General features: G+C 38.9%; 60 protein-coding genes, 15 tRNA genes and 2 rRNA genes (1 of these 77 running past the window's edge). 15 read left to right on the top strand and 62 right to left on the bottom strand.

Annotated features, from left to right (window positions below; all coding sequences use genetic code 11):
- The 6 genes from ribD to I5J82_RS00360 all read left to right on the top strand — a co-directional run.
- Window positions 1-1,080, top strand: the 3' portion of a protein-coding gene (gene ribD / locus I5J82_RS00385; protein ID WP_198766175.1) for a bifunctional diaminohydroxyphosphoribosylaminopyrimidine deaminase/5-amino-6-(5-phosphoribosylamino)uracil reductase RibD. 9 nt of this gene lie to the left of the window's left edge; only the last 1,080 of its 1,089 coding nucleotides appear in the window; its start codon lies off the left edge, out of view; the stop codon is at window positions 1,078-1,080.
- A 13-nt stretch (window positions 1,081-1,093) separates the two neighbouring features.
- Window positions 1,094-1,672, top strand: a complete 579-nt coding sequence (locus tag I5J82_RS00380; protein WP_198766174.1) for a 5' nucleotidase, NT5C type — start codon at window positions 1,094-1,096, stop codon at window positions 1,670-1,672.
- A 107-nt stretch (window positions 1,673-1,779) separates the two neighbouring features.
- Entirely contained in the window at window positions 1,780-2,064 is a 285-nt protein-coding gene (locus I5J82_RS00375; RefSeq protein ID WP_198766173.1) for a hypothetical protein, read from the top strand.
- 254 nt (window positions 2,065-2,318) lie between these two features.
- Window positions 2,319-3,383, top strand: coding sequence for a GerAB/ArcD/ProY family transporter (locus I5J82_RS00370; protein WP_198766172.1), 1,065 nt, complete (start codon window positions 2,319-2,321; stop codon window positions 3,381-3,383).
- Between the two features lie 10 nt (window positions 3,384-3,393).
- A complete protein-coding gene (locus I5J82_RS00365) occupies window positions 3,394-4,866 on the top strand; it encodes a spore germination protein (RefSeq protein WP_198766171.1) in 1,473 nt (490 codons plus the stop codon).
- Complete coding sequence (locus tag I5J82_RS00360; RefSeq protein ID WP_198766170.1) at window positions 4,856-5,980, top strand: Ger(x)C family spore germination protein; 1,125 nt, start codon at window positions 4,856-4,858, stop codon at window positions 5,978-5,980. The genes I5J82_RS00365 and I5J82_RS00360 overlap by 11 nt, the downstream gene beginning before the upstream one ends.
- A gap of 21 nt (window positions 5,981-6,001) precedes the next feature.
- Here I5J82_RS00360 and I5J82_RS00355 read toward each other — a convergent pair whose 3' ends face one another.
- Window positions 6,002-6,826, bottom strand: a complete 825-nt coding sequence (locus I5J82_RS00355) for an STAS domain-containing protein (RefSeq protein WP_198766169.1) — start codon at window positions 6,824-6,826, stop codon at window positions 6,002-6,004.
- 353 nt (window positions 6,827-7,179) lie between these two features.
- Between I5J82_RS00355 and I5J82_RS00350 the strand changes: the two genes are divergently transcribed.
- The 3 genes from I5J82_RS00350 to I5J82_RS00340 all read left to right on the top strand — a co-directional run bounded on the left by I5J82_RS00350 (window position 7,180) and on the right by I5J82_RS00340 (window position 9,446).
- Complete coding sequence (locus I5J82_RS00350) at window positions 7,180-7,485, top strand: PadR family transcriptional regulator (RefSeq protein ID WP_198766168.1); 306 nt, start codon at window positions 7,180-7,182, stop codon at window positions 7,483-7,485.
- Window positions 7,486-7,502: 17 nt separating this feature from the next.
- A complete protein-coding gene (locus I5J82_RS00345) occupies window positions 7,503-8,690 on the top strand; it encodes a chromate transporter (RefSeq protein ID WP_198766167.1) in 1,188 nt (395 codons plus the stop codon).
- Window positions 8,691-8,885: 195 nt separating this feature from the next.
- Window positions 8,886-9,446: a YdhK family protein gene (locus I5J82_RS00340; protein ID WP_198766166.1), complete on the top strand. Its 561-nt coding sequence runs from the start codon at window positions 8,886-8,888 to the stop codon at window positions 9,444-9,446.
- A gap of 75 nt (window positions 9,447-9,521) precedes the next feature.
- On the opposite strand, the gene I5J82_RS00335 is transcribed toward I5J82_RS00340, so the two are convergent.
- The 19 genes from I5J82_RS00335 to arsC form a co-directional block, all read right to left on the bottom strand.
- Entirely contained in the window at window positions 9,522-10,592 is a 1,071-nt protein-coding gene (locus I5J82_RS00335; protein ID WP_198766165.1) for a sensor histidine kinase, read from the bottom strand.
- On the bottom strand, window positions 10,585-11,280 hold the full coding sequence (locus I5J82_RS00330) for a response regulator transcription factor (protein WP_198766164.1): 696 nt from the start codon (window positions 11,278-11,280) through the stop codon (window positions 10,585-10,587). Before I5J82_RS00330 ends, I5J82_RS00335 begins: the two co-directional genes overlap by 8 nt.
- A 93-nt stretch (window positions 11,281-11,373) precedes the next feature.
- Window positions 11,374-12,189 (bottom strand): SDR family NAD(P)-dependent oxidoreductase, encoded by an 816-nt coding sequence (locus I5J82_RS00325; RefSeq protein WP_198766163.1) that lies wholly within the window; start codon window positions 12,187-12,189, stop codon window positions 11,374-11,376.
- A 39-nt stretch (window positions 12,190-12,228) separates the two neighbouring features.
- Window positions 12,229-12,924 (bottom strand): SGNH/GDSL hydrolase family protein, encoded by a 696-nt coding sequence (locus I5J82_RS00320; protein ID WP_198766162.1) that lies wholly within the window; start codon window positions 12,922-12,924, stop codon window positions 12,229-12,231.
- A 12-nt stretch (window positions 12,925-12,936) separates the two neighbouring features.
- Window positions 12,937-13,524, bottom strand: a complete 588-nt coding sequence (locus I5J82_RS00315) for a TetR/AcrR family transcriptional regulator (protein WP_198766161.1) — start codon at window positions 13,522-13,524, stop codon at window positions 12,937-12,939.
- Between the two features lie 307 nt (window positions 13,525-13,831).
- The gene (locus I5J82_RS00310) at window positions 13,832-14,443 is read right to left on the bottom strand and encodes a DedA family protein (protein ID WP_198766160.1); all 612 of its coding nucleotides are present in this window, start codon (window positions 14,441-14,443) and stop codon (window positions 13,832-13,834) included.
- A gap of 94 nt (window positions 14,444-14,537) precedes the next feature.
- Complete coding sequence (locus tag I5J82_RS00305; protein ID WP_198766159.1) at window positions 14,538-15,848, bottom strand: hemolysin family protein; 1,311 nt, start codon at window positions 15,846-15,848, stop codon at window positions 14,538-14,540.
- A gap of 99 nt (window positions 15,849-15,947) precedes the next feature.
- A complete protein-coding gene (locus tag I5J82_RS20465; RefSeq protein ID WP_332873669.1) occupies window positions 15,948-16,349 on the bottom strand; it encodes a MerR family transcriptional regulator in 402 nt (133 codons plus the stop codon).
- A 356-nt stretch (window positions 16,350-16,705) separates the two neighbouring features.
- Window positions 16,706-17,707 (bottom strand): ABC transporter permease, encoded by a 1,002-nt coding sequence (locus I5J82_RS00295; protein WP_198766158.1) that lies wholly within the window; start codon window positions 17,705-17,707, stop codon window positions 16,706-16,708.
- A 56-nt stretch (window positions 17,708-17,763) separates the two neighbouring features.
- Entirely contained in the window at window positions 17,764-18,135 is a 372-nt protein-coding gene (locus tag I5J82_RS00290) for an ABC transporter permease subunit (protein WP_198766157.1), read from the bottom strand.
- 19 nt (window positions 18,136-18,154) lie between these two features.
- Window positions 18,155-18,568 carry a hypothetical protein gene (locus I5J82_RS00285; protein ID WP_198766156.1) on the bottom strand — a complete coding sequence of 138 codons (414 nt, stop codon included), beginning with the start codon at window positions 18,566-18,568 and terminating at the stop codon, window positions 18,155-18,157.
- Between the two features lie 129 nt (window positions 18,569-18,697).
- Window positions 18,698-18,844, bottom strand: a complete 147-nt coding sequence (locus I5J82_RS00280) for a hypothetical protein (RefSeq protein WP_171005538.1) — start codon at window positions 18,842-18,844, stop codon at window positions 18,698-18,700.
- A gap of 39 nt (window positions 18,845-18,883) precedes the next feature.
- Window positions 18,884-19,750: a permease gene (locus I5J82_RS00275; protein WP_198766155.1), complete on the bottom strand. Its 867-nt coding sequence runs from the start codon at window positions 19,748-19,750 to the stop codon at window positions 18,884-18,886.
- A gap of 21 nt (window positions 19,751-19,771) precedes the next feature.
- Window positions 19,772-19,936: a hypothetical protein gene (locus I5J82_RS00270; RefSeq protein WP_198766154.1), complete on the bottom strand. Its 165-nt coding sequence runs from the start codon at window positions 19,934-19,936 to the stop codon at window positions 19,772-19,774.
- A gap of 99 nt (window positions 19,937-20,035) precedes the next feature.
- Entirely contained in the window at window positions 20,036-20,371 is a 336-nt protein-coding gene (locus tag I5J82_RS00265) for an ArsR/SmtB family transcription factor (protein WP_144703056.1), read from the bottom strand.
- A 94-nt stretch (window positions 20,372-20,465) separates the two neighbouring features.
- Window positions 20,466-20,966: a GNAT family N-acetyltransferase gene (locus I5J82_RS00260; protein WP_233096365.1), complete on the bottom strand. Its 501-nt coding sequence runs from the start codon at window positions 20,964-20,966 to the stop codon at window positions 20,466-20,468.
- A gap of 143 nt (window positions 20,967-21,109) precedes the next feature.
- Window positions 21,110-22,519, bottom strand: coding sequence for a SpoVR family protein (locus I5J82_RS00255; protein ID WP_198766153.1), 1,410 nt, complete (start codon window positions 22,517-22,519; stop codon window positions 21,110-21,112).
- Window positions 22,520-22,673: 154 nt separating this feature from the next.
- Window positions 22,674-23,894, bottom strand: a complete 1,221-nt coding sequence (locus tag I5J82_RS00250; RefSeq protein ID WP_198766152.1) for a TolB-like translocation protein — start codon at window positions 23,892-23,894, stop codon at window positions 22,674-22,676.
- An 89-nt stretch (window positions 23,895-23,983) separates the two neighbouring features.
- Window positions 23,984-24,385: an arsenate reductase (thioredoxin) gene (gene arsC, locus I5J82_RS00245; protein WP_144703067.1), complete on the bottom strand. Its 402-nt coding sequence runs from the start codon at window positions 24,383-24,385 to the stop codon at window positions 23,984-23,986.
- 138 nt (window positions 24,386-24,523) lie between these two features.
- On the opposite strand from arsC, the gene I5J82_RS00240 reads away from it, so the two are divergent.
- From I5J82_RS00240 to I5J82_RS00230, 3 genes are read left to right on the top strand one after another with little or no spacing between them, the layout of a single operon-like run.
- Window positions 24,524-24,844, top strand: coding sequence for an ArsR/SmtB family transcription factor (locus tag I5J82_RS00240; protein WP_198766151.1), 321 nt, complete (start codon window positions 24,524-24,526; stop codon window positions 24,842-24,844).
- Between the two features lie 38 nt (window positions 24,845-24,882).
- Complete coding sequence (locus tag I5J82_RS00235) at window positions 24,883-26,175, top strand: arsenic transporter (protein ID WP_408610407.1); 1,293 nt, start codon at window positions 24,883-24,885, stop codon at window positions 26,173-26,175.
- An 18-nt stretch (window positions 26,176-26,193) separates the two neighbouring features.
- Window positions 26,194-26,655 carry an ArsI/CadI family heavy metal resistance metalloenzyme gene (locus I5J82_RS00230; protein ID WP_198766149.1) on the top strand — a complete coding sequence of 154 codons (462 nt, stop codon included), beginning with the start codon at window positions 26,194-26,196 and terminating at the stop codon, window positions 26,653-26,655.
- A 49-nt stretch (window positions 26,656-26,704) separates the two neighbouring features.
- On the opposite strand, the gene I5J82_RS00225 is transcribed toward I5J82_RS00230, so the two are convergent.
- A complete protein-coding gene (locus tag I5J82_RS00225) occupies window positions 26,705-26,902 on the bottom strand; it encodes a DUF2642 domain-containing protein (RefSeq protein ID WP_186320606.1) in 198 nt (65 codons plus the stop codon).
- A gap of 160 nt (window positions 26,903-27,062) precedes the next feature.
- Here I5J82_RS00225 and I5J82_RS00220 point away from each other — a divergent pair, with 160 nt between their 5' ends.
- Window positions 27,063-27,650, top strand: a complete 588-nt coding sequence (locus I5J82_RS00220) for a YitT family protein (RefSeq protein ID WP_198766148.1) — start codon at window positions 27,063-27,065, stop codon at window positions 27,648-27,650.
- 217 nt (window positions 27,651-27,867) lie between these two features.
- On the opposite strand, the gene I5J82_RS00215 is transcribed toward I5J82_RS00220, so the two are convergent.
- From I5J82_RS00215 to I5J82_RS00140, 16 genes are all read right to left on the bottom strand, one after another.
- Window positions 27,868-28,647: a sulfite exporter TauE/SafE family protein gene (locus tag I5J82_RS00215; protein WP_198766147.1), complete on the bottom strand. Its 780-nt coding sequence runs from the start codon at window positions 28,645-28,647 to the stop codon at window positions 27,868-27,870.
- A gap of 29 nt (window positions 28,648-28,676) precedes the next feature.
- The gene (locus I5J82_RS00210; RefSeq protein WP_137790616.1) at window positions 28,677-29,159 is read right to left on the bottom strand and encodes a DsrE/DsrF/DrsH-like family protein; all 483 of its coding nucleotides are present in this window, start codon (window positions 29,157-29,159) and stop codon (window positions 28,677-28,679) included.
- A gap of 67 nt (window positions 29,160-29,226) precedes the next feature.
- Window positions 29,227-29,454 carry a sulfurtransferase TusA family protein gene (locus I5J82_RS00205; RefSeq protein WP_197190860.1) on the bottom strand — a complete coding sequence of 76 codons (228 nt, stop codon included), beginning with the start codon at window positions 29,452-29,454 and terminating at the stop codon, window positions 29,227-29,229.
- 32 nt (window positions 29,455-29,486) lie between these two features.
- Entirely contained in the window at window positions 29,487-30,611 is a 1,125-nt protein-coding gene (locus I5J82_RS00200; protein ID WP_198766146.1) for an MBL fold metallo-hydrolase, read from the bottom strand.
- A gap of 41 nt (window positions 30,612-30,652) precedes the next feature.
- Window positions 30,653-31,219: a sulfurtransferase TusA family protein gene (locus I5J82_RS00195; protein WP_198766145.1), complete on the bottom strand. Its 567-nt coding sequence runs from the start codon at window positions 31,217-31,219 to the stop codon at window positions 30,653-30,655.
- 22 nt (window positions 31,220-31,241) lie between these two features.
- Window positions 31,242-31,547 (bottom strand): rhodanese-like domain-containing protein, encoded by a 306-nt coding sequence (locus I5J82_RS00190; protein WP_332873612.1) that lies wholly within the window; start codon window positions 31,545-31,547, stop codon window positions 31,242-31,244.
- 178 nt (window positions 31,548-31,725) lie between these two features.
- On the bottom strand, window positions 31,726-31,989 hold the full coding sequence (locus I5J82_RS00185) for a metal-sensitive transcriptional regulator (protein ID WP_144703088.1): 264 nt from the start codon (window positions 31,987-31,989) through the stop codon (window positions 31,726-31,728).
- A 111-nt stretch (window positions 31,990-32,100) separates the two neighbouring features.
- Window positions 32,101-33,849, bottom strand: a complete 1,749-nt coding sequence (locus tag I5J82_RS00180; RefSeq protein WP_198766143.1) for a phospho-sugar mutase — start codon at window positions 33,847-33,849, stop codon at window positions 32,101-32,103.
- Window positions 33,850-34,080: 231 nt separating this feature from the next.
- The gene (locus tag I5J82_RS00175) at window positions 34,081-35,631 is read right to left on the bottom strand and encodes a bifunctional GNAT family N-acetyltransferase/carbon-nitrogen hydrolase family protein (RefSeq protein WP_198766142.1); all 1,551 of its coding nucleotides are present in this window, start codon (window positions 35,629-35,631) and stop codon (window positions 34,081-34,083) included.
- 31 nt (window positions 35,632-35,662) lie between these two features.
- Window positions 35,663-36,058, bottom strand: coding sequence for a VOC family protein (locus I5J82_RS00170; RefSeq protein ID WP_198766141.1), 396 nt, complete (start codon window positions 36,056-36,058; stop codon window positions 35,663-35,665).
- Window positions 36,059-36,063: 5 nt separating this feature from the next.
- Window positions 36,064-36,726, bottom strand: a complete 663-nt coding sequence (locus I5J82_RS00165; protein ID WP_198766140.1) for an HAD family hydrolase — start codon at window positions 36,724-36,726, stop codon at window positions 36,064-36,066.
- Between the two features lie 71 nt (window positions 36,727-36,797).
- A complete protein-coding gene (locus I5J82_RS00160; protein WP_198766139.1) occupies window positions 36,798-37,655 on the bottom strand; it encodes a ComEC/Rec2 family competence protein in 858 nt (285 codons plus the stop codon).
- A 384-nt stretch (window positions 37,656-38,039) separates the two neighbouring features.
- Window positions 38,040-39,206 (bottom strand): sporulation protein YhbH, encoded by a 1,167-nt coding sequence (yhbH, locus tag I5J82_RS00155; protein ID WP_198766138.1) that lies wholly within the window; start codon window positions 39,204-39,206, stop codon window positions 38,040-38,042.
- Between the two features lie 197 nt (window positions 39,207-39,403).
- Window positions 39,404-39,577 (bottom strand): hypothetical protein, encoded by a 174-nt coding sequence (locus I5J82_RS00150; protein ID WP_198766137.1) that lies wholly within the window; start codon window positions 39,575-39,577, stop codon window positions 39,404-39,406.
- Between the two features lie 32 nt (window positions 39,578-39,609).
- On the bottom strand, window positions 39,610-40,185 hold the full coding sequence (lepB, locus tag I5J82_RS00145; RefSeq protein WP_198766136.1) for a signal peptidase I: 576 nt from the start codon (window positions 40,183-40,185) through the stop codon (window positions 39,610-39,612).
- Between the two features lie 190 nt (window positions 40,186-40,375).
- Window positions 40,376-42,271, bottom strand: a complete 1,896-nt coding sequence (locus tag I5J82_RS00140) for a PrkA family serine protein kinase (protein WP_066391232.1) — start codon at window positions 42,269-42,271, stop codon at window positions 40,376-40,378.
- Between the two features lie 170 nt (window positions 42,272-42,441).
- On the opposite strand from I5J82_RS00140, the gene I5J82_RS00135 reads away from it, so the two are divergent.
- Entirely contained in the window at window positions 42,442-44,280 is a 1,839-nt protein-coding gene (locus I5J82_RS00135; RefSeq protein WP_198766135.1) for a transglycosylase domain-containing protein, read from the top strand.
- A 177-nt stretch (window positions 44,281-44,457) separates the two neighbouring features.
- On the opposite strand, the gene I5J82_RS00130 is transcribed toward I5J82_RS00135, so the two are convergent.
- From I5J82_RS00130 to queG, 5 genes are all read right to left on the bottom strand, one after another.
- Window positions 44,458-44,979, bottom strand: a complete 522-nt coding sequence (locus I5J82_RS00130) for a DUF5366 family protein (RefSeq protein ID WP_198766134.1) — start codon at window positions 44,977-44,979, stop codon at window positions 44,458-44,460.
- A 318-nt stretch (window positions 44,980-45,297) separates the two neighbouring features.
- A complete protein-coding gene (gene trmL, locus I5J82_RS00125) occupies window positions 45,298-45,771 on the bottom strand; it encodes a tRNA (uridine(34)/cytosine(34)/5-carboxymethylaminomethyluridine(34)-2'-O)-methyltransferase TrmL (protein ID WP_066391226.1) in 474 nt (157 codons plus the stop codon).
- Between the two features lie 85 nt (window positions 45,772-45,856).
- Complete coding sequence (locus tag I5J82_RS00120; RefSeq protein ID WP_198766133.1) at window positions 45,857-46,738, bottom strand: amidase domain-containing protein; 882 nt, start codon at window positions 46,736-46,738, stop codon at window positions 45,857-45,859.
- A 68-nt stretch (window positions 46,739-46,806) separates the two neighbouring features.
- Window positions 46,807-47,343, bottom strand: coding sequence for a methylated-DNA--[protein]-cysteine S-methyltransferase (locus tag I5J82_RS00115; protein WP_066391224.1), 537 nt, complete (start codon window positions 47,341-47,343; stop codon window positions 46,807-46,809).
- 59 nt (window positions 47,344-47,402) lie between these two features.
- On the bottom strand, window positions 47,403-48,548 hold the full coding sequence (gene queG, locus I5J82_RS00110; RefSeq protein WP_198766132.1) for a tRNA epoxyqueuosine(34) reductase QueG: 1,146 nt from the start codon (window positions 48,546-48,548) through the stop codon (window positions 47,403-47,405).
- Window positions 48,549-48,624: 76 nt separating this feature from the next.
- Between queG and I5J82_RS00105 the strand changes: the two genes are divergently transcribed.
- Complete coding sequence (locus I5J82_RS00105; RefSeq protein WP_332873611.1) at window positions 48,625-49,278, top strand: B3/B4 domain-containing protein; 654 nt, start codon at window positions 48,625-48,627, stop codon at window positions 49,276-49,278.
- A 335-nt stretch (window positions 49,279-49,613) separates the two neighbouring features.
- Here the strand turns inward: I5J82_RS00105 and I5J82_RS00100 are convergent, their stop codons facing one another.
- From I5J82_RS00100 to I5J82_RS00005, 20 genes are all read right to left on the bottom strand, one after another.
- A complete protein-coding gene (locus tag I5J82_RS00100; protein ID WP_198766130.1) occupies window positions 49,614-50,291 on the bottom strand; it encodes a hypothetical protein in 678 nt (225 codons plus the stop codon).
- Between the two features lie 435 nt (window positions 50,292-50,726).
- Complete coding sequence (locus I5J82_RS00095) at window positions 50,727-53,183, bottom strand: YhgE/Pip domain-containing protein (RefSeq protein ID WP_186320608.1); 2,457 nt, start codon at window positions 53,181-53,183, stop codon at window positions 50,727-50,729.
- A gap of 191 nt (window positions 53,184-53,374) precedes the next feature.
- Window positions 53,375-55,555: an ATP-dependent helicase gene (locus I5J82_RS00090; RefSeq protein ID WP_198766129.1), complete on the bottom strand. Its 2,181-nt coding sequence runs from the start codon at window positions 55,553-55,555 to the stop codon at window positions 53,375-53,377.
- Between the two features lie 124 nt (window positions 55,556-55,679).
- Window positions 55,680-55,764, bottom strand: a tRNA-Leu gene (locus I5J82_RS00085).
- 28 nt (window positions 55,765-55,792) lie between these two features.
- A tRNA-Cys gene (locus tag I5J82_RS00080) sits at window positions 55,793-55,867 on the bottom strand.
- A 12-nt stretch (window positions 55,868-55,879) separates the two neighbouring features.
- Window positions 55,880-55,954: transfer RNA gene (locus I5J82_RS00075), tRNA-Gly, on the bottom strand.
- Window positions 55,955-56,013: 59 nt separating this feature from the next.
- Window positions 56,014-56,088, bottom strand: a tRNA-Gln gene (locus I5J82_RS00070).
- Between the two features lie 9 nt (window positions 56,089-56,097).
- Window positions 56,098-56,173 (bottom strand) — tRNA-His (locus I5J82_RS00065).
- A 14-nt stretch (window positions 56,174-56,187) separates the two neighbouring features.
- Window positions 56,188-56,261 (bottom strand) — tRNA-Trp (locus I5J82_RS00060).
- A gap of 17 nt (window positions 56,262-56,278) precedes the next feature.
- Window positions 56,279-56,363, bottom strand: a tRNA-Tyr gene (locus tag I5J82_RS00055).
- 82 nt (window positions 56,364-56,445) lie between these two features.
- Window positions 56,446-56,521 (bottom strand) — tRNA-Thr (locus I5J82_RS00050).
- 9 nt (window positions 56,522-56,530) lie between these two features.
- A tRNA-Phe gene (locus I5J82_RS00045) sits at window positions 56,531-56,606 on the bottom strand.
- A gap of 44 nt (window positions 56,607-56,650) precedes the next feature.
- A tRNA-Asp gene (locus tag I5J82_RS00040) sits at window positions 56,651-56,726 on the bottom strand.
- An 89-nt stretch (window positions 56,727-56,815) separates the two neighbouring features.
- Window positions 56,816-56,892, bottom strand: a tRNA-Met gene (locus I5J82_RS00035).
- 27 nt (window positions 56,893-56,919) lie between these two features.
- A tRNA-Val gene (locus I5J82_RS00030) sits at window positions 56,920-56,995 on the bottom strand.
- A 25-nt stretch (window positions 56,996-57,020) separates the two neighbouring features.
- Window positions 57,021-57,095 (bottom strand) — tRNA-Glu (locus I5J82_RS00025).
- Between the two features lie 27 nt (window positions 57,096-57,122).
- A tRNA-Ser gene (locus I5J82_RS00020) sits at window positions 57,123-57,214 on the bottom strand.
- Between the two features lie 4 nt (window positions 57,215-57,218).
- Window positions 57,219-57,293: transfer RNA gene (locus tag I5J82_RS00015), tRNA-Asn, on the bottom strand.
- A 10-nt stretch (window positions 57,294-57,303) separates the two neighbouring features.
- A 5S ribosomal RNA gene (rrf, locus tag I5J82_RS00010) occupies window positions 57,304-57,419 on the bottom strand.
- Window positions 57,420-57,483: 64 nt separating this feature from the next.
- A 23S ribosomal RNA gene (locus I5J82_RS00005) occupies window positions 57,484-57,671 on the bottom strand; the annotation flags it as partial.

Raw genomic sequence — 57,671 nt, 5'->3', positions numbered from 1 at the left:
CATGAATTTTATATGCAGCTAGCTCTAAGCAATGCTCAAGCGATGAAAGGCCAAACAGACCCTAACCCGTTAGTGGGGTCTGTTATTGTAAATCATAACGAAATCGTTGGAGTAGGTACGCATTTAAAAGCTGGTGAACCACATGCTGAAATTCACGCTATTCGCATGGCTGGGGATAAGGCAAAAGGTGGTACGATCTATGTTACACTCGAGCCGTGCTCTCACCATGGAAGAACGGGACCTTGTGCTGTAGCGATCGTAGAAGCCGGAATTAAAAAAGTGGTTATCGCCGCATTAGATCCGAACCCGCTTGTCTCTGGAAAAGGCGTGAAGATCTTAAAAGATGCTGGCATTGAAGTGGAGACTGGAGTACTTCAAGAAGAATCGGAAAAGATGAATGAAGTATTCAATAAATTTATCGTTCAAAAGATTCCTTTTGTAACTTTAAAATCAGGCATCACACTTGATGGAAAGATTGCGAGTCGTACGAACAACAGCAAATGGATCACATCACCAGAAGCGCGTGAAGATGTGCACAAACTGAGAAACGAAAATAAAGCAATTCTTGTTGGAGTTAATACCGTTATTCATGATGACCCTGAACTAACGACAAGAATTCCGAATGGTCGAAATCCACTTCGAGTGATTATGGACTCAACACTTAAAATCCCTTTAGAATCTAAAGTTGTAAGAGACAATCAAGCTGAAACTTGGGTGTTCACTACTGAAAATTATGACAAGCAAAAAAAGCTTCGGCTAGAAGCTCATGGTGTAAAAGTGTTTATTGCTGGTGAATCACAAGTTGACCCGCTTGAAGTTTTAAAAACACTAGGAAGTAACTTGATTTCTTCCCTTTTGATTGAGGGCGGTGGTACGATCAACGCTTCATTCCTAGAAAACAAGCTTGTTGATAAAGCGGTTTTCTACATCGCTCCTAAACTGATTGGTGGACAGCATTCACCATCATTTTTTGGCGGTACTGGAATTGATAAGATGTCAGATGCCATTTTGCTGCAAAATCTTACAGTTACTCAAATCGGCCCTGACTTTAAGTTTTCAAGTTACCCTAAATACGAATAAGAGGTTATACAATATGAGATTTGGTTTTGACATTGACGATACGCTAATAAATTTACGACAACATGCTTTTCATATCTACAATAGAAAATTAAAACAAGATGTTCCGATTGATGTTTTTGACACGATTGAAACGTTGGAGATTCACGAGCCGTTCGGACTTTCAACAAAAGAAGGAAATCAGATGTGGATAGATTCTATGGAAGAAATCTATTTTACAGATTGTCCTGCTTATCCGGATGCGATTGAGGTGTTACAAGAGCTCGATAAAGAAGGTCATGAAATCTTCTACATTACAGCAAGACCTGCTAAACATTGTGAAGAAACTAAGAAATGGGTAGAAAACGCTGGTTTTCCTGTACAAGAGGGACGCTTTTTCTGTGGCATGAAAGATGAAGAGAAAATCCATATTATTAAAGATCTTAATCTAGACTTTTACTTTGATGATAAGCCTAATGTTTTAGATACTCTTAACCAAGAGCCTATTCAATTATATGTTAGACATCAGAATTACAACAAACATTTGGACATGCCTCGTTTAACGAATTGGTCTGAGTTAAAGGAAATTATAAAAAAACATACCGATAAAAAATAGTACGCATTCTTTTGTTTGATGTCTCTTAAGATAGCACGTTAAAAAACGTGCTATTTTTTTATACGCTCATTTTGGTGTATGGTAATAAGACTGGAGGTTCAAATGATATGCTGCTATTCTTATTGCTTTGTTTACTCACTGCAGGTTTTTTTATAGAGATCTTTCAAAAGCATGTTTTAAAGATGAAAGACCCTGATATTCATGAATTATGGGCAGAGTTAGAACACGAAGAATGGTTCCAAGAATTAAACGATATCCCTGAGATCAAGAAGTGGATTGAACTGGATAAACAGAACGGCTTATTAAAAGATCCCTATTATGTACGAAAAATAATTGATCAAGGTGGACATCGTGACGGTTACACACGCTACATAATAGATAAAACGAAGTAATGGCTCAAACAAAAGGATGATCTTTTGTTTGAGTTTTTTCGTTTGCGTAAACCAAGCTGTGTATTATGGATTGAGGTATTCTACAGGGCGTAACTGGTCCATTAGCAACTTGCGGAATTAAGTTGAAAATTTACGGGATTCCATCCAAACTCACGGGAAAAAATGTGATTGAGCTTAAGAATTGTATTTACCTATAGAATAATGCCTTCAAATTAAAACAATACTAATTCATATTCAATTAACCGGAGGAACGTATGAGAATTCAACCTGGTGTAGCTCCAATTCATATTTATGTTCTTTTAATTCTTTCATCCGGCCTCGTAAATCATGTTCTGATTATACCCGTCATCTTATCAGCTTCAGGAAGAGATGCTTGGGTAAGTATTCTTCTTTCAATTGTTCCTTACATCCTTTTTATTTTGCTTATTGGTTCGGTTTTAAAAAAATTAGGAAATCAAAATTTTGTAGATTTTATAAAAAAACGACTCGGCCCTGTCCCTGTCTATCTGCTCAGCGGTGTATTTATCTTATACTTTTTCTTAAATGCTACGATCACTTTCCGAGATACCATTACATGGACAAAAACAAATTATCTAATGGATACTCCAGCTCTTGTCCTATGTATTTTATTAGGTGTGCTCTGTTTTTTAGGGACTTATAAAGGACTTAAGGAGTTAAGCATGGTAGCTTTGATTGCCTTACCGTTAGTAGTAACATTCGGCTTCTTTATTGCGATTGGAAACATTCCGCATAAAGACTATTCTATGCTATTGCCCATTGCAGAAAATGGCTGGTCTCCTGTGTTTAAAGGTGGAGTTTATGTTTTATCCGGATTAACAGAGTTAAGTACGCTTTTATTCCTTGTCCATCACACACATAAGACGCTTAAGTGGAAACACATCATTTTTGTGAGTTTTGTTTTAGTGGGACTTATGTTAGGACCAACAATGGCAGCCATCGCAGAGTTTGGCCCTTATGAAGCTAATAAATTAAGATACCCTGCTTTTGAACAATGGAAGCTTCTAACGATTAGTAAAGAGATCACCAGGATGGACTTCCTTTCCATCTTCCAATGGATTTCTGGTGCTTTTATTAGAGTGAGTCTACTGATGTACTTAGTTACAAAATTAATTAAAGTAAAAAAACACAGGATATGGCTAGTTGCTTCCCTATATATACTTGCGATTGCTTATACACTTGCTCCTATATCAAACATTTCTGTTTTTAACTTTTTGTATCATTACTTCTTTCCGATACAGATGTATGTGATGCTGCCCATTATTTCGATTGTCTGTCTTTATGTTCTAGTTAAGAAATGAGGTATCTGTGATGAAGTTTATCCACCGTAAAGAAAATACTAAAATTCATGAACTTCTTAGCTGGTTCAGTCATTCCACAGACGTAGTGGTAAAAAATGATTTGTTTGCAGAAAAAACAAATTCTGCATATACCTTAATGTTCTGTAAAGGGCTAGTTGATACCCAATTATTAGAAGAAAGCTTGCTTCCCTTCTTAAATGACATCGCTGAGCAGGATGATGTTGCTATGTTTAACTCTTTAAAAAGTCGATTTGTGGTTCATGAAATCACTATTGATTCTCAAAACAAAAGAAAGATTGAGCATAGCTTGTTTTCAGGACAAGTACTGTTAACCGGTTCAAAAAATTCTCTATATGCCATCAATCTTGCAAATATGCCAAAGCGAACACCAGAAGAATCGAATACGGAGATTTCAATCCGTGGTGCGCGTGACGGTTTTATTGAAGATTTGGAAATCAATTTTGCTTTAATCCGAAAACGTCTAAAAACATCTTCACTCAACAGCAAATCTTTTACGATTGGTAGAAGGAGTCAAACGGCTATTTCTTTACTCTTTATTGAAGACATAATCGATCCTGATCTCGTCGTACGCGTCGAGCAGCGTCTTTCTAAGATTGATATAGATGCCCTTGTATCAAGCAGTGAACTAGAAGAAGAATTATCTGATTCTGTTTTTTCCATTTTCCCCCTGCTTGATAATACAGGTCGTCCCGATTTTGCGGTTCAATCATTACTTCAAGGAAGATTTGTCATTATTGTAGACGGTTCACCTACAGTGCTCATTGGTCCCGCTTCACTTGCGATTACATTGAAATCTCCAGAAGATGCTCATGCCAGTTTTTACATGGTATCGTTTGAACGAGTCCTTCGATTTACTGGACTTTTTACAACCGTATCCTTACCAGGGCTCTGGATAGCATTGACAACCTTTCACCCAGATCAGCTTCCTTATCCTCTGCTCGCAACGTTAACACTCTCACGAACAGGATTACCGTTATCGTTGCCACTTGAAATGATGATCATGGTCGTTTTGTTTGAATTGTTTAAAGAAGCAGGAGCTAGACTTCCTAGAGCTGTTGGTCAGACCGTAGCGGTATTAGGCGGATTAATCGTTGGGGATGCGGCAATCCGGGCAGGGTTAACCTCTCCTACAACACTTGTTGTTGTAGCTATAACGATGATTGCTAGTTATACGTTCGTTAACCAATCATTGAGTGGGAATCTACTTTTTTTAAGGATATATACCCTTCTCATGTGTGCAACATTTGGACTGTTTGGATTTTTCATATCTATGCTTAGTATATTCTTGCTAGTCAGTTCCCTTCGTTCCTTTGACTATCCATATATAGAATCTTTAGCTGCACCAAATGTGGCTGATACGTTTAAAACATTTTTTAAAGCTCCTTTTACTCTTATCAAGAAAAGATCTTCGTACCTGTATCCAAAAGACGCTACTCGCCAAGGTGATCGCAATGAGAAATAAAACAAAGATCATGTTCACGTTGTTTATCTTGCTTCTTATGTTAACAGGTTGCTGGGGCTCTAGGGGCATTAATGAGCAGCTCTATATTGAGGCTTTAGGTGTAGATTACAAAGATGGCAAGTATATCGTTTATACAGAATCCGCTGTCTTCTCATCAATCGCTAAACAAGAGGGTGGTGGCGCTCAGGCAGCTGAATCTCCTGTTTTAGTCGGAAGAGAGGAAGGAGATACCCTTACAATGGCTTTTAGGAAGTTAGAAAAATCTTCCCAATTTCCAATATATTACGGACACGTGCAAGTAATACTGTTTAGCGAGAGGGTGATTAAAGAAAAGCTGAGTGAAGTGATTTCTCACATCGGTCACGATCCTCTAATTCGATTTACAGCATGGATTTTTGGTACGTCAGAAGAAATAAACGAAGTATTAATGGCAAAATCTCTTTTTAAGCAAGCACCGACATACAAAGTACTGTTTCATCCAGATAGTATGTTGCAAAGAAACCACTCTGTTAATCCATTATCTATGCAGATGCTATTAAGAGATGGCAGCGAACCATTCGGATCAGCCATAATTCCTAATATAAAATTAGTAAAAGGAAAGTGGCACGAAGATAATGATAAACCCATGTTACCCACTATTAATGGAGGTTATGTACTTAATAGTATGAACTTTAAAGGAAAGCTGAATGATGCAGAACTTCATGGATTGGAATGGTTAACGAAAGAAAAAAAAGAGAACAAGCTTGAGATTTCATTAGGGGACACTGTTGTTGAACTAGACGTAAAAGGATATAAAATAAAGCTGAATAAGCCCGTTCAAAATGAACTTAAGTATACAATTGACGTCAAAGCAAAAGCAACGATCGATGAAAATTTAGATATTGTTCCTCGTAAAGAACTTGAAAAGAAAATCGTCCATAAAATGAAGAAGGATATTGAGCAGACTTATTTAAATGGAATTTCTATAGACAGTGACATTTATAATTTAACCCGTTCTACTTATCGAAAGTCACCGTCTTTAGTTAAAAAGTATGCTTTGCAGAACGACTCTTTGGATTCAGTCAAAGTGAAAGTACAAATCGTTCATGCAGGAAGTCAGAAGTATAAAGACTAACAAAAAAAACTAGCACGCATGCTAGTTTTTTTGTTTGTTACTTTCTATCGCTTGTTTTACATTCGCAAATGTTTTTATTGATGAAAAATCGATACCTTCAGAAACCGCATTAATCGCTAGCTCAGGACGCAAACCAGTCACCATTACGTTAATACCAAGTAATGCCAAAACACGGTATACATTAAAAATATGAGACGCCACTTCAGTATCAATGTCGACGATTCCTGAAAAATCCATGATTAACCGTTCAACTTGAAGTTCAGGGATTTTAGGCAGCACATGATTCATAAGATGCTCTGCCCGATCAGCGTCGATGGTGCCAATCAATGGCAAAACAGCCAGTCCATTCTCGATAGGAACGACAGGTGTAGAAAGCTCACGAAGCTCTCTCTTTGTTTTCTCTAAAATCTCCTCTGACTTTCGTTCAAAGGCAAGAACCGTTTCATTAATGCTTACATCCAGCATATGATGAACACGCTTAATGATTAATACGACATCTTCCGTAGAAAGTCCGAAATCAATGCTTATATTTAAAATAAAATCCGCAAACACCATTCGAGTGTCAGGATAACGGATTAATATATCAGAGATTCGATGATGCTTTGCTGCTGTTTTCTCTCCGTTTTCTCGACTCCACTCCAATAGTTCTTCTGGGACAGAACCTTCTTCACAATCAATAGATTCACTTAAAAAGGATAGGAATTCTGCATACACTTTTCTGGCCTGACTAATATCAGTCTCGCTTACTTGGAAACCAAACTGCCCGATAATATCATCAACGATTTTATTAGCTAGAAGCTCTGCATTTTCTTTTAGATAATGAGCAACCGTTAATGTCGACTTCATCTTCTTCACTCCATATCAAGAAAAATAGTTTTATTATCATACCTTCTATGATTTTATCACTAAAAAACCAGTAATTGGCTAAACTGTGAAAATAATAAAAGAAACAGGTGCTGAGGATTTTCGAGAAGTATTTCTAGCCACACACTTCCTTCTCCAATCAGGTTGTTAATATAGAGAAGCAATTGAACCAAACATTCTTCTACAGTAGGCCTTCTCGAAAAAATCAAGGTAAATATAAAGAGTATGTAAACCTTATAGTGATCAGGTTGAAAAGAAAAAGAACTCATGTTATTTTTATTTCGAAAACCGATATAGGTAATCGATATTGAGATGCAAATATAGGCGGTGATTATATGGAAGAGAAAACGTTACGAAAACTTTTTCTTGGTTTCATACAAATACATATTCTGCACCACGCACTTGAACACCCGATTTACGGCGTATGGATGCTAGAAGAACTCAGAGAACATGGCTATAACATTAGCGCCGGTACACTATATCCGATTCTTCACTCCATGGAAAGAGACGGACTTTTGACAAAGGAAAACAAGAACGTTGAAGGAAAAATTAGAAAGTACTACACCGCAACTGAGAAAGGGAAACTCGTCTTATCAGAAGCGAGAAAAAAAGCATATGAACTGTTTAAAGAAATCAAATAGTAAGAGGTGAACATAAAATGGTACAAAACATAAGTTTACTTAAAACACTATTAGAAATTCTTATCGTTTCAACAAGGCTTGGTCTCACTTCTTTTGGTGGGCCCATCGCACACCTAGGTTATTTTCATGAGGAATATGTTAGAAAACGCAGATGGATGGATGAAAAAAGCTACGCTGACCTTGTGGCATTGTGTCAGTTTCTTCCTGGCCCTGCAAGCAGCCAAGTGGGAATCGGAATCGGTGTTATGCGAGGAGGCCTGTTAGGAGGTATTGTGTCCTTTATCGGTTTCACATTTCCTTCTGTTGTCGCACTCATTGTTTTTGCACTTATTTTACAAGGATTAAATATTTCTGATCTAAGCTGGATCCACGGGTTAAAGCTTGTAGCAGTTGCAGTTGTGGCACATGCCATTCTAGGAATGGCTGAAAAACTAACACCTGATTTAAAAAGAAAAACCATCGCATTGTTAGCTTTAATCGGAACGCTATTGTGGCAGACCGCTTTCTCTCAAGTTGGTGTGATCCTATTAGCAGGTTTATTAGGATTTCTGTTTTATAGAGACCAGACGGATAACGATGCAACGAAATATGAATTTCCTATCTCAAAAAAGTTTGCTGTCATCTGTTTAAGTTTATTCTTTGTATTACTATTTTTATTGCCGTTCCTAAGAGATGTGACTTCTAACAACTGGATCGCTATTTTTGACAGTTTCTATCGTTCTGGATCGCTTGTATTTGGCGGCGGACATGTTGTCCTTCCATTGCTCGAACGAGAATTTGTGCCTAATGGTTGGATAAGTGAAGAAGCATTCCTGGCTGGTTATGGAGCCGCCCAAGCCGTACCTGGACCTTTGTTCACGTTTGCAGCCTATATTGGAGCAGTGATGAATGGTTGGCAAGGTGGATTACTTGCAACGATCGCGATCTTCTTACCTGCTTTTTTGTTAATTTTAGGCTCTCTTCCCTTTTGGAACATGCTTAGACAGAACGCTAAGATAAAAGGGGCTTTAATGGGAGTTAATGCTGCAGTAGTCGGAATTTTAATATCCGCCTTCTATCAGCCTATCTGGACAAGTACGATACTAAAACCGATCGACTTTGCGTTGGCAGCTGTATTGTTCAGCATGTTGGTGTATTGGAAACTCCCTCCATGGGTGGTCGTCCTCACTGGTGCACTCGGCGGTTTATTGATGACATTCATGTGAGATTTTAAACACTTGTTTAAATTTTTTATAAAGTGAAACTGCCTGTGTTCCCACCGAGCTCAGCAGTTTCTTTTTTTTAATATAATCGCGCATCTCTTCACAACTTCTACATAATTGTCCTTTATGCTAATCATATGTTCATAAACTTCTCTCGAAGAAGAATACTAATACTAGCCAATAAAGGAGGATTTACTAATGATAAAAAATAAGCTGTTTGTTATGCTGTTGCTTTCATTCTCACTCGTTCTTTCAGCATGTGGAAATGATGAGACGGAAAAAAAGAGTGAAGATAGTCAAGACCATGCAGATCACGGAGCAATGAATCATTCAGGCTCAGGCGAAGTTCCTAAAGGACTAAAAGAGGCAGAAAGCCCAACATATCAAGTTGGAAGTAAAGCGGTTATCAATGCGGATCATATGAAAGGCATGGACGGCGCAGAAGCTACAATTTCAGGCGCATATGATACGACCGTATATACCGTGACTTACACACCTACAACTGGGGGGGAAAAAGTAAAGAATCATAAGTGGGTCATACACGAAGAGATTAAAGATGCAGGTGATAAACCTCTAACTCCAGGAACAGAAGTTATTCTTGAGGCAGATCATATGAAAGGTATGAAAGGTGCAAAAGCTACAATTGATTCTGCAGAACAAACTACTGTCTATATGGTCGACTATACTCCTACAACGGGTGGGGAACGCATGAAAAACCACAAATGGGTGACAGAAAGCGAATTATCTAAGGACAAATAATTTTATTTATAGGCTTTTCGACAAAAGTATACGCAAATATTGAAAAAGCCGGCGTCCCAAATCACGCCGGCATTCTTATTTTAAAAATTTCATTTTAACCTCAGTGCCTTGCTTATACTCCCCATTTATCACAATATGTCCACCGTGAGCTTCAACGATTCTTTTTACAATCGTCAATCCGATTCCGCTGCCACCATGTTCTCTGTTTCTTGATTTTTCTCCACGATAGAAGCGTTCAAAAACTTGTTTACTCTCCTCTTCTGGAATACCGATTCCAGTATCACGTATTGATATCAAAACTGATTCGTTATCAACATGAGTGGCAACTGTAACATCTCCACCACTAGGGGTGTACCTTAAAGCATTGCTGAATAGGTTCATAAAAACTTGAGACATTCGTTTTGAATCCATATTTATTTCAACATCTTGATCTAGTTCACTTCTTAGCGATATTCCTTTTTGTACAAATGCTCCTGATACGGCATCCACACTTTTTTTGATGAGGTGGTTTAGTGGTTCAGGTTTCTTCTTTAATGTGAACTCTGGTGCTTCCATAGCCGTCAGATACTCGAGATCTTGCACGATAGAGATCAGTCGGTCAATTTCATTTTTCAGTGACTGAATCCGAGCTGTAGTGGGCTCGAAAACGCCATCCTCGAAAGCTTCGAGATGACTTTTAATCGTAGCTAAAGGCGTTCTGAGCTCATGAGCAATATCTGAAGTCATATTTTTCCGAGAAGTTTCTTGTAATTGTAGTTTAGTGGCAAGCTGATTTAGAGATTTCCCAAGGTCATTTAGTTCATCATCTCCAAGCGTCTGTACTCTGACTTGAAGCTCTCCCTTAGCCATCTTTTCTGCCGCTTTCCTCATTTCTACCATAGGTCTTGATAAGTTCTTTGCGACAAAATAACTAATGATACATACCAAAAGAATAGCACCCATCGACGTCCAAAGAACTGAACTTAGCAGAGCCTTTTCAAAGTGATGTGTCAAAGGCTCTATACCTTGAAATTCAGGGACATCTTTTTGAAACATCGTAAAGTGGTAATGAACTTCATACATGATAATGAGACCGGCTATGATGAGAATTGATGATGCGGCCAAAATAAAGATGATAGTTAATCTCGCATGCAGACCTTTAAACATGTCGGCCTCCTGTAAACTTATATCCTACACCAAACACTGTAACGATATAACGTGGTTTCTTTGAATCCTCCTCAACTTTATACCTTAAATTTTTTACGTGTTGATCAATCGTTCTGCTGTCGCCTTCATAGTCGAAACCTAGAATCTTCTCAACTAGTTCTTCTCGTGAAAAAACGCGATTCGGATGTCTGCCAAATGTCAGCAATAGCTTATATTCATTCGGTGTAAGATTGACTAGATTTCCATGTTTGTAAACTTCTTGTTTACGAGTATCTACTTTAAGCTCTCCTCTGTTATATGTAATCTGCTCAGCCAATAAGCCCTCTTCTCCTGACCGACGTAGAATCGTTTTAACTCGTAAAACAAGCTCGCGCGGACTAAAAGGTTTCACCATATAATCATCTGCACCGAGCGATAACCCGTTGATGCGATCTTCTTCACTCACCTTTGCAGTCAACATTAAAATGGGTAATGTATGTGTCTGTCTAATTCTCTGACAGAGTGCTTCTCCGCTCATATCTGGCAACATAAGGTCAAGAATCACAAAATCTACAGAGTTATTTGTTACAAAATGGATTGCTTCGTTAGCAGTCAGAGCTTCTAAAGTGTTAAACCCTTCCTTCTTCAGATAAGAAGAGACAACCTCCAATAGCTTTGGTTCGTCCTCCACGATTAAAATGGTTTTCACGGTTACTCCTCCAAAAGTTAGATTACTTATATTATAACGAAGAATAAAAAAATGAACTGCTCTAGAACGTTAGCAGTCCACTTTATGGGTTTTTTAAGTTAGCCTTGCTTTTCTGCTTACTCTGCAAACTAACCTCATTAATCCTCTATGCGCTATGGGGACTAGAGTAAAAAAGACGTCCATTGTTCTTCGAAAGGGCATAGGGCATATAATAGGCTTATTTTTATGTATACCGTCTAGTGTGATTTTTGCTAGTTTTTCTGGAGACATCATCTTCTGTTTTTGAAATTGTTTCAAAATTACATCTTTATCAATGTGAATTGCTTTTGCTTTCTCAAAAATTGGTGTGTCCACAAATGTTGGACAAAGCGTGCTCACTTTAATACCGAATTCTTCTGCCTCATAATGTAGGGATGTTGTTAACCCAACTACTGCATGTTTCGTGGTTCCGTAAGCTGCAGAAACAGGCGAAGGACCAAGCCCTGCAGCTGAAGCTGTGTTTACAATATGGCCAAATCCTTGTTGTTTCATTAATCGATAGGCCACATTAGTTCCGTAGATAACTCCCCAAAGGTTAACGGTCATAATTGTATTCCAATCATCTAACGTTGTATCATACAATTCACCGTACATCGCGATGCCAGCATTGTTAAAAAGATAATCTAGCCTTCCAAACTCCTGATATACCTCTTTAACTATTTTCTCTACACGTTCTGCATCGGTTACGTCTAAATACTGAAATCTTGTATTTATGGCACCACTGTTTAATTTCTCTTCAACTTGTTTGCCTAATTCACGATTGATATCCGTGATGATGACAAATACGTTTTGTGAGACGAGCTCCTTACAAAGAGCGTAACCGATTCCTGAAGCACCACCCGTTACAATTGCAACCCTCCGTTTATCCATCAGATCAACCACCTCTATTTACTCGTTTTTATTCCAAGATTACTTTATAGCGTTCTTATCGATACATTGATGTTGATCAATTATTGCAGCATATTCGTCTGCAACAATTTGAGCGCCTTTGCTATTCAAATGAATGCCATCTAGTGTCAGATGCAATCCACGTTTCTTTGACATCTGATCAATTCTTGATGGTTTTTTATAAAAAAGAACATCTTTCATAACTCTTAAAACTTTTGTACTGATATAGTCGGAACTCTTTACTGAAGATAGGTGTTGTTCAAAAACAGAATGTAGATTTAGTGTGGTAGCATTTGCATGTTTGTTCGTGATGGTTGCGATGAGGGTATTTAATTGCTTTATTTCTTTGTTTGAAACATTATTGATGTTTTCACCAACTATTGCTGGGGTGACGGTTATTACACTACTTGAGGAAGATAAAACACACTCTAATACTTTTTGATAATAATCTTTAAACTCTTCATGGTCCTTTGCAACTGGCTGTGCTTGCACACTAAGTAGTTTTGAATAAACGTCATTAACCCCAATCCACAGGAAAGCAAGATCAAAGTTTTCTAACTTCTTTTTTGTTAGGCGGCTATGCAAGCTTTTAACAGACTCCCCCGGCTTTCCCAGGTTCACAAATGTCATGTGTGGAGATTGTTTTTGTAAGAGGTGAAAAAAAGAAACACCAGGTCGTCCCTCTGTTAGACTGTCACCGATTAATCCGATTTTCATAACTTTTCCTCCTTATTTTTGAATGGACTCTAAAAACATACTTACAGCTTTCTTAAAAAGCGGCTCTAAGCTAGAAAGCTCTTGAGTATTCGTAAGCTGACAAAGTCCACCAAGCCACGTACCGATCAACACCGTCCATTCTTCCACATTGCCGTTCTTAAACTCTCCTTCTTCTATCCCTTGAACGAGAATTGCACGATATGCACCCATTGGAATAACCGCTAATTCGTATAGCTGCTTAACGGATTCAGGACTTGATTCGGGATTTGAGGCAAGCTCTTGCCCTCCTTTTAATAAAGGGGTTTGGTAATTATAAAGAACGTGCATAGCCATTCCATATAGCTTATCGGATGCACAAGTAAAGTCATGTTCTTTGTTCATCCACTTGATATACCACTCGTTCATCGTTCGTTGTGCTAATAACACAAACAACTTTTCTTTATTCTGAAAATGATAATAGATATGCCCTTTGCTGTAACCAGAAGCTTTTGAGATATCAGCTACTGACGTTTGTGTGTAACCTTTTTGTGAAAAGAGTAAAAAGGCTTTTTCCATGATTTCTTGTTTTGCTGTTTCACTGTTGTATCTTCTTTTGCTCAACGGTTTAATTCCTTTCTCTAAATTGAACGACCGTTCTATTTTATTATACATTTTTTAACAGATAATAGAATGCGTTTTCTTAGAGATTCACAAAATTGTAAATAATAACAAAAAATATCCCCTAGCAGTGTTTTAAACAACTGTTTAATGTTCAAGCATTTCAACGCTGTAAAGGTCACTTTCGCAGACTTTTTACCTTGAATAATGGGAGACCTTTGAAAACAGCCGACTCTCAAAAAAAAAAGAATCCCCTACTAGGAGATTCATTAAAATGTACAATTATATTTGTTTAAAATTAAGAGTAAAGTTAGCTATTTTGTCTTCGCTTTCGTACATAAAGAATGACAACAGAAACAAAGAGTAACGCCAAAACAGCATAGATAATTTTGGAGTAAACGTCCATATACCCTACAATAACTTCCCATGAAGCTCCAAAATAAGCACCTAAGTTGACGAGAGCAATGTTCCAGATTAGCGTTCCGAATGTTGTAAGAACAAGGAATAAACCAAAATTCATGTTAGACATGCCCGCAGGAATAGAGATTAAGCTTCGAATCAACGGAATGAATCGACAGAAGAATACCGTCCATGGGCCATATTTATCAAACCATGCATCAGCCTTATGAATATCCTTTTTCGTTAATCGAAGGATATGTCCCCATCTGTCTATGATCTTTTCCATTCGTTCAACGTCAAGCTGCAGTCCTACACCATATAGAATCACCGCTCCTAGAACAGAACCTACTGTTGCTGCTAAAATGACTCCTACTATATTTAAATCTGAAGAATTCGTCATGAACCCTCCAAATGTCAAGATGATTTCAGATGGAATCGGGGGAAATACGTTTTCTAATGCAATTAACAGTAGAATTCCCCAATATCCAAATTCGTTCATAATATTGATTAACCAATTCTCCATAAATAACTCCTTTGTCTCTATAACTAAAACTTTTCAAAAGCATCTTCTGCTTTTTTTATAAAAAAGACGTGCAAAGCTTGCACGTCTCGTTTGATTAAGTTAGAGATTCTTCGTTCTTCACTTTTAGTACTTCAAGTGATTTAACATGATACCCATCGATTTCCAATATCTTGAAACGATAATTTTCCACGGAAACCTCATCGTCCATTTTGATCTCGATCTTTTCAGAAAGAATCCATCCACCGATCGTATCAACATCTTCATCATTAATATTCAGGCCAAAAAGATCGTTTACTTCTGAAATCAATACTTTCCCGTCAAGGATTGTTCTGTTTTCATCAACCTTCTTAATATCAGGAACTTCATCTTCATCAAATTCATCTCGAATTTCGCCTACGATTTCTTCTAGAATATCTTCAACGGTTACAAGTCCCGATGTGCCGCCATATTCATCGATCAAAATCGCCATATGAACACGTTCTTTCTGCATTTTTAACAAAAGATCGTGTATAGGCATTGTTTCAAAAACCTGAATAACAGGTCTTACATACTCTTCGAGTGAAGCATCTGGGTTCTTTCCGTTAACAAAGTCCGTTAATACTTGCTTCATATTAACCATACCGACAACACTGTCTTTATCTCCATCTACGATTGGATAACGGGTATAGTTCTCTTCTGTTACAACAGCAATACTTTCTTTTACTGTTTCAGATTTATCAAGTGTTATCATATCAACGCGAGGTACCATAATTTCTTTAGCGGTACGATCGTCAAATTGGAAGATATTGTTCACATATTTAAACTCTGACTGGTTGATCTCACCGCTTTTGTAACTTTCAGAAAGGATGAGTCTCAACTCTTCCTCCGAGTGAGCAAGTTCATGTTCGGATGCAGGCTTCAAACCAAACCATCCTGTAAAAATACGCGCAGATCCGTTCAATGTTTTAATAAACGGATACATGATCTTATAGAAAAACATGATTGGCTTTGCAATTCTTAACGTAACGGCTTCCGCCTTTTGAATAGCAAGTGTTTTTGGTGCAAGCTCTCCAATAACTACGTGTAAGAATGTAATTAAAGCAAAGGCGATAATAAACGATAAGATACTTGAAACAGACTCAGACAGATCAAGCTCTACAAATAGAGGATGCAACAAGTGCTCTACTGTCGGCTCTCCTAACCACCCTAATCCTAGTGCAGTTATGGTAATACCAAGTTGACAGGCAGAAAGGTATTCATCGAGATTTCCGACAACCTTTCTAGCTGCTACCGCTTTCGTATTCCCTTCTGTTACGAGTTGATCCAATCTTGTTGTACGAATCTTTACAATCGCAAATTCGGTAGCTACAAAAAAAGCAGTCAACGCGATTAAAATAGCTACCATAATTAAGTTAATAATCTCCAAATGTTCTCCTCATGGTTACATGAACCACAAGGAATACACCTCCCAGGTTGTATAAATAGTTTAGATCGTTAAACACGAAGAATATCTCTCAACTATTATTTACCCGAAAAGTAAAAGTAATGAATGCGCTAAAGTCATGCCTTGAGGAGAGACTTTATTTAAGAGCAGCTCTCTTTGCTTATCGTTTAAGCTTTCCATGATCGGCTTGATCTCTTTGATTTCTGCCTCTAGGTGTTTCATGAGCTCTGCGATCTGGTCTACGTACTTTTCGACGTGTTCATTTTCAGTACTTTTCAATTTGACTAGTTCAATCACAGACTTGATTTCATGCAAGGGCATGTTCAGCTTCTTATAATGCTCGATTAACCCTAATACATGAATCGTCTCTTCGTCATATAGTCGATAATTCGAATCCGTTCGAAGAGGCTGGAGTAAACCAATCTGGGAATAATAGTCGATGGTTCTTTTAGATACATTTGTTACCTCTGCTAGTTCACCAATACGATACGCCTTCCCAATATCCTCACCTCTTCCTCTTGATAATTACATACAATGTACAATAGACTAAACCATACAGTCAACTGGACAGTTTTACATGTCACGAAACGTTCAAAAAGATAGGATGTTTTCGTTACATTGCTACCTTTAGGAAAGTAGTTGATTTCCGCTCCAGGCAGCTCGCTTTCCATGGGGCGAACGGTGAGCCTCCTGCCGCTTCGCGCCTTTAGGAGTCTCCACCTGACCGCTCGTCCCATAGGAGTCTCGCCACCTTACGCTACAATCAACCTGCATGGAAGAAAAAAGAACATCATAAAATGAGATACACTTTTAGAACTAAAAAAAGACACGCTTTTTCGTTAATCTCGTGTGACTACCTGGAAACTAAACTCTTTACGTCTTCCCTCTTTGATTTCCGTTTGCTTTAATCTCTTTGTTTGAGGGGCTAGCTCAGGATCCATATTCTTTTCGAGACCTTTTACAATAAGATTCAAGGAGAGAATCGCTAAGGTGAAAGCGCCGATTGGAACAAGTGGAATCCACGGATATACAATAAATAGATCAAAATAATCACCAATTAGCCCTGACCATTCATATGTAGTGGTAATCGGAGCAGCTTTCATGATGCTATAATCAATTTTGGTTCCACCAAGATAAAGTTCGAACAATCCTAAATGAGCTAAGATCAATAAGACCTGTATCACTTGCTGAGTGAAGATGATTAACAAGCGACGATATATATGTACGATGACGTGCTTTCGAAGGATGAAGAAAGAACTTGCTCCAAGTGTTTTAGCACTCTGGATAAATTCTTTTCTTAGAATAATCGAGATTTCGTTTCCGATTACTAAAGAGACTGTTGGAAGAGCCAATAGCACTAGCAAAATAATTTCATACCATACCCTAGTTGCAAATGAATACTGAAAACCCTCAAAAGCTTGATTCAAGACCGGACTTAATAGAAAATAAGCCAATAACACAACCGGAATATATTGAAATGCATTACTTAATGCGGATAGAACTCTTTGGTATTTTTGCAGGTACAGCGCATAAATCGTTCCTAAAACAAACGAGAAAAACATTCTAAAGATCGCAATAAATAAACCCAAACCAATCGTATACTTTGCTCCTTCTATGATGACATGTAACAAGTGCCTGCCGTTCGTATCTGTTCCAAGCCAGAAACTATGTGCCGGTTCAAAGGGAGCTTTATCTACAGGATAAGCATCTACATATATAGCCTGCGTCTGTTTGATCTCCCCGTCAAAGAACACACCATTTATACAACTTGCTAACAAAACGCCAACTATAAAGCTAGATCCTAATAGGATATAAAAATTCCGCACAAAAAATGTTTTCACTATAGGACCACCTCTTCATTATTGAGTTTTTTTATGAAAATTTTAAAGATAAGCAATTACAAATAAGTTGGTAAAAGTAGCATAATGAGTCCTACAACAAAAAGTTCAGGAGACAAGTAAGTAAAAATAAACGAAGTAAATCCATTCATATTCAAGATATATTCCAGTACTAAAAGGTTAGAAAGCATCATCCATAAAATCGATTTTGATTGATAAAAGATGCTCATCAATGTGTTTCGATAAACATGGAAAGGAAGGATCTTGATGAATGGCATACCTTTTGCTCTTGCAAAAACTACATAATCCATTTGTACTTCTTCTTCTAAAGAAAGCATAAACATTTTGAAAAATTGAACAGTAGGTAGAATCGATAGCGCTATAATAGGAATGAAATAAGATCGTTCATCAGGGAGAGAGGTAAATGGCATTACAAGAATTCCAGTTTTCTTAAAGAACCAAACCACCCCCCATTTGTATCATGACGACGATAAACAGATCAGGCAATGATTCTAAAACAAACACAATAAACGATATGAACCTTTTTGCCGACTTTGAAAAAAAGTTTATCGTGACAAAACTCAGTAGTAGTCCAAGCAAAATGGAGAGGAAAAAAGCTAAGAAATAAATGCTCATGCTGTAAAGGTAAGGATTAAATATCTCTGGGAATAGCGGACGTTCTGGTTTTGTAATGAAATAGGTGATTTCATATGGTTGAATCAGGCTAAGAATCAGATTCTTCGTTTCTATTACATAAGCACTAAAGTGGATCTCAGTTCCCACAATAAGGATAGGTAAGGCTCCGAACAATACAATCATACAAATCGTTAGAAATACTGGAACAGCATTTTTAAAAAGTTCCACTTTCGTGCAAACATCCTTTCTAACAAAACTTTATTATTAAGACGTATGTCATGTATGTTCTTATTCATAAAAAAACATCCCTGTAGCAGGAATGTTTTTGATGAATATATGGGGATTAATTAGTTTGGTTTATACGCAACATTTGTTTTGATCTTTACTATTCTCTGTTTCACAACATACTGTTTCTTCTCTATCACTTACTTCAACAATTTGAACGCTGCAGCAGTTAGCTTCTTTTTCATTTTTGTTTCCGAAGAAAATTTTTATGAAACTCATTAATCTCACCTCCTTTCCTTTCAAGCTTTGTGAAAGATCTTAAACAAGATAGAAAATAAAACCAGAAATTGTTGACATGGTAATCACAGATAGGACAAACATAATGACGAGTTCTTTCTTAAAAATGGACTTTAAGAGAACAACCTCTGGAAGGCTCGCACCAGCTGATGAGATCATGAGTGCCATCACAGGGCCAAGCGCCATTCCTTTTGCGATCAGAACTTGAGAGATCGGAATCATACTCGATAGCCTGATGTATAAAGGAATCCCTACAACCGCCGCTATCGGAACGATCCACCAGTTATCGCTGCCAAACGTACTTGCAATCCAATTTGTTGGTACCAATCCATGAATAACAGCTCCAATAGCTGCTCCGAGTAAAAGATAAGGATAAACACTCCTCATCAAATTCATTGTTTCTAAAAGAGCAACTTTCACATCAAACTTTTTCGTTTCTTTTTGATACCCTGACATCACGACGTTCTTTACTGATTTCTCAAATCCTAATGCTTCAAGTGCAAAACCGATGATCACAGAAAATACCGCTGTGATGATGGTGTAGAGGATCGTTACTTTCCACCCTAATAACACTCCCATAATAGTGATGATCGTCGGATCAAGTACGGGTGAGGAAAAAAGAAATACCATCACTATGGAAAAAGGCATTTTCTTTTTTAACATGTTCACAACAACTGGTATGGTAGAGCAAGAACAAAAAGGTGTTACAAAAGCAAAGAGTAATGCGAATAATGCTCCTATTCCTTTGTTCTTTCCTCCCAAATATTTCTCAACTTTTTCATAAGGGATATAAGCTTGAAGTAAATTGATAACAAACGAGATCACTACGAACAGAATCGAAAGTTCAATGGCTATACTTAAAAAACTTTGAAAGGTATCCATCCACATAATATTTCTTCTCCCTTTTTATCAAGCGCAGCATACTTGATTTGATTGTGTTGTTTCCCTTTTTTTTAAGAGTGATCTACTAAAAGTGTTTGATTTTATTTGTTTTGGTCTGCTATTTTCTTTCGCAAACTGCTCCACTTCTCTTTTCTTCATTTCAAACATCTTTTCCAGATAATAAATATTCATAAAAATTTTCCTCCTGTTATATCAAAAATAATTGATTTATACATCAAAAAAAATTGATGTTTTATGTAAAAATGAAGCACTACAAGTGTAGTACGTCATTTAACAAGATGATGGTAAAAACACACAGCATAATTGATCTGATAAAATTCCTTTTAGTTCACTTACATTCAAAGAATAATAGTTCCAGGTACCTTGTTTTTCCTTTTTTATTAAGTCTGCTTCTAACAGAATTTTTAGATGATACGATAGCTTGGATTGCGGCATGTCAATAATCGGCGTGAGATCACATACACATACACTTTCTTTAACAGCCAGGATATTGATAATTTGCAGTCGCTGCTGATCAGCGAGCGCTTTAAACTTTTGTTCATATTTCTCTAAATCTTGGTTTGATGCTGTAGTTATGGTATTTAATAAAGGAATTTCTTTTTTCATTTGTATCACTCCTAACATCAAAATTATTTGATGTAATTTCATTATATCCTTTATTTACTAATTCGCAACTAATAAATCAAAAAAAATTGATTTTTTATACTCCAACTTTTTTACTTCTTCGTTCCAGCAAGATGACGTCACGCCACACTCCGTTCATCTCACCAATTTTCTCTCTAAGACCTACTTCTCTAAATTCCCACTTTTTATGTAGAGCTATGCTCGACTGATTTTCAGGAAAAATCCCTGCTTGTAATGTCCAAATCCCATTTTCCTCACTGGTTTCAATAAGGTTCTTCATTAAAGAACTTCCAAGCCCTTTCCCTTGATGAACAGGATCTATGTATATACTTACTTCAGCCACTCCCGCATATACACATCTGCTAGACACCGTACTTAAAGCAGCCCACCCCAATACTTGAGTCGTAGAGCGAGCAATGAAACGACAACATGATAAATGACTGTTATCCCATTCATTCCATGAAGGAGCTTCCTGCTGAAAGGTAGCATTACCTGTAGCAATACCTTTTAAATAGATGTTTCTTACATGTGGCCAATCATTGGTTTGCATATTATCTATAAAGTAAGAACTGCACATACTATTCCAACTTCCTTTCAAACTATTTGTATTAAAAATAGCAAAAAACAAACTTGTTTGCTGAGTTTATATTTTCTTGTACAAAAAAAAAGCACACTTTTTTAAGCGTGCTTTCCCTCGTGAACATTAAACACTTGTTTAATCTATAGATACTTACGATGCACCGTTTTCCCATCATACGTGAACAATACAGGCTTCTGCTCAATCCTCGTTTCCATATGAACAGGTCGCCCCCAGAGATAATGAAGATGCGGAAGCACTTTTTCAAGATATTTCACATCCAGCTCCATGTCTTCAAAACTATGATTAAGGTAAAGCTCTCCGTTCTTCATATAATCTGCGTCGTTCACTGTGATGTAAGGAAATCCGCCATTTACTCTCATACTCACAAGTTGATCACGTACTTCTTCCCACTGCTTGTCGACTACCTTGTATTCTTTGCCCTGCTTTTGGAATAGATACATATCTTCCCGCTGAGCGAGATCTTTGGTCAGGTAATTTCGGATAAACGACATATCCGATTCCAGTTCGCGGACTTCGAACATCTTTTCACGTCCTGACCCTGGTTTAACACCTTGTCTGATCAGCTCTTCATTTGGGTTATTGTAGCGTTCTTCAATGTCTTTGAAGATTTGTAGCCCTAAATAATACGGGTTGATCGAAGTCTTCGAAGGTTGGACAACACCCGCGTTAAGTTTCGCGAACTCGATGGTTTCGTGTGATGTCAGATCCATCTCTTGCAGAATCTTTGCGTGCCAATAGGATGCCCAGCCTTCGTTCATGATTTTTGTTTCCAGTTGTGGCCAGAAGTAAAGCATCTCTTCTCTCATCATGGAAAGGATATCACGCTGCCATTCTTCAAGCTCGCGGCTATATTGCTCAATAAATAATAAAATGTCCTTTTCAGGCTGTGGTGGAAATGATTTTTTCTTTTTTAACGCTGGTTTTGGACCTTTCTTATCGTCCAGCTTCCATAGATCATCATAAGGTGTTTCTTTCTTAGGTGTAAGGTCTTCCTCGTCTTCAAATACATAATTTAGTTTGTTTCGCACAAGGGACGGATCGATGTGTTCTTGTATGGCGAGAACAGCGTCTAAGAACTGTTCGACCTCTTTCTTGCCGTATAGATGTTCATATTGAGCTACTCGTTCGGCTGTAGCCGTCATGCATTCAACCATGTCTCTTCTTGTATTAGAAAAGCGAACGTTGTTCTTGAAGAAATCACAGTGTGCAAGTACATGGGCAATGATTAATTTATTCTGGATAAGCGAATTCGTATCTAGTAAGAATGCGTAACAAGGATCTGAGTTGATAACGAGCTCATAAATTTTACTCAATCCTAAGTCATACTGAAGCTTCATTTTATGAAACTGTTTGCCGAAGCTCCAATGAGAAAAACGGGTTGGCATTCCGTACGCACCAAATGTATAAATAATATCGGCAGGACATATCTCATACCGCATCGGGTAAAAATCAAGGCCAAAGTGGTCAGCAATCTCGGTAATTTCAGCTATTGCTTTTTCTAGCTCCTTATTTTGCAAGTCCCAGTTCATATTTTCCCCCTCCTGCTATTTCCTTACTTTTAACTGTATGAAACAAAACAGGCATTCATGAGAAAACAAGTGAAATATTGGACGGGTTTTATAAAAACTCATCTTATTTTAAAAATAAATAGGCGAACCCACTTTCACGGATTCACCTTAGTTTTTATCTTGCTTCATATATATCTAACGTGCACGACCACCCAGCACATTCTTTTGGCGTTTGCAGATTATTTATCCATAACGTTTCAGGTGAATCTAAATGTTCTTTCACCATTACTTTTGCACTTTGGCCATTCGTACGAATCCAATTTAGTTCTTCACCTGGTAATGTTTTTGGATAAACATCTGCTTCCCCTCGTCCTGGATTCGTTAATCTCTTTGCACTTCCGTCATCTATTTTTACACTAACTAAGAAAGGATTTGACCTTTTTTCATCAGGCACTCCATAACCCCACTCAATTTGACGGCTCACGATGATTTTCTTATCATTCAGCCAAGTAAAATCGCCGTCAGCATAACCGGTGTATCCTAGATTTATTTCCTTCGCGCTCTTAGGTTCCCATACCGTTAATCGTTTATTTTCAGATGTCACCCTTCCAATCCCTTTTATAAAGCCGAGCTGTTTCGTATTCGGCGACCAGTGGAACCAGTTCGGCTGATTCAACATGTTTCCAATGATACGAGTTCTAGAGCCGTCTAAAGAAACAATCATTAATGTGTTGCTGTCTGCTGACATGGATGCTGTTGGACATGCGATGAATGCAAACCATTGATCATCCAATCCCCACTTGAATTCTGTAGTGCCTATAGCAAAGAACGTATCACTCATCTTAGGCAGCGTCGTAATGTTTTGTACTTTGTTCAAATCTCCGTTTGCATTCTGAGGAACATAATAGAGTCGAACTGGACTCCAGCCATCAGGTTCTAGGTTTGCAGAAGATGATACAACAAATCCTCTCCCGTCAGGTGCCCAACTGTAGTTTCCTGTACCAAGGATGACATTTTGAAAGGATGAAGCAGGTCTCGTTAGGTCAATTACATTAAGCACACCTCCGCTTTTCCACGCAAGCTTCGATTGTGTCGGAGACCATCTCGTTAAACTCACATCGCCATCAAATACTTTTCTTTTTAAACGCGTTACACGGTTATAAACCCATAGCTCTTTTCCTTTATCCGCTATGTAACTAATGTAAGTTCCGTTACTCGAAAACTTTGGATGAGTAAGATCAGAACCTTCAACAAGCTTTCTTTCTAATTCACCTTCTTTAAGCCAAAGTCCATCACTTCTTATAAATGCCGCTCTTCTATCAGGAGCTTCCGCAAAGTTTGTATGGCTAATGAATATACTTATAAATATCAATCCGCAAATAAATAGACGTTTCACATGATCACCTCATTAGTAACATGAGCGAAATGAAGAAAATCATACTAAAAAAGCTCAGGAACTATGAAGTTCCTGAGCTTTGTATAACTTTATTCTCCTGTTTCAGCAAAGCGTTTGATACGTGCCGCGATTTCGTCACGAACGCGTTGGAATTCACTCCACTCTTTTCCTGCTGGATCATCGAATCCCCAATGTTCACGTGTTTTGTGAGGTGGTGTTGCTGGACATACATCGTTTGCATGACCACATAATGTTACGACTAAGTCTGCTTTTTCTAGAATGTCTTTGTCGATCACATCTGATGTCTGGTTCGTGATGTCAATATCCACTTCTTTCATCGCTTTAATCGCGTTTGGATTCACACCATGTGCTTCGATGCCAGCTGAGTATACGTCATATTTATCACCAAGGTAGTGGTGTCCAAACCCTTCTGCCATCTGAGAACGACAAGAATTACCTGTGCAAAGGAAATAGATGATTGGTTTAGCCATTTTGTAAAACCTCCTGTAGTAAAGAACTTCTTTCGAGACCATCATAATATAAGTATATCCTTATATCAATATTTATTTATATATTCTTTGACATTTCATATAAACATATGGTTATATACTAATGAGGTGAAGTCAATTATGGAACTTGATCAGTTAACGGAATGTTATAAAGCAATGGCAGATAAAACACGATTGAATATATTAGCATTACTCCGCCACGAAGAGTTATGTGTATGTGAGTTAGTTGATATCTTAAAGATGACACAGCCTAGTATTTCACAACACTTAAGAAAATTGAAGCAAGCTAAACTCGTTAAAGAACGACGAAACAGCCAATGGATCTTCTACTCCATCGATGGAGAGGTCTATCCATTCATTAAATCAAATTTAGATGTTCTGCCTGATATGTCAGATAAGATCGAAGAGTTAAAAGCTTCAGGTGGAAAAGTTTGTTGCTAACTTAGAATTACATAATGGGGGGGATTTTTATGGACAGCATGGCGTTTATGGCCTTCGCTGTATTTTTAGTGACGATTATTTTTGTAATCTGGCAGCCACGCGGGCTTTCCATCGGATGGTCTGCGACCGTTGGAGCTATAATCGCACTTCTTCTGGGCGTCGTTTCACTATCTGATGTGTGGACGGTTACCGGGATTGTGTGGAATGCTACATTAGCGTTTGTTGCGATCATACTCATATCGATTATTTTAGATGAGATCGGTTTCTTCGAATGGTCAGCCTTACATATGGCGCGACTTGCAGGTGGAAACGGTAAGAAAATGTTTGCCTATGTGATTCTGCTCGGAGCTGCAGTTTCAGCCTTTTTTGCAAATGATGGCGCAGCATTAATTCTGACTCCTATCGTACTTGCTCAAGTTCGAGCACTTAAATTAAAAGAAGCCATGATATTACCGTTTATTATGGCAAGTGGATTTATTGCAGATACCACATCATTACCGCTTGTTGTCTCAAACTTAGTAAATATCGTGTCTGCAGATTTCTTTAACATCGGATTTGTTGAATACGCAAGCCGCATGATCGTGCCGAACTTCTTTTCACTGTTCGCTAGTATGCTTGTTTTGTTCCTCTTTTTCAGAAAAGATATACCGAAGAACTATGATCTCTCTCAGCTCAAGCAACCGAAAGAAGCTATTCGAGATGAGAAGATGTTCAAGCTTTCATGGATCATACTAGCTGTTCTACTTATCGGGTACTTAACGAGTGAATTTATTGGTGTTCCTGTCTCATTTATCGCAGGAGCTGCAGCTCTTTTCTTTATCATCGTTGCTCGGAAAAGTCCTGCGATTCAAACAAAAAAAGTAATCAAGGATGCTCCTTGGACTGTAGTTGTCTTTTCTATTGGTATGTACGTAGTCGTCTATGGTCTTCGTAATGCAGGACTTACAGATATGCTCGGCAGCTGGATTCAAGTTATCGCTGATCAAGGTTTATTCGCTGCTACAATCGGAATGGGATTCTTAGCTGCTGTTTTATCATCTGTTATGAACAACATGCCAACAGTTATGATCGATGCACTAGCTATACAGGGAACGGAAACATCAGGAGTTATTCGTGAAGCATTGATCTACGCGAATGTCATTGGTTCTGACTTAGGACCAAAGATCACTCCTATCGGTTCACTAGCCACTCTTTTATGGCTGCACGTCTTATCGAAAAAAGGTGTGAAGATAACATGGGGCTATTATTTCAAGATCGGAATCATCTTGACTGTCCCAACACTTTTCATTACGCTTACCGGACTTTACTTATGGTTATTGCTACTATCTTAATAATAAGGAGAGATCATGATGATTCAACGCATGCATGTCGCAGTAAATTGTTCAGACTTAGAAAAATCTCTAGCGTTCTATAAAAGCTTTTTCGGCACGGAACCGACAAAAGTAAAAGAGAATTACGCGAAATTTGAGCTTGATCAACCCGCTCTTCACTTTTCATTGAATGCACGTCCCTTTTCAAAAGACGGAGTCCTTAATCATCTCGGTTTCCAAGTAAACAACACGGAAGATGTTCTAGCCATGGGAGAAAGACTTAGAGAATCAGGACTGCTGTTAATCGACGAGATGGATACAACATGCTGTTATGCCGTTCAGGATAAAGTGTGGGTATATGATCCCGACGGCAACGCTTGGGAGATTTTCTATACCAAAGAAGACTCTGAATTTGAATCCGCTGGTGATGCACGTGATTTATCTCTATGCTGTGCACCACCTCAGCCTCAACCGATCACGCTAGGTTTCACAAAAAAATAAAGAAAAAAATCCCTCTGCACAATTTTAGGTGCGAGGGATTTTTTTATGATCAAATGGTAGATATCGCAACGATCTCTTCAATACGAATAATGATCTGATCCCAATAGTTATGGCTATCGCTCATGACACATAGCGTAATATAATCTCTTTCCACTGCTCTAAGTCTGCCTTCGTAAGAATGATTTGTTGTATCCACCACAACTTGCCTCTCCAAAAGACACTTTGCTTCTCTTCTGAAGTTCTTCAACACCAATCACCTTCCCTATTTTGCACTGCAAGCAAGGGGCTTTCTATACTATTACATGCAAAAAAGTAAAAAGAGACACGGACAAACACCCTGTGCAGATGACTATTCTTGTACTACCAAGCATATTATGTAGAAATAATCTTAGACAGGGATGAATGCCATGTTTGAACGGACGATAGCGATTTTCTTAGGAAGCGTGTTGCTTGGCATAGGCATTAATGGTTTCATTGTCCCCTTTCATCTCCTCGATGGAGGAATGATCGGCATTAGTCTTCTCGTAAAATATGTGTGGGGTTATAAAGTGGGGCTAACAATCATCACTCTGAGCATCCCCATCTATCTCATAGCTTGGAAACTAGAGCGACGATACTTTATAAACAGTGTACATGGATTACTTGTTTCGTCATTGATCATTGACCTTTTATCTCCTTTAAGAGGAATGTTTTCTGTCTCCGTTATGGAAGGTTCTATGATCGGAGGGCTGTTCATCGGAACAGGGATCGGTTGGATGCTGCGTCATGAAACAAGTACAGGTGGAACAGACCTGATCGCTCTTTTCCTTTCCAGATGGTTTTCTATTAATGTAGGAATGGTTATCTTCTTGATCGATGCTGCAGTCATCCTCGCTGGGCTTTATGTGATGGGAGAAGGCATTCTTTTCTACTCCTTAGTAACGATTCTTTCCGTAGGATTCGCAACCATGACCATGACACTGATCCGATCGATAAATTTCTATAGAAGTATCTAGGGGGACTGACCCCTTACAATTTATTTCCCGCTTCAATCTACTCTTCGCCATCTATCCATATGCTCAATATCATATAGTCTTTGTCATTGCTTTCGATTTGTTAGGTAAGTCAATCACACTATTTCCTATTACTAGTTCAAGAATTATAAAGGGACCTGAAGTACTCATAGAGTATTTCAGGTCCTTCATTATTCTCGACTATCTTAAAACTTTAACTTCATCCAAGTATATCTAGCCAAATCTTGATCGACGTAGCAATAATAAGTGCTGCTAAGATAAATTGAAGAATTCTTGTATTTATCTTTTTCCCAAACTGCGCCCCAAGTGGAGAAGCGATCAAACTAGCTACCACCATGATCACAGCTGGCCATAATAACACTTGCCCTGTCGTAATCTTACCAACCGTAGCACCAATTGACGAAATAAAAGTAATGGCAAGTGATGTTGCAATCGTCATTCGCGTTGGTATCTTTAAGACGACTAACATGATCGGTACAAGGATAAATGCGCCTGCTGCCCCTACAATACCCGCTGCTACACCTACAACAAATGCTAGAACTGCAGCAAGCCATTTATTAAACTTAACTTGATTCAGCGGAATGTCATCGATCCCTTTTTTTGGAATCAACATCATGATAGCAGCTAATGTAGCTAGTACAGCATAAACGATATTGATTTGCCCTTCTGACATCGCTTCTGAACCAAATCCACCAATAAAACTACCGACTAGGATGGCGCTACCCATATAGATGATCAATGTCTTGTTCAGATAACCGCCTTTACGATACGCCCAAACGCCACCTATCGTTGCAAAGAATACTTGAACCGCACTGATCCCTGATACTTCATGAGCAGAATATGCTGTGAAGCCGAGCATCGCTGGAATATAGAGAAGCATTGGGTACTTGATGATGGATCCGCCGATACCTACCATTCCAGATATAAAAGAACCTATAAAGCCTATTAGAAAGATTGTAATAATGAACCCCAATTCCATGACTTCACCTCCCCTAAAGCTGATATTGTTTAAATAAACAAGTTGATCTTAGACTCATCTGCATCAGCTAGGTATGAAGCAACTCCTGCATAATCTAAACCATCGATAAGTTCCTCTTTCGTAATACCCATGACATCCATTGACATCGTACAAGCAACCATCTTAACATCTAAGTCTTGCGCCATTTCAATTAATTCTTTTAGCGTTACGATGTTTTTCTTCTTCATCGTATACTTCATCATCTTCGCGCCTAAACCACCATAGTTCATTTTTGAGATACCTAACTTTTCAGGTCCTTGCGGCATCATTTTTGCAAACATTTTATCCATGAATGTTTTCTTTACGTTCACGTATTCTTCTTTTCTTAAGATGTTTAATCCCCAGAATGTGAAAAACATCGTAACTTGTTTCCCCATTGCTGCTGCACCTGTTGCAATAATAAAACTGGCCATCGCTTTATCAAGGTCACCACTAAATACGACCATTGTTGATTTATCTTGTGTTTGTTCCATTATTGAACGCTCCTTTTGAACCAGATACCCATACCTCTATAGGTATCTGGTTGCACAAATTTTTTTATTAACCTTTTTGGATATAAAACTTAAATACACCGTCTTCTTCTTTATGCTCTAATAATTCATGACCAGAAGATTTAGACCATGCAGATAGATCATTTACAGCTCCCTTATCGGTAGCTAATACTTCTAAAATGTCTCCACTTACAAGGGTATCCATCGCTTTCTTTGTTTTGACGATCGGCATCGGGCAAGATAATCCTTTTGTGTCTAAAGTTTGAGTTACGTTCATTTGTAAAACCTCCATATAGTTTTTTTGTTTAGTTACTCAGTGATCGCACAGCGGTTTGGACCAATTTCCATCTCGCGCTGCTCATCGTTTGTAGGGTCGATTTTCCCCATGTTCGTTTGACGAATTTCTTGATATGCATTTGGTTGTGGCGGTAAGTTTTCCGTTACAGCTCTTCGAAACTCATCTTCATTCTTAATGTTCAATCCATCATTCTTTTCAAAAAGCACTCCAAGTGGGGCTGAAACCGAACCTTTTTTATCTAGTTCGCTAATCTTTCCAAAGTGAGCAGGTAACACGACTAACTCTTTAGAAAGGTTGTTGTATTTGTTATATAGCGAATCGCGTAAATCACTAACCCAATCCTCTGCTTTACCGGCAAGATCTGGACGTCCGATTGAATCAACGAACAGAATATCTCCAGAAAGCAAGAATTGTCCGTCAACGATCATAGAAGTACTTCCAATTGTATGACCAGGTGTGTATAAAGGTTGAATCTCAATCTTCGTGTTTCCGATCGTAATAACTTTTCCTTCTTCTAATGCAGCGAAAGAGAATGTCACTTCTTCAGCATCTTTTGGAGGTAACCAATAAGTTGCACCTGTCTTTTCTGCAAGTTTGCGTCCACCTGAAATATGGTCAGCATGAAGATGCGTATCGATCATGTGCTTGATTTTAAGATTATTTTCTTTTGCAAAATCTTCATACGCTTCAATCGTACGAGCAGGATCAATAATAGCCGCTTCACCATTGGATTCTACAAGGTAAGAAAGACATCCCTTACCAATACGGTTGAATTGATAGATCGAGCCTCCATCTTTTAAGTCTCCAAGCTTAACTGGCATCAAATACTCACTCCAAGACTTCATACCACCTTCGAGATAATAAACGTCTTTTACGCCTGCTTCATCCAGCATCTCTGCTACCATGACAGATGAGCCTTCTTTTGCACAGACAACGAGAATTTCTTCATTCGGAAGATGTTCTAGAACATCTTCAACACTGTCGATCAAGTCAAAGTAAGGACGATTAATCGATTTGATCCCTTTTCCTTCAATTCTCCAATCTTTATAATCCGCTTCATTACGAACATCTAGTATGAACATGTTTCCTTTAACAACTCGTTTTGCCACTTCTTTAGCTGATAATGCTTTTATCATTTCTCAAATACCTCCCGGGGTATATTTTATGCTAAATTTTTTTATTCAGTCGGCCCATTCCATTCATCCATACCAGGTAATACGTTCTTAACACGTTGGAACCCATTTTCAGAAAGCATTTGTGCTGCCATATCACTTCTTGATCCTGTACGGCAAATTACATGAATTTCTTTATTTATATCGAGTGTGTCTAATTTACTTTCAAGTTCTCCCAATGGAATCGATACTGCCCCAGGTATACGTTTAAACTCAAATTCTGCTGGCTCTCTAACATCTAATAATATCCTGTCATCATTTTTTTCAGCCAGTACTTTTTCAAGCTCATCATTTTGAATGGTATGTTCAAATTTAGTAGTTTCTTTGACTTCACCAGGATTTGATTTTCTTAAATAGTGCTTAAGAACATCTCCATCTTCTTTTGTACCTAAATATTGATTTCCTGTGTTTCTTGCCCAGCCTTGAATATCGGCCAATGAGCCCTTATCTGTTGCCTGAACTTCAATGACTTGACCTGCGTCAAGCTGATCCATCGCTTTTTTTGTACGAACGATTGGCAACGGACAAGATAATCCTTTACAATCTAATACCTGATCTACTTTAATACTCATTCTTTAAAAACCTCCACATGTTCTAAATTTTTATCTTGCCTTTCCAGGAAAGCATACCGCCTGTCATGTTTATTACTTTGAATTGGTTGGAAGCTAATATCGTACATGCTTTCTCACTTCTTTTACCAGATCTGCAAACCACAACATACTCTTTATTTAGTTCAAGCTCATTCATGCGCTTACGAATTTCACCTAGTGGGATGTGAGTAGCAGTCGGAATAATGCCTTGAGCCACTTCATCGTTTTCTCGCACATCAATGATGTTCAGCGTATTATCGCTTTCTAATAATCGTTCTACTTCTTTTGGTTCAATAGTGTTAAAAGACACAATTATTATCTCCCTTCTATCATATATACCCATACCCCTATAGGTATATAAAATGATAAAAAAATTTATACTAACTTCGGACTCCATTCTTACTTTTTGAGTAGATACCCCGTATACCCATAGGGGTATACTAAAGAATAAAAGGAAATCTGTCAACAGTCTTACTACTGACAGATACTTATCGACTTTTTACTAAAAGTTGCACAGCTTCTTTAACAATATCTGAATTCATTTCTTCTCCGTTAGCCATTTGTTCACGTAAACACTGTTCAAGGTTGGTGCCTACGATTAATCCAATTGAACGGTCAATAGCTGTACGTGATGCGGATAATTGAGTGATAACAGATTTACAATCTTGTTCTTCTTCTAGCATACGCAATACTCCACGTATTTGCCCCTCAATTCTTTTCAAACGATTCTTCATTTCTTGTGTGTATTCCATTTCAGCACCTCCTTGAAAATACCTATAGGGGTATATTACATCCGTTTGTTGTTTATGTCAACTCTTTAGAAAAATAGGCTGCAAGGTAAAATCCTCACAGCCTCATACTTTTTATTGTGCCACTTTTTGCATTCTTTCATGAACTAAATCCATTACGGATTGTTTTAGATCTGTTAATGCTTCATCTGCTTTCTCGTGTGAATCAGCATTAACTCCAAAATAAAATTTCACTTTCGGTTCTGTTCCGGATGGTCTTACGCAGAACCAAGAACCATCTTCTAATTGGTATTTAAGTACATTTGATTTCGGAAGATGGATGTCACTCTTTTCATCTTTACCTACATCGTAATGAACGCTCGCCTTGTAGTCTTCAGAAACAACTAATTTTTGCCCGTTTACTTCAAGCGGCATATCCGCTCTAAAGCCGGCCAATAGATTTTCAATCTGTTCTGCTCCAGACTTACCTTTTAATGTTAGGGACTCAAGACCTTCCTTATAAAACCCGTGTTTTTTGTAAACATCATCTAAAGCATCAAAAAGGGTTTTTCCTTGTTTTTTGTAATAAGCAGCCATTTCAGCGCCCATTAAACAAGCTTGCACAGCATCCTTGTCACGCACAAAATCTCCGATCAAAGAACCGTAGCTTTCTTCATAACCGAAAATGAACGTATGTTTCCCGCTTTTTTCGTACTCCTTAATTTTTTCACCGATAAACTTAAAACCTGTAAGGGTATCTTCACACGTCAGACCATATGACTCTGCGATAACTCGACCAAGTTCTGAAGTTACAATCGTTTTAAAGATGATTCCTTTTGAACATAGGCTGCCTTTCTCTTCACGTTGAGAAAGGATATATTCAATCATGAGTGCACCAGTCTGATTTCCTGTAAGGATCTCATATTCACCTTTGCTGTTCTTAGCCGCGATTCCTACTCGGTCTGCATCAGGGTCTGTTGCCATCAAAATATCTGCATCAACTTCTTGTCCATACTTAATTGCCAATTCGAAGGCAGCATGCTCTTCTGGATTTGGAGATTTCACTGTTGAAAAGTTAGCATCAGGCTGTTCTTGTTCCTTGACGACCGTTACATTCGTAAATCCTAGCTGGTGAAGTCCTTCTGTTACAGGAATGTTTGCTGTTCCGTGAAGAGGAGTGAAAACGATGCTTAAGTCATGCATCTCTTTGATCACTTCGCGGTTCAAACTAATTTTTAATAGTTGCTCCATGTAAGCTTTGTCGATTTCTTCACCAACAACCTGAATCAACCCTTCACTTTTTAGTTCCTCTTCAGATCTCACTTTGATAGAAAGTTCATCTTCAACTGCATTTACTTTCCCGATGACTTCATCAGCCTCTTTTGGCGGCAGTTGTCCGCCATCTGGACCATATACTTTGTATCCGTTGTATTCCGGAGGGTTATGGCTTGCTGTAACGACGATACCACTATAAGCTTTCAGGTATCTAACCGCAAATGATAGCTCTGGTGTAGGTCTTAAGCTTTCGAACACATAAGCTTGAATACCTTGAGATGCTAATGTTTTCGCCGCTTCCATCGCAAATTCAGGTGATTGATGACGAGAATCGTATGCAATCGCAACACCGCGCTTTTTAGCCTTCTCACCTTGCTCTTCTATAAAATGTGCCAACCCTAATGAAGCTTTACGAACCGTGTACGTGTTCATTCTATTTGTACCAGGTCCAATTTCTCCCCGCATACCACCTGTTCCAAATTCTAAATTTTTATAAAAGCAGTCTTCAAGTGCTGTCCTGTTTTCCTTGATTTCCTCTAATGCAGCCTTTAATGGTTGTTCAAGTTCTTCATTCCCTACCCATTTCTCATATGTTGTCTCCCAGGACATAGTACTGCCTCCTTATGTTATATAAAATGATTGCTAATTGTTTTTGTTAGTTTCGATATGAATCGAGTTATTCCTGCCATATCTATTAAATACGGCCTTTATTATACCGCTTTCAGCACAAAAAATAAAATATCGCTGGAAAGCACTCTTCACATTGACATGGTTCGTGATATTTCCCGAGAAATAGAAAAAAAGCGGCAAGCTATATTCAGCTCACCGCTCTCCTTATCATTATTTGCTTTTATCTTTTTGAACAACGCTATACAGATCTAACCTTCTATCTCTAAGAAGGGTTACGCTTCCTGTTTTACGTTGTCTTCTTAAAATCTCTAAATCCACATCACCTACAACGACTGTCTCAATATTGGGATGACATTCCCCAACGATTCCGTCTCTCGGGAACGAAAAATCAGAAGGAGTAAAGATACCAGACTGTGCATACTGAATGTCCATGTTCTCAACTTGCGATAAGTTCCCAACCGTTCCTGCAATTGCTGTATAGATCTCATTTTCAATCGCTCGCGCTTGCGAACAATATCGAACGCGTAGATACCCTTGACGATCTTCCGTACAGAAAGGTGTGAAGATGATCTTGGCACCTTGATCGGTTACGATCCGTGAAAGTTCAGGGAATTCGATATCATAGCAGATCAGAATCGCAATCTTTCCGCAATCTGTATCAAATACTTGTACTTTATCACCAGCCGTAATTCCCCACCATTTTCGTTCGTTCGGTGTGATATGAATCTTATATTGCTTATCAATCGTTCCATCTCTTCGGAATAGATAAGCAACGTTATAAATATCTCCGTCTTCTTCAACAAAGTGTGAGCCACCGATTATGTTCACGTTATAACGTACTGCAAGATTCGTAAAGAGTTCAATGTATTGCTCTGTAAATTCTGTTAACTTACGAATGGCTAAGCTAGGACTCTTCTCTTCACAGAACGATAACAACTGAGTTGTAAGAAGCTCCGGGAAAACAGCGAAATCTGATCCTTGATCAGATGCAACATCTGTATAATATTCAACCTGTGTCGCAAAGTCTTCAAAAGAACTTATCGTCTTCATCATATATTGAATCGTCGTGATACGAACTGGCTCACTTGTTTTAAAATACTTTTTCGTTTTATTCGGAATGTAATCAACATTGTTCCATTCCATTAATGTGGCATAAGCGTTTGATTGTTTGTCATCAGGTAGATAACTCTTGTTTAGACGCATCACAGTAAAGCCGTTCATCAATTGAAAGGTTAAGACAGGATCATAAATATTGTGCTGAATGACTTCTCTCACATATTCGCGAGGTGTCATTTCCTTAGAATGCTTATGATAGTTTGGAATTCTTCCGCCTAGAATAATACTTTTTAAATTCTTCTGCTCAGCTAATTCTTTACGTGCTTCGTATAGGCGAGCACCGATCTTCATTCGGCGGTATTCCGGGTGGACCATCACTTCAATACCATATAAGTTAAAACCTTCTGGATCATGGTTCGTAATGTAGCCTTTATCTGTGATTTCATCCCACGTATGCTTATCATCATACTCATCAAAATTAACCATCAAGCTAGAGCAGCTTCCAACAATCTTTCCTTCATACGTTACACAAAATTGTCCTTCAGGAAAGATCCTTAGATGACTCTCCAGCTGCTCTCGTTTCCATGGCTCCATGTTTCCTGGAAAACAGATCTGCTGAAGTTCTAAGATTTCGTCAATATCTTCAAACTCAATGTTGCGTAGTTCTATTTTTTTCTCAAATTTTGAAACATCGATCTCACTCATCTTATCCACTCCTCTTACTTGCTTACATATCTTAATTCCAATTCTTCATCCGTTTTTGAAGGCTGCCAGTAAAGAATTCTATTTCATTTCCATCCGGGTCGGTAAAGCTAACGGTGTTCCCTCCACCTCTTTGTATCGGGCCCCTCGTAAAACTGACTTTTTGCTCATGTAGCATTAGAACCGCTTTAGGAAAATGTTCTTCAGAAACTGTAAATGCAAAGTGATCAACACCTACTTGATTTTTATCCATAGGTTTTGCATCTTTTATTTCTATCAAACACAGCCACACTCCCCCGACGTCTAAGTATATATCTGTATTCCCTTTATGAACGATTTTAGCACCTAGTACGTTCACATAAAATTTTATTGATTCATCTAAGTTAGAAACTCTGATGGTAATATGATTTATACCTTGAACTTTAAACATTTTCTTTAACCTTTATTCTCTGCCTGGTTAATTAAGGATGCGAGGTTTAACTCTGCTAAAGTTTCCATCTGATGATCAACATCGCTAAAGGTCATGTGTTTGGTAACAGGGTTCGGGATGGCTACACAATATAATCCCGCTTTTTTTGCTGCCATCGATCCGTTTACAGAGTCTTCAAACGCGATAGCTTCATGAGGTTTTATATTTAAGGCTTTAACCGCTTCGAGATAAAGAGCAGGATCTGGTTTAACTTTTTCAACATCGTCTGCTGTTTTAATCACTTCAAAATAGTGCATCAAACCAATTCTTCCTAAATGCTCTTCTACCCATTTACGCGAAGAACTGGATGCTAGACCGATCTTTAACCCGAGTTCTTTTGCTGCTTCAAGGTAATCAAGAATGCCTGGAAGTTCCCGTTGTTCAGATATCAAAGCAAGCGCACGTTCCGTCTTTTTTGCTCGTAGTACATCATGATCAAGCTTTTGATCGATCTGTCTTTCTAAATATTCGTAAGGATTAAAATCAGAATGGGTACCGATGCATTCTCCCCAAACTTCTAGCGGTAGATCGCTTCCATGTTCCTGATACAACTCTTGGAAAGCATTGTAATGCTGTGTTTCCGTATCTAGAATCGTGCCATCAAAATCAAATACCAATGCCTTAATCACGGTTAACCAACCCCATCTTAAGCGTTTTATACTATTTTCTTAAATTTTACTAAAAGACGCAAGAAAACCGATTATTGATGAAGGACATTCGTTCTAAACATGATCTTTTTTCCATTGCTTGTGGCAATAATCGCCCCGAGCTGATCTGTACGATATACGGTCATCTTTCTATTGTCTAAACGATACAACACCTCTTTTGATGGAAACTGATAAGGATTATTCCTTCCGACTGAGATCACAGCCGTTTTTGCTTTTACTTTTTTCAAAAATTCCATCGTCGTACCCGTATTTGCTCCATGATGACCCAATTTAATTACATCTGCCTTAACCCCACCACGTTTCAATATCTCTTTTTCTTCTTCAGCACCTGCATCTGCCATGAGAAGAAAATTCTTTTTGCCATGCTTGATCTTAATCACAGCCGAGTAATCATTGATGTGTTTATAATACGAGCCTTTAGGGGCTAACATTTCTACCTTTACTGAAAACCCCATCTTAAAATTTACACCTGCTTTTGCACGATCTACAGGAATTTGTTTTTCATTGATCACTCGAAAAAGGTCATGATAATATTTAGTGTCGTATGGAAGATTCGGCATGTATAGAACACTCACTGGAAACGCTCGTATCACATCATCTAACGACCCGATATGATCGTGATGAGGATGAGTAGCCACAACAATATCAAGATGGGTAACGCCTTCTTTTTCAAGATAAGAGATAATCTTCTCCCCGTCATGTTCATCGCCACCGTCAATTAGCATCGTTTGTCCGTTTGGCGCTTTAATAAGAATACAGTCAGCTTGCCCAACGTCTAAAAAATGGATCGTCAACGGATCAAACCAGTCCGCTCGAGCTTTATGAGGAACGATTGTTAACAGAAGCATCAAGCTCAGACAGAACACAGCTAACTTGTTAAGTGTTTTCAAATCTCACACCCCTTTACGTGATTTTTTCGTCCATAATGCGTAACCTTAGTTATATGTAATTTTGTTAAATTCAACAACAAAGCCCGCTATCCAATACATGGATGCGGGCGTTTTGTTTTATTTTGAATATTCGTTTTCGAAAAAGCTTTATGTTACAGAATATTGCTTAGAATTATATCTGAAATGATTGTTGCTTTTAAGTCACTTTAATTATTTTCTTCATCGACAAGTTGATCGGAGTGGAAGATGCGAGACTCCTGCGGGACAGGTGGGCAGGTGAGACACTTAAGAGTGAAACGTACGAATGTGGCTCACCGCCTGCCCCGCGGAAAGCGAGCATCTGAAACGGAGATCAACTACTTCCATTAACTGCATTTATACTCTTTATGCATTCACTTCATTTTTCTTAAAAAAGCTCTTCATCGCGTGATACACATCAGCTTTTTCTTTTAGAATATAATGACTAAACTTCGGATTATCCATATTCTTATATACACTCATCAAAGTCGAATGTCGATTATAGGCATTCACTTCGCCATAACCAAACATGTTAGAGTGCTCCATGATTTGCTGAACGAGTTTCACACATCTTGCATTATCACTCGTAAGGTTATCTCCATCAGAGAAATGGAACGGGTAAATGTTAAAACGGCTGGATGAATATTTCGTCTCGATCAACTCAAGCGCTTTCCGGTAAGCTGATGAACAAATCGTTCCACCACTTTCACCTTTGTTAAAGAAATCTTCCTCTGAAACAACTTTTGCCTCCGTGTGATGAGCGATAAATTCAATCTCTACTTTTTCATACTTCGATCGCAAAAAGCGTGTCATCCAGAAGAAGAAACTTCTCGCCATATACTTTTCCCAGATTCCCATCGAACCCGAAGTATCCATCATGGCTAGGACAACTGCTTTTGATTCAGGTTTGATGACTTCGTTCCATGTTTTGAAGCGAAGGTCGTCATTGTGGATAGGAGCAACACTTGGCTTTCCTATTAAAGCATTTCGTTTAAACGCCGTTAGAATCGTTCTCTTTTTATCCACGTTCCCCATGAGCCCTTTTTTGCGAACATCATTAAATTCAATCTTTTCCAACACAATCTCGTCTTGCTCTTTTTGCTTAAGGTTAGGAAGCTCCAGCTCTTTAAACAGCATCTCTTCCAGTTCTAAGATAGAAACCTCAGCTTCTGCATAATCGACACCTGGTTTGTCACCTGCTGGTCCTTTCCCTTTTCCGGCCCCGCTCTGTCCGGCACGTCCATCTCTGGCTACTACATCCCCCACCTGACTATCTCCATCACCTTGGCCTACGTGCTTGTTTTTGTCGTAGTTGTATCGGATTTTGTATTCATCCATTGAACGGATCGGGATCTTAATCACATCACGTCCGTTGGATAAAATGATATTTTCTTCACTTATCAAATCCGGCAAGTTGTTTTTAATGGCTTCCTGCACTTTTTCCATATGCCTTTGATGATCTTGATATCCTTTTCGGTGGAGGGACCAGTTTTCCTGAGACACAACAAAATTGTTCTTTTCCGGCTCACTCATTGTTTTCCCCTCCAGAGCAGCAAGAGTCAATGCTGCTTTTCTTGATCAACCCGGGGCATAACTTGCTTTTTACAATCAGCTATTATCAGAAAAAAAGGGTTGGTTACTCTATCATATGCAAGTACTTCTTAGAATTGCTAAACTTTCACGATAAAAAAGCCCTCTTTTCAAAAAAGAAAAGAAGGCTCGTTTTGTATTTATTTATTATATTCCTCTTTATCATGCTGCTCGGGATCTGGCGTTTTACCACTTTTACGTACTTGTTCATTTGTAGATACGTGTTCCATCACTTTTCCGTGTTCTTTCATTTCTTCAAAGTTAGATACCATTGAACTGTTTTTTCGTTTAGGTTCTTTATTTTGTTTTGTCATAGGGATTCACCTCTTACTGAAATTTTCCCCATTTATTCCTTTTTAAAACCATTGAAAACCTTCAATTCATCCATTGGCCAATAACGGATATTAGCTTCGCCTACAATATCCGTCATTTCAACAAAACCAATATGGCGGCTATCAATACTGTGAAGTCTGTTGTCACCAAGTACGAAGATCTTGCCTTTAGGAACCGTATCGTGTCCTGTAATCTCTTCAAGAGTAAAGTTGCCAGTGAGTGTCCGATTCCCGGCAAAGCGTTTAAATTCTTTTAAATAAGGTTCTGCCACTGGTTTGTTGTTGATGTACAATTTGTCGTCACGGTATGCAATGTGGTCACCTGGAATACCGATCACCCGCTTAATATAATCCTCTTCAGGATTTGCCTTGAAGACGATCAGGTCAAATCTTTCTGGTTGACTAATTTCATAACCAATCTTATTTACAATCAGCCGATTGCCATTTTGGATGGTCGGCATCATAGATTCACCGTAAACGACATATTGCTCAATCAAAAACTTTTTTATAATAATTGCTAGTATAAGTGCAACACCAATTGCTTTAATCCAATCCACTAATCCGTTTCTTTCTTTTCTAGTCGAGCTCATCGGGCTCACTTCCTTTAGTTAGCTTATTAGTATCAATTTACCATTTTTAAGTAAGTAAAAACAAGTTCAATTATTTTTAACATAAATACGATTGTAAATTCTACTCTGCAATTTGTTTAGTTTCCCCTAAATTTCTGTAAAAAAACACACCCTGACAGTCTTATCTCGTGTACAGGGTGTGTTGCCATATTTATCGGTTTAGTAAACTGCCTACATATCTTAGTAGTTCGTTGGCACTAGTTGTATTATAGCCATGTTCATCTACAAGGCGTGCAATAACCTCATTGATCTTCTTCAGTTGTGACTCATCAGGAGTTTTAGATGATGTAGTGATCTTTACAACATCTTTAAGATCTGCGAATAATTTCTTTTGAATCGCTTCTCTTAACCGCTCATGAGAATTATAGTCAAATTTCTTTCCTTTTCTCGCATATGCAGAGATTCTGATCAGAATTTCTTCACGGAACGCTTTTTTTGCATTCTCAGAGATTCCGATCTGTTCTTCAATCGATCTCATCAGCTTCTCATCTGGACTCATCTCTTCACCAGTAAGCGGATCACGTAATTTATTCTTATTGCAATACGCCTCAACATTATCGAGATAATTGTCCATAAGCGTTTTTGCAGACTCTTCGTACGAGTAAACGAACGCTTTCTGAACTTCTTTCTTCGCAATATCATCGTACTCTTTACGAGCTGCCGAGATAAAGTTAATAAACCTCTCTTTATCTTCCTTCGATATGGATGCATGATGATCAAGCCCATCTTTTAATGAACGCAGAACATCTAACGCGTTGATTGACGGTGTTTCTTTGCGAATGATTGCTGATGATATTCGGTTGATAACGTAACGCGGGTCGATACCAGACATGCCTTCATCTGCAAACTCTTTCTTCAGTTCCTCAAGATCAACGTGATTGAAACCTTCTACGATCTCACCGTCATACAACCTCATCTTCTTCAAAAGATCCATTCCTTGTTTCTTAGAATCCTTCAATCGGGTTAGCACTGAGAACGTGGCAGCCACTCTTAATGCGTGCGGCGCAATATGAACATGAGACATATCACTCTCTGAGATCATCTTCGCATAAATTTTTTCTTCCTCTGAAACTTTTAAGTTATACGGAACACCCATCACAATAATCCTTGAATGCAGAGCTTCGTTTTTCTTATTCGCAATAAACGACCTGTATTCTGATTCATTCGTATGCGCGACAATTAATTCGTCCGCTGAGATCAGTGCAAATCTTCCTGCTTTAAAGTTTCCTTCTTGCGTCAGAGAAAGAAGATGCCATAAGAATTTTTCATCACACTTCAGCATTTCCTGAAACTCCATCATTCCTCGGTTAGCCTTGTTCAGCTCACCATCAAAGCGATAGGCACGCGGATCTGATTCTGATCCGTACTCTGCAATCGTGGAGAAGTCGATACTTCCGGTTAAATCAGCGATATCCTGTGACTTAGGATCAGATGGACTGAACGTACCAATCCCTGTTCGCTTATCTTCTGAGAAGAAAACACGCTCTACCATAACATCTTCAATACGGTTGTCATATTCGTGTTCAAGCCTCATCGTATTAAGTGGAGATAAACTTCCCTCCACTCGAATGCCGTAATCATTGAAGAACTCTTTTCTTAAGTGCTGTGGAATAAGATGTAACGGATCTTCATGCATCGGACAGCCTTTAATCGCATAGACCGCTCCCGCAGGTGTTTTTGTGTATTGCTCTAATCCTCTTTTAAGCATTGTAACTAAAGTGGATTTACCACCGGATACTGGTCCCATCAACAATAAGATACGTTTACGAACATCAAGGCGTTTAGCGGCAGGATGAAAATACTCTTCAACAAGTCTTTCGATTGATTCTTCTAATCCAAAAATCTGATCGCTGAAAAAATGATACACCTTTTGACCATTTTTTTCTGAAATGCCAGCATCTTTGATCATGTTGTATACTCTTGAATGCGCAGACTGGGCAACAAATGGCCGATCTCGTAAAATATCAAGGTATTCAGCGAAGGTACCTTCCCAGGCTAAACGCTGTTCTTCTTCACGATGCAGTTGGATTCTCGATAAAATATCCATGAGTACCTCCTTGATTGTATTGGCTCCATCAAGTGTTAATCTACTCTATGCGGGGATGTCCGTAATCATTCTGTTTGTATAGCGATTTTTATTTAAAAAAGTTGGAATTCCCATTTGCATAACCATGGTAAAATATGTTTATCATTAAGTTTTGAAACGGAGAAAGCGTTATGAATCAAAAGCTTGGCCTTCTAACAGTGCTCTTCATGCTCTGCATCGTGTTCTTTTCATTTATGGGTTTAAGAAATGAACATGAAAACTATATTCCTTTTCAAAAAGCGATTTCTTCTCTTGCTCAACTGGAGAATATGAAACTAGATGAAAACAGTCGCCTCCTTGATCGAAACGGAGATCTTCTTTATGAGTTCAAGAGCAATGAGAGCCGTGTTTATCTGGAATACAGCAAAATACCAGAACATGTGCGCAAAGCTTTTATCGCAACAGAAGATCAAGGTTTCATACAGCATCATGGGGTCGATGGAAAAGCGATCGCCCGAGCTTTTATTACAAATTCATCAGCAGGATCTGTTCAGCAAGGTGGCAGTACGATCACACAGCAGCTGGCACGCAACCTATTCCTAACACACGAACGTACATATGACCGAAAATTAAAAGAGCTATTAATCTCTTACAGAATCGAGCAACAATTATCCAAAGAGAAAATCTTAGAGCTTTATATCAACTCGATTTATTTTCAAAATGGTGTCTATGGAATTGAAAAGGCTAGTCGATTTTACTTCAGCAAGCCGGTTGGTGAACTTTCTGTAGCTGAAACAGCACTGCTCGCGGCCATTCCAAACAATCCAATGCTGTATGACCCTCTAACACAGCTTGAAAACACGATGAAACGGCAAAAGTGGATTTTATTGAAGATGAAGGAGCAAGGATACATAAACGAGGCTGCTTATGAAGCATCACTTAAACAAAAGATTACATTAAGCGTTTCACAGCCTGTCGTCCCTTATCCTGAAATTGTGGGTTACATAAAAGAGGAACTTCTAAGTTTAATAGCGACCGCTCCCGCTAATAAAGGACTGACTGCAGAAGAGCTTCTGCTAAAGAGAGATCAGCTATTTAAAAGCGGTGTTGTCGTTGAGACTGCATTAGATCCTGAGCTACAAAAAGAAGCAGTGCGTGCTTTGAATAATCGGTTGCCCTATAACGATGTGGAAGGATCTGTCGTTATTGTTGATCATGTTTCAAAAGAGATCGTCTCTATGGTTGGCGGAAAGAATGTTGGTTTAGAAGAATTTAACCGTGCCCACCAAGCGAAAAGACAGCCGGGTTCTTCAATAAAACCACTACTCGTCTATGGTCCCTATGTAGATGTGTACGGCGCAAAACCACACTCGCTCATTTCTGCAGCAAGTATTTGTGAAGGTAACTATTGTCCAAACAACTATGGTGGAGCTTCTTACGGTACAGTCTCCTTAAAAAAAGCGATGGCGAGTTCAATTAACACCGCAGCAGTCAGAGCACTAAGGAGAACAGGAGTAAATAAGGCGTTTTCTTACTTACAGCACTTTGGATTTTCATCTGTAACGAAAGAAGACCATCAACTTGCAAGTGCGCTCGGCGGATTTTCAAAGGGCTTTTCTCCGCTTGAACTAACCAGTGCGTATACTGCTTTTAGTTCTGGTGGAACATTTGTAAAACCTAGGTTGATAACTTCTGTAAAAGATAAGAACGGAAAGGTGTTATATGCTTGGAAAGAGGAACCTGTTTCAGTATGGAGTGGGAAAACAAATAGCGTGATGCGTGAGATGCTTGCGGCCGTAACGACCTCAGGAACGGCAAGGGATGCTCGGTTCGCGGGATCAACGTATATTGGCGGAAAGACTGGAACGACAAACGATGCCCGCGATCTTTGGTTTATCGGACTGACTGATCGTTATACCGCAGGCGTTTGGGTGGGTCGTGATAAACCAAGCAGTCTTCATTCTATTGAGAGTGCGTCTCCAGAAGTCATGATATGGCGAGATATAATGAGAAAAGCACACCAAAAATGAGAAAGAACCCTGTCACTACAATAGTGGCAGGGTTTTTAGCTGGTACTTGTATACGAATATTTAGGATAATTCCGCGATATTTCATATTAATCCCGCGAGATTTTGAGATAATCCCGTAAATGATTGAAATATTCCTGCGAGTTTTTATGATATTCCCGCCAGTCTATAGATAGATCTCTAAGTAATAGCTGCCACAAACGCATTATACAAACGCATCACCGTATAGACTACAAGCAAGCCGAAGCCTGTCCAAAAGAATAAATGTAGAAATACCATTCCCATGATACCTATGGTTGATAAACTCGAGCTGATCCGCAATAAGAATTGAAAAAAGTACAAAAGAGATGAAACCATGAACACAACACCTATCAGCAACACGGAATGGTTCAGCAAGATCGCAAGCATACCACCAACAAAAAAGTACCAGCTACCGCCTTTTCCTTGCTGAAGCAATGTCCCTTCTGTATCTTTTGAGAAAAAGAACAGACTGAGGTGCGTTAATGTGTCAGAAAGCAGCTTTAGAGCTGCAAATATCATAAAGAACAGCAGAAACAAACAAAAGCCTATCGATAAGTGAATCACATGATCTTCAAATAATTCTTGCATCCCCTGATAAACACCAAAGTATGTAAGTTTATCGATGAAGAGTCTTTCAAAGTAAATGGCGAACCCTGAACTGAACAGAATAATAGAAAACAAGGGAAGATACCCTGTCATATATACGTTTTTCTTCATCTATGCTTGCACGAATCCCCTCAAATTGTTAAATTTCAGCAGAAATACATTCCCATGAAAACCGTTTTCATTTATAATGAGAAAAGATACTGGAAAGAATAATATTACTTTCAAAGGAGGAGTTCAAATGGATTTTATCCTCATCCTACTCGTGATGCTCGCCTTCCTGACTGCCATCTTTACAGCAGGCTATAACGATCGTCCTGGAAAAAACTAATCCATATACAAATGGAAGTAAAAACGTCCCTTTTCAATCAGGACGTTTTTTTATTTTTGCTTATTTTATTTCAACTCTCCGAAACTCTGCTGACGCAGTGCTTCATAGATCAAGATTGCTGCCGTATTCGATAGGTTCAATGAACGAATGTGTTCATTCATCGGAATGCGCAGGCATCTCTCCATGTTCGCATCAATCACTTCACGCGGAAGTCCCTTCGTTTCTTTTCCAAAAACAAAGAAAACATCCTTCTCTGAATCAGAGTAATCAAAATTCGAGTACGTCTGTTCACCGAACTTGGTGATATAGTAAAATTCCCCATCTGGGTATTCGTTATAAAAAGCATCCAAAGAATCATGATGAGACAATTTTACATGCTCCCAATAATCAAGGCCAGCACGCTTTAAATATTTGTCTTCTAAAGAAAATCCAAGTGGATGAATGAGATGCAGATGTGCACCTGTTCCTGCACACGTACGTGCGATGTTTCCTGTGTTCGCAGGAATTAACGGTTCAAATAAAACGACATGTATAGCCAAAAAGCTCACCTCAAAAACAATATTCCAACAAGTACTTATTATAGCACTTTTTTTGGAATATCACTCTCTGAAGGTAAGCTTCTTCTTAAAGAATATGAAAAAATTTATATTGAATGCGCTTTGTGTACGCAGTAGAATCCTCATAACCCCAATATCTCATTCTGCTGTTTGTTGTATGGGCATTTACGAGTGGTTCTCCTGAAGGATCCTTTGCGACCACAATCGTCGTATGCTGATAGTGACCATCTCCATCAAAGTCATAGCAGATCACATCTCCCGGCAATAACAGGTGTGCCGCAGATTTCTCTTGCGCCTGGAGACTTGATTTAGAGCCGCTCAAATACCATCTCATCGCATTTGCTACCGACCAGCTATAGCTCCAAGAGTTATTTCGCATCCACCAGCCCTTCGATTTAATAGATTGAGAAGTCATCGGAATGCCACCTGCATGAAGACTTTGAGAAATATAGTTCGTGCAATCATTCTCAAAAGATTTATAAGCAGGATTAAATGTATTCCACCATCTCTCTGCATAACGTACAGCAGCAAGTCTATCATAACCGCCCTTCGTTGGTGCGATCGACTCGTTCTCCCGCTCAATCTTTGGAAGTTCTCTGTAGTTTCCTTCCACATTCACAGGTTCATCGCTTTTCATATCACCGTCTTGAAAAGTAGCACGTCGCTCTTGAGAGATCTCTTCCACATAAAAATCAAACCCGTGTTTGATCAAGAAACTATAATGCACCAAATAATCCACTTGAACCTTATCTTCGGACTCAGTCGTTCGTAATACGCTTCCGTTCGTTTGATTGTTCACGATAAATGCATTTCTATCGGTATACATTTGTTTTTTTCGAATAAAACTCTCTTGTTCTTCTCTTAAAAAGAAGCCTCTTCCGTCTGCATCTGCATGTATCATCCATTGAGATTGGTTTTGGATATAAGCTTTAAGTGTTTCCATCCACATCAGACATCCCTCCTGCTTCTACTAACATATGAGTGAGATATCAAAAAAAAGAACCCTTTAAGGGCTCTCTAGGATGTCTTCTTGCAGCTATTCTGTTCGATCGATAACAATATTTCTTTTTTATCTAATCCCCCGCCATAGCCTACAAGTGCTCCATTACTTCCAATCACTCGGTGACATGGAATAAAAACAGGTACGGGATTTTGGTTGTTCGCGCTGCCTACAGCTCGAACGGCTTTTGGTGCACCAATGCCTTGAGCCACTTCCTTATACGAACAAGTTACGCCATAAGGAATACTCGTTAGCTGGTTCCATACCTTTTTTTGAAAAGCGGTACCAAATAAATCATAGTTCACGCTAAATTCATGCAGGTTGCCTGCAAAGTAAGCGTGTAGTTGTTGAACGGCATCGTCCAATCGTTCTGGAGAGTGTATAAGTTCTCCTTTAATAAAATGTTTCGCCATCCATGAACGTAAAGTTGGAAGGTTATCCTCCATTGAACCAAAATCGAGACGGCAGATTCCGTTCTCCGTTGCAATGATTGTTAACGGTCCGATTACGCTTTCCATTTCTTCGTAATAGAGTAACGTTTTAATCTGACACATAATTATCCCTTCTTTTCATTACTTGACCTTACTATATCGGACACTCCAAACATTTGCGATTACGAAATTTCTTGATTTCGAACCATTTTCAGTCCTTTTTCAATCTCTAACGTGACCAAATCGTCTTTTTCACGCTCTTTTGCAGATAATAGTTCCAATTCCGCATTTATCCCGCCAATCTTACCTATGGCCCATGCCGCAGTTCCTCTTATAACGGGTCGTGGGTCATTATGGAGTACCGTTACTAAATCTGGAATAGCTGTTTCATCTTTAAAATGAGCTAAAGCGATAATCGCATTTCGCTGAATAGGCTTTTTCCCTCTCCAGCTACCAGAAACATGGCCGAATTTCTCTTTGAACTCTCTATTGCTCATCGACAACAATGGCTTTAAGAGGGGTTTTGCAATCTCTGGGTCAGGTTCCATTTCCACATGATGATGAAAATCTTTTCCCTTATTTTCAGGACAAACGGTCTGACACGTATCACAACCATATAAACGGTTACCGAGCTTATCTCTATACTGATCAGGCAAAAATCCTTTCGTTTGTGTTAAAAAGGCGATACATTTTGACGAATCAAGCTGTCCTCCCTGTACAAGAGCATTAGTCGGACATGCATCGACACATTTGTTGCATGAACCGCACTGATCTTCCATTGGTGTGTCTGCAGGAAACGCAATGTTTGTGATCATTTCACCGAGATACATGTAAGAACCAAACTCCGGTGACATGATGGCACAGTTTTTGGCACTCCATCCAATCCCAGCCCTTTCAGCAACAGCACGATCAGAAAGTTCACCTGTGTCTACCATTGATTTCACAGTGGCATCTGGAACTTTTTCTATAATAAAAGCTTCCAGTAATGAGAGCTTTTCTCTTAATATATGGTGGTAATCTTTACCCCATGATGCTCTGCAAAAAATTCCTCTGCGCTCTCCTCGAACACTTCTCGGAGCATCTTTCATCTTGGAGGGATATGCAAGAGCGATTGAAATAATACTGGAAGCTCCCGACAAGAGCCGACTTGGCTCTGTTCTCTTTTCTATATCACTTTCTTCAAATCCTGATTGATAGTTAAGGTCTTGCTGTAATCGGAGACGTTCTTTGAGCTCAGCAAATACATCAGCATGTGCAAAACCAATTTTGTCGATTCCGATTTCTTTACTATATGCAACAATCTCTTCCTTCAACTGGGCACTTGTCACGCATATCCCTCCTTTACATTTATTTTCCACAATTATGATAAACTACTATTACTTAAATAAGAAACGGGGTTACATGATGATCACAATTAATCCTAAACTAAACGAGCTTGTCCCGAACTTTAAAATAGGCACACTTACATACCATAATATCGCGATTAGCGAATCACCGCAAATGATTAAAGGCAGGTTCCAGCTATTTACAGAATCCTTGCGACTTGAAGAAAAAAATGCTGCCGATTATCCTGGAGTGGCTGAATATCGTCACGTGTTTAAAACATTAGGAATGGACCCCTCCAGATATCGTCCCGCTTCGGAAGCATTGTTGCGTCGCGTTTTAAGCGGCAAGGACCTACCTCCGATTAATTCTGGCGTTGATGTTAACAACTTCTTTTCTATCCGATTTGCGATTCCAATCGGTCTTTACAACCTTGATAAGATTGAAGGCGATGTGGAGATTCTAATTGGCGGTGCTAAAGATACGTATGAAGGGTTAAACGGGCGTGAGATGAACATGGAAGGTAAGTTACTGTCTAGAGACGATGTTGGTGCCTTTGGCAGTCCAATCGTAGATTCAAAACGCACGATGGTAGATGAGAGCGTTAAGAATGCACTGCATATCGTGTACCTGCAGCCATCTATGAATGAAAATGAAGCGCATGAACTCTTGGATTCTATGGCAAAGATGTTCACTCAAGTGAATGGTGGGAGTGCTGAGATTCAGGTGATTTAAACAGTTGTTTAAATTACGAAATGCTCGTTTGGCCACAAGTTATCATTAAATACAGCTGATGTCGAATGATGTAGACTCGTCGATATAGCATACAAACTCGTCAATATAATGGGGAAATTGGTGAATATATCGTGTGAAAGTTTCAATAAAATAGGCAAACTCGTCAATATATAAAAATTGCGCTTTATAGTACAAAAAAATGCAGGGCTTCATTGGATCAACGAAGCCCTGCATTAAAACCTACAACTAACTTGTTCTATATATAAGCAGCAAGTAGGACATTTATGACAAGTTCTTTATACTTTCTTAAAAAAATCTCCTGCCTAAATTTTTTATTAATCTACTAACGTATATTTCACGGACAATGTTGCTTCAATCTCGTCTCCTTCATCCAATTCGAACACATATTCAGGAAGAAACAGGTCATCCCCTCTTCCTAAGATGATATTGACTTTACTTCCCCCGTTTACAAAGTAATTTCCAAATCCATTCACGGGCTCTACTTTATATCTTCCTGGAGCAATATCTTTACCCGCTATAAATACGCCGGCTACTAAGGTTCTTGGCTCTTTTTTCTTAATAAGAATGCCTTTATTTAAAGTATCAAGCTCATTTTTTTTATTTGCGATCTCTCCACCAAGTTTTTTTAGTTCATCTTTCCTTCCTTTTACTTGAACGCCCAATTCATCCAGTTCTTTTTGAATAGTCTCTTTTTGGCTAATCATTTCCGAAGCTTCATCAACCTGTATTTGAAGCCCATCCAATTCAGCTTGTTTACTGCTTTCCTCTTCCTCCATCGCTTCAACGTTTTCTTCTATATTTTCTAACTCTTTCTTCCATTCTTTGATCTCACCATCAATTTCCCTTACTACCACTTTTTTATCTTTGAGAAGAACAGAAGCTTTGTTGTAACCTATCGCATGTGCTGAAATAGCGGTAATCGCCACTAAAACCAACGCCATTAAGCTAAAGTAGACCCACTTCTTCTTAAACTTCAATAATTCCCATTTCATTAAATCTCCTCCTCATGATGAGATATGTATGGCTTTTGAACTATTTTATTTTACTGATAAAACATTATGCTTTTTTATCAAAATAAAAACCCCTTTAAAAAAAGGGGTATCGAACTCATCTATAAATATCGAAATAATACAAGGATAGAAAAGAGAAAAAGGATTACCATGACAAATAACAAGCGAACGGATTGAAAAAGCCTGATCAACAGACCATTAATCATGTGCATATAGTGAAAAATATCAGCAGAAATGAAGAGGATTGAAACGAAGGAGATGGTCATTAATATCAGACATACTGTAGCACGCCGGTCTCTATACATTAGAGAAATAACCTCCTTTACACCTACATATTCAGTGTACAAGAAGAAGATTCAAAAAAAAGTTCCCGGCTTAAGTTGCCAGGAACTTTTTTTTGTAACCCATTGATGTTGATCAGCTCGCTAAATCTAGATTTTTCGGTTCGCTTTTTGGCTTTGCAAACAGATAGACTGCGATCGACAATAAACTAAAACTTAATAGATAGATGAACAATATTCCCATATTGGAGAATGCAGAGCTCGTACTGCCCAATGAAATCAATGCCTTAAATCCCGCGATGGAATACGTGAACGGCAAAAATTCACTTAGCGCACGCAAATTCTCTGGCAGCATATCGATCGGCAAGTTAGCACCTGTCGTTGAAAGCTGTAAAATCACTAATGCGAACGCGATGAATCGTCCGATGTTCCCTAACGATGCAAAAAATAAGACGATTCCAGTAAATACTAAACTTACAAAAACCGCAAAACCTATAAATCCAAGTGGATTTTCAGTTTTCACATTTAAGACGAGCAGAACAACCGTCGAAAGAAGTAATGCCTGTACAACAGCCAGTGCACCTAGGTTCATGAATTTAGCACCGAACCAAGAGAATGCTGAAACTTCTTCTGGTTTCCTAAAGTTGATGAACATCGACATGATTAAGATTCCAACGAATAGAGCTAGTGAAAGAACATAAGGAGCTGTTGAATCACGATAGAGTGGATATTTATTGACGGTTTCACTCTTCAACTCAACAGGCGAAGAAAACATGCTTAGATTCTTATCATTGGCCGCTTTAATCGCTCCTGTTTTCTCTGCACCATCTTTTAGACCTGATGATAACTCGTTACTTCCATCATTTAATTTCCCTGCACCATCATTTAATTTGGTTACACCTTCCGTTAAGTCACCCCAGCCTTTTTCAACTGTTGCGTTTCCATCACTCACCTGTGACATACCATCATTAATCTTTGTTGCGCCTGAAGTTAGGTCACGCCAGCCTTTTTCAACAGAAGAGTTACCTGCTGATACTTGGGTTGCACCGTCATTAAGTTGGGATGCGCCTTTTGTCAAAGATGTCCAACCCGTGTTCACTGATTGGTTTCCTGCAGCAATCTGCGACGTTCCTGCGTGCAGCTCTCCTACCTTACCTACCATCGTGTTCCAGCCACTCTCAATCGACGCGGTCCCTTGTTGAAGCAGAGGTACCTTTTGGCTTAATGTCGCAACACCGTTGTCCACTGACGTTTGGCCAGCTACAAGCTGATTTACCCCATCAGCGACAGACTTTGGATTAGGTTCAGCATTTGCAGTGAAAGCTCCTGCGATTTTTGCAGCTCCTTGTTGTAGTGACTGGAGCTTTTGTGCTTTTGCTGGATCAGTAGCAGCTGTTGTGATAGCTTGGCTCGTACCATAAATCTTCATAAAAGCAGGATCCTTGGATAGTTCAGGGTGTTGCTCTAAATATGCCTTTAAATCACTTGATAACACTTGCAGCCCCTTACCTAGGTTTGCAGATTCATCTGCTACTTGAGCAACGCCTTGCGAGATCTGCTGTGTTCCAGGAGCGATTTCATTCTTGATCGCACTTTGAACACCTTTTAGTCCTGTTAAGATCCCCGTTGTTCCTGCTTTTAGTTGCGGTATGCTGTCTCCAAGTTGTTTCGCACCCGCTGCAAGGTCTTTTACTCCAGATTGTTTATCTTTTAAATTTTGTAATAAAAGTCCTGTTCCTTCATTAGCTGCAGCTGAACCTGCCGCAAGCTTTGAAATATCACCTGATCTAGATTGAAGAGAAGAAAGCATTTCCTTCATACCAGCACTTAGTTGCGATGAACCATTTGCCAGTTTGCTAATATCCGGCTGTTTGGCTGACAAAGAACTAGCCATTTGTCCTACACCATTTTTAAGTTCTTTTGCACCACTCGCAAGCTTTGAAATATCAGCCGCTTTATTTGTAAGCGATTCCAAAAGTGTGTTTGTTCCATCTCGTAGATCAGTCATTCCCGTATTTAATTTCGCAGATCCATCTGCAGCTGATTGAAAACCTTCTGATACATCACCGAGACTGGCGAACATGTTGTTCGCATACTTCTCCGTAATTTTATCTCCCAGTTTTTCTCTGAGCTTTTCAGTCGCACTTCTTGTGACTTGTGCTGCCATGAAATTTAATCCTTCGTTTTGAATATACGTAAGCTGAAGCTTCTCGGGATTATCACTTAAAACAGTTGTTACCCTTTGTGAAAAATCCTCTGGAATCTCAATAACCATGTAATATTTCAGACTATCGAGGCCTTCTTTTGCTTCCTCAGCACTTACAAATTCCCAACCGAGATCTTTTCCTTTCTTTAAATCTGCGACAAGATCTTTTCCTACATTGATCGGCTCATCGTCCGATAAAGCCCCCTTGTCCTTGTTGACTACCGCAACAGGCAAGTTTGACAAGTTGTCGTAAGGCCCCCATTTTGGTGATAGAAGTATACCACCATAGACGACAGGTACGAGCAACGCAGCAATGACTGAGATCAGCAGACCCTTTTTTCCTACTAACTTCGCCATTTCTGCCACAAACAAACGAAAAGCGTTCATCCCTTTACCCCCGTTCTCCCCTAATATAAAATACATTCTGTAAAAATGAACAGGTATTCACTTCTACTAGAATGTATTATTCGGAAGAGATAGGAATAAATCCTTCTTATTTATCAGAAAATTGTAAAATATTAAATAATAATGAGGTATTAAGTCCTGTTATAATATAAGATTAGATAAAAAACTGTTTATCACGTGTGAACTAAAGGCTCTAAAAGTCCCATTTCCAAACACGCACTGATTAATAATTTCTTTTCCTTAGACTGAAATTTTAGAGAAATAAATTCTTCACTGACCTCTGTTATCTCTCCAGTCCCAAATACACGGTGAGTAACACTTAGACCAACTTGTAATTCTTCCTTCTTTTTGATGCTATTCGGATTAAAAGGTACTCCATTAATCTTTTTTACATTCTTTTTTATAGGTTCAGATTTCGTCATTCTTGTTGGATCTAATATATTTTTAACATCCGTTACAAACACAGATTCTTCAACTTTTTTCCCATCTCGATAAGGATACGTCACTAGGGTTAATTGTTTCTTGGCACGCGTCATCCCTACGTAAAATAAACGAGCTGCTTCTTCTAACATTTGATGATCAGTACGATCTTCTTTAGATGGGATGATTCCGTCCACTACATCAATCATATATACCCTCTCAAATTCGAGCCCTTTCGCACTATGAAAGGTAGAAAGTGTTATCGCGTCATGCCCCTTCTTCTTTTTTGCTGTCTTCAGAACGAATTCAAGATGCTTTAATCGTTTAGCAAAATCCTCAAGGCTCTCAAGATCTGTTGCAATTTCTTCGAGTGTGTTTAAGATCCCCACTAAATAATCCATTCGAAAACCTAGGCTCTTACTAATCTTTTCTATGGCTTTGTCATATCCTAATCGATCTCTGATCACACGAATAGCTTGAAGAGGCTTCATCTCCTTCATTTCTTTAAAGGTCTCTTTACTAGCCTTTAGAAGTTTTACTTGATACTCCTGTAGTTTCACATGTTTTAGCAGGTTATCAAATACAGAATCGTTATTGTTCAGTTGTTTGAGTGCTTGCATCTGCTGCTTCGAAATATAGCCGTTAAACTTTAAATGAATTTTTTCTAAAATGTCTGGTCTCTTGTCTGTAAAGGCCATTCGCATAAAATTCAATATATCTTGAACTACCCAATGTGAAAAGAAACGATTATCAGCATCCTTCATATAAAACGGAATTCCTGCTCGTTCTAAATCATTCATCAATCCAATGGATGACGAATTGTTACGATATAAAATAGCGATTTCCTTTAGATCAACGACTTCATTCAGTTCACGTATCAAGTATTTGGATTGCTCTTTAAAATTAACGAGTTGTTTTACTTCAATCGGTTGCTGTGAAGGATTTTGAGTGAACATATTTTTTTCATATCTATTTTTATTTCTTTTAATAAACGAATTAGCAACGTTAACAATATCCTCAGATGAGCGATAATTTTGCTCCATAAACAAAATAGATGCATCACTGTACTTTTCCTTAAATTTAAGTAAATACGAAGGCTCAGCACCTCTCCAGCTATAAATAGATTGGTCATCATCGGCCACAACACATAAATTTCGATGAGTAGAAACCATTTTTTCTATAATGGAATGCTGCACAAGCGATGTATCCTGACTTTCATCGGTTAAGAAATAGTCATATCTGTTTTGATAATGACGTAACACCTGCTCATTCTTTTCTAATACATCATTTCCGATCGTGAGCATATCATCAAAGTCTAACAATACATGATGCGAATCAGAACGTTTGAGTTCCTCATAATGTTTAAATATCTCTTCAGCCTTCGGAACATCACAAGAAACTTCTGACCAACGTTCGATAGGTATCATCTTGTTTTTTATGTAACTAATATAAGTGGTGAGCTCCTCCATTTGATCTTCGGTTACGTTTTCCCCAACAACGGACTTGAATAAATGTCTCAGCATAAGTTTTTTGTTGTATTGAAAGTTTCCTGCCGAACCCTCATCTAAATCGTGATCACCCTCTATAATTGTAAAGGGGATTCCTAAATTTCTATAATGATTCCTGACTACCTCAAAAGCAAAGCTATGAATGGTCGAAAAGTCCACAGAAGGGAGATCAGGATAAAATTTTGCGAAACGCTCTTTCATATCATTGGCTGACGCCTTACTGAACGTAACAGCCTTTATACGAGAAGGATGTATTCCTTTTTCCATAATTAAATAACCGATTCTCATAATGACTGTGGTTGTTTTTCCAGAACCAGGTGAAGCAAGTAATAGAAGGGGTCCTTCTGTCTTCATAACAGCATTCTTTTGAACATCATTTAAAATAATGCCTAGATCATTTTTCATTTTATTGAAGAAATCTCTCATTGATCAGTACCCTTTCGTAACTTGAATATATTCATCGTTAATTAAAGTATAAAGTTTAAAAGCAAATAAAAAAACTCCCCACAAAGGTGAGAAGTCTTAAGTTTAAATGTTAAGTTAAGTAAAATGGTACCGGTGGTCGGGGTCGAACCGACACTCCAGAAGGAACACGATTTTGAGTCGTGCGCGTCTGCCAATTCCGCCACACCGGCATTTGAATCTTTTTTGAATTGGAATTTATGGAGGCGGCACCCGGATTCGAACCGGGGGATAAGGGTTTTGCAGACCCGTGCCTTACCACTTGGCTATGCCGCCAGAAAACAAAAATGGAGCGGAAGACGGGATTCGAACCCGCGACCCCAACCTTGGCAAGGTTGTATTCTACCACTGAACTACTTCCGCAAACATTTAATTAACTTATAATATGTTGTTAAAATCATCTTATGTTATAAAAATAAAAATGGCTGGGCTAGCTGGATTCGAACCAACGCATGTCGCAGTCAAAGTGCGATGCCTTACCGCTTGGCTATAGCCCAAAATTTAAATGGGGCGGACGAGGGGAATCGAACCCCCGAATGTCGGAACCACAATCCGATGCGTTAACCACTTCGCCACGACCGCCACAGTATTAAAATTGGCAGGGGCAGTAGGAATCGAACCCACACCAAAGGTTTTGGAGACCTTCGTTCTACCTTTAAACTATGCCCCTATATAAGGAATAAAAGATGGTGGAGGGGGACGGATTCGAACCGCCGAACCCGGAGGGAGCGGATTTACAGTCCGCCGCGTTTAGCCACTTCGCTACCCCTCCACGAATGAAGACAGGTTTTATTATAAAACATAATCACCCTGTTTTTCAATAAGTTTTTTGTTCCAATTCAGGAAGAAAAAACTGGTGCCGGCTAGAGGACTTGAACCCCCAACCTACTGATTACAAGTCAGTTGCTCTACCAATTGAGCTAAACCGGCAAAAAAAAATGGTGGCTCGAGACGGAATCGAACCGCCGACACGAGGATTTTCAGTCCTCTGCTCTACCGACTGAGCTATCGAGCCAAGAAAAAAATCTTGGTGTTGTAAAGCCACCGTTTAAATAAAAATGGCGGACCCGACCGGGGTCGAACCGGCGATCTCCTGCGTGACAGGCAGGCATGTTAACCACTACACCACGAGTCCATTCATGAAATAAAATTGGTTGCACCCTAAGGGCACTACAGATATTTCATGGTCAAGAAGTAATCTCGACGTTGTCCATGAAATAAAATTGGTTGCGGGGACAGGATTTGAACCTGCGACCTTCGGGTTATGAGCCCGACGAGCTACCAGACTGCTCCACCCCGCGATGATATGAATATGATATAAAAATTAATGGTGGAGGATGACGGGTTCGAACCGCCGACCCCCTGCTTGTAAGGCAGGTGCTCTCCCAGCTGAGCTAATCCTCCATATTTTAAAATCGTTATGTATAAGTGGTGACCCGTACGGGATTCGAACCCGTGTTACCGCCGTGAAAGGGCGGTGTCTTAACCGCTTGACCAACGGGCCAGATTTTTGAGCTAGAGAGTATGTATCTGGCGGAGAGCAAGGGATTCGAACCCTTGATACGGGGTTGACCGTATACACGATTTCCAATCGTGCTCCTTCGACCTCTCGGACAGCTCTCCAATATGGCTCCACAGGTAGGACTCGAACCTACGACCGATCGGTTAACAGCCGATAGCTCTACCACTGAGCTACTGTGGAATATGTATTGGCTCAGCGACGTCCTACTCTAACAGGGGGAAACCCCCAACTACCATCGGCGCTAAAGAGCTTAACTTCCGTGTTCGGTATGGGAACGGGTGTGACCTCTTTGCCATCATCACTGAACCAAATTATATTGAGAGATGTTCTCTCAAAACTAGATACGACGTTTCCAAACGTTATGCTTTTTAAGGATAAGCCCTCGACCGATTAGTATCTGTCAGCTCCACGTGTCACCACGCTTCCACACTAGACCTATCAACCTCATCATCTCTAAGGGGTCTTACTCACTTGCGTGATGGGAAATCTCATCTTGAGGGGGGCTTCATGCTTAGATGCTTTCAGCACTTATCCCGTCCACACGTAGCTACCCAGCTA

This window comes from Fictibacillus halophilus, from assembly GCF_016401385.1.
In the GTDB taxonomy this organism is placed as follows: Bacteria; Bacillota; Bacilli; order Bacillales; family Fictibacillaceae; genus Fictibacillus; species Fictibacillus halophilus.
Note: the sequence above shows the minus strand (reverse complement) of the source record. Positions and strands in the feature narration are given on the sequence as shown.

Excerpts from the sequence above, each read along its gene's own strand:
- yhbH (WP_198766138.1), bottom strand. The coding sequence starts at position 39,206 with ATGAGTGAGCCGGAAAAGAACAATTTTGTTGTGTCTCAGGAAAACTGG.
- I5J82_RS00350 (WP_198766168.1), top strand. The coding sequence starts at position 7,180 with ATGGAAGAGAAAACGTTACGAAAACTTTTTCTTGGTTTCATACAAATA.
- I5J82_RS00240 (WP_198766151.1), top strand. The coding sequence starts at position 24,524 with ATGGAACTTGATCAGTTAACGGAATGTTATAAAGCAATGGCAGATAAA.
- I5J82_RS00090 (WP_198766129.1), bottom strand. The coding sequence starts at position 55,555 with ATGAGAGATTTCTTCAATAAAATGAAAAATGATCTAGGCATTATTTTA.
- I5J82_RS00150 (WP_198766137.1), bottom strand. The coding sequence starts at position 39,577 with ATGACAAAACAAAATAAAGAACCTAAACGAAAAAACAGTTCAATGGTA.
- I5J82_RS00215 (WP_198766147.1), bottom strand. The coding sequence starts at position 28,647 with ATGGAATTGGGGTTCATTATTACAATCTTTCTAATAGGCTTTATAGGT.
- I5J82_RS00175 (WP_198766142.1), bottom strand. The coding sequence starts at position 35,631 with ATGAGTGAGATCGATGTTTCAAAATTTGAGAAAAAAATAGAACTACGC.
- I5J82_RS00195 (WP_198766145.1), bottom strand. The coding sequence starts at position 31,219 with ATGAGTATTAAAGTAGATCAGGTATTAGATTGTAAAGGATTATCTTGT.
- I5J82_RS00170 (WP_198766141.1), bottom strand. The coding sequence starts at position 36,058 with ATGTTTAAAGTTCAAGGTATAAATCATATTACCATCAGAGTTTCTAAC.
- I5J82_RS00100 (WP_198766130.1), bottom strand. The coding sequence starts at position 50,291 with ATGAAATGGGAATTATTGAAGTTTAAGAAGAAGTGGGTCTACTTTAGC.
- I5J82_RS00345 (WP_198766167.1), top strand. The coding sequence starts at position 7,503 with ATGGTACAAAACATAAGTTTACTTAAAACACTATTAGAAATTCTTATC.
- I5J82_RS00105 (WP_332873611.1), top strand. The coding sequence starts at position 48,625 with ATGATCACAATTAATCCTAAACTAAACGAGCTTGTCCCGAACTTTAAA.
- I5J82_RS00280 (WP_171005538.1), bottom strand. The coding sequence starts at position 18,844 with ATGAGTTTCATAAAAATTTTCTTCGGAAACAAAAATGAAAAAGAAGCT.
- I5J82_RS00365 (WP_198766171.1), top strand. The coding sequence starts at position 3,394 with ATGAAGTTTATCCACCGTAAAGAAAATACTAAAATTCATGAACTTCTT.
- I5J82_RS00275 (WP_198766155.1), bottom strand. The coding sequence starts at position 19,750 with ATGTGGATGGATACCTTTCAAAGTTTTTTAAGTATAGCCATTGAACTT.
- I5J82_RS00370 (WP_198766172.1), top strand. The coding sequence starts at position 2,319 with ATGAGAATTCAACCTGGTGTAGCTCCAATTCATATTTATGTTCTTTTA.
- I5J82_RS00140 (WP_066391232.1), bottom strand. The coding sequence starts at position 42,271 with ATGGATATTTTATCGAGAATCCAACTGCATCGTGAAGAAGAACAGCGT.
- I5J82_RS00115 (WP_066391224.1), bottom strand. The coding sequence starts at position 47,343 with ATGTGTCAGATTAAAACGTTACTCTATTACGAAGAAATGGAAAGCGTA.
- I5J82_RS00200 (WP_198766146.1), bottom strand. The coding sequence starts at position 30,611 with ATGATAAAAGCATTATCAGCTAAAGAAGTGGCAAAACGAGTTGTTAAA.
- I5J82_RS00340 (WP_198766166.1), top strand. The coding sequence starts at position 8,886 with ATGATAAAAAATAAGCTGTTTGTTATGCTGTTGCTTTCATTCTCACTC.
- I5J82_RS00380 (WP_198766174.1), top strand. The coding sequence starts at position 1,094 with ATGAGATTTGGTTTTGACATTGACGATACGCTAATAAATTTACGACAA.
- I5J82_RS00320 (WP_198766162.1), bottom strand. The coding sequence starts at position 12,924 with ATGAAAATCGGATTAATCGGTGACAGTCTAACAGAGGGACGACCTGGT.
- I5J82_RS00135 (WP_198766135.1), top strand. The coding sequence starts at position 42,442 with ATGAATCAAAAGCTTGGCCTTCTAACAGTGCTCTTCATGCTCTGCATC.
- arsC (WP_144703067.1), bottom strand. The coding sequence starts at position 24,385 with ATGGCTAAACCAATCATCTATTTCCTTTGCACAGGTAATTCTTGTCGT.
- I5J82_RS00290 (WP_198766157.1), bottom strand. The coding sequence starts at position 18,135 with ATGCCATTTACCTCTCTCCCTGATGAACGATCTTATTTCATTCCTATT.
- I5J82_RS00180 (WP_198766143.1), bottom strand. The coding sequence starts at position 33,849 with ATGTCCTGGGAGACAACATATGAGAAATGGGTAGGGAATGAAGAACTT.
- I5J82_RS00270 (WP_198766154.1), bottom strand. The coding sequence starts at position 19,936 with ATGAATATTTATTATCTGGAAAAGATGTTTGAAATGAAGAAAAGAGAA.
- I5J82_RS00210 (WP_137790616.1), bottom strand. The coding sequence starts at position 29,159 with ATGGAACAAACACAAGATAAATCAACAATGGTCGTATTTAGTGGTGAC.
- I5J82_RS00335 (WP_198766165.1), bottom strand. The coding sequence starts at position 10,592 with ATGTTTAAAGGTCTGCATGCGAGATTAACTATCATCTTTATTTTGGCC.
- I5J82_RS00355 (WP_198766169.1), bottom strand. The coding sequence starts at position 6,826 with ATGAAGTCGACATTAACGGTTGCTCATTATCTAAAAGAAAATGCAGAG.
- I5J82_RS00310 (WP_198766160.1), bottom strand. The coding sequence starts at position 14,443 with ATGGAGAATTGGTTAATCAATATTATGAACGAATTTGGATATTGGGGA.
- I5J82_RS00205 (WP_197190860.1), bottom strand. The coding sequence starts at position 29,454 with ATGAACGTAACTCAAACTTTAGACACAAAAGGATTATCTTGCCCGATG.
- I5J82_RS00185 (WP_144703088.1), bottom strand. The coding sequence starts at position 31,989 with ATGGAATACACACAAGAAATGAAGAATCGTTTGAAAAGAATTGAGGGG.
- I5J82_RS00265 (WP_144703056.1), bottom strand. The coding sequence starts at position 20,371 with ATGAAAAAAGAAATTCCTTTATTAAATACCATAACTACAGCATCAAAC.
- I5J82_RS00235 (WP_408610407.1), top strand. The coding sequence starts at position 24,883 with ATGGCGTTTATGGCCTTCGCTGTATTTTTAGTGACGATTATTTTTGTA.
- I5J82_RS00120 (WP_198766133.1), bottom strand. The coding sequence starts at position 46,738 with ATGTGGATGGAAACACTTAAAGCTTATATCCAAAACCAATCTCAATGG.
- lepB (WP_198766136.1), bottom strand. The coding sequence starts at position 40,185 with ATGAGCTCGACTAGAAAAGAAAGAAACGGATTAGTGGATTGGATTAAA.
- I5J82_RS00220 (WP_198766148.1), top strand. The coding sequence starts at position 27,063 with ATGTTTGAACGGACGATAGCGATTTTCTTAGGAAGCGTGTTGCTTGGC.
- I5J82_RS00325 (WP_198766163.1), bottom strand. The coding sequence starts at position 12,189 with ATGGATAAACGGAGGGTTGCAATTGTAACGGGTGGTGCTTCAGGAATC.
- I5J82_RS00230 (WP_198766149.1), top strand. The coding sequence starts at position 26,194 with ATGATTCAACGCATGCATGTCGCAGTAAATTGTTCAGACTTAGAAAAA.
- I5J82_RS00375 (WP_198766173.1), top strand. The coding sequence starts at position 1,780 with ATGCTGCTATTCTTATTGCTTTGTTTACTCACTGCAGGTTTTTTTATA.
- I5J82_RS00255 (WP_198766153.1), bottom strand. The coding sequence starts at position 22,519 with ATGAACTGGGACTTGCAAAATAAGGAGCTAGAAAAAGCAATAGCTGAA.
- I5J82_RS00095 (WP_186320608.1), bottom strand. The coding sequence starts at position 53,183 with ATGAACGCTTTTCGTTTGTTTGTGGCAGAAATGGCGAAGTTAGTAGGA.
- I5J82_RS00260 (WP_233096365.1), bottom strand. The coding sequence starts at position 20,966 with ATGTGCAGTTCTTACTTTATAGATAATATGCAAACCAATGATTGGCCA.
- I5J82_RS00360 (WP_198766170.1), top strand. The coding sequence starts at position 4,856 with ATGAGAAATAAAACAAAGATCATGTTCACGTTGTTTATCTTGCTTCTT.